We start from the raw sequence: 57,671 nt of genomic DNA, 5'->3' as shown, positions 1-57,671 counted from the left end.
GAGCCTGCCAACGTCAAAGATGACGGCGACACGGTCCGGCGCTTTACCTTTCCGGGCCGGATCAATATCAACACCGCCGAGCTCCCGGTGCTCTTTGCCCTGATGCCCAAGACGCTCTCGCCCATGGAGCGGGAGATGGTGGCCACCGCCATGGTGGAGTACCGGGTCGACAAAGGCGAGGAAGAGTTTTCCCACGCCCTGGACGGGGAGTGGTACAACACCTGCCCCGGGTGTGAAAACAACGGGATAAAAAAAGCGATGATCCGCACCGACTCCAACGTTTTTGCCATCACGGCCACGGCCGTTGACGACGGCATCCGGGTTGGGGTTCGTGCCGTGGTGAGGCGCGATGGCGACTCATTTATCGTTTTGTCCTGGCAGGAGACGGGCGCTTAAAAAGCCCGCAGCGGGCATGGTTGACATCACCTATGGGCCGGTCGCCTTGGTTGGCGGACCGGCATGGATTAGAATAAGGAACGGTTACGCGTGAAATTAACGGGAATAGAGATCACGGAGGAAGGGGCCACCGCCGTTACGGTGGATCGTCAGGCCGGAGCCATGCGGGTGACGGCGTGCAGCCGCGTGGCCCGCAGGGACCTCGCCTCCGATGCGGGGGCTTCCGTCGATGACGCAGAGCTCCTGGCTGCGTTGAATCGCTCCCTCACGGACCGGGGTGAGAAGGTGGCCGTTGTCCTGCCTGCCGATGAGATGGTGATCCGCCGCGTGCGCCTGCCCTTTCGGGACCCGAAAACCATCGACAAGGCCCTGCCCTTTGAGCTGGAACCCACCCTGCTTGAGCCCCTTGAAGACCTGCGCATCACCTGGGAGAGCCGGGTGGCAGGGGAAGGGGATTCCGACATCCTGGCCCTCATCGGTCAGGAAGAGAACCTGGAACGCCGCCGGGTCCAGCTCAAGAGCCTGGGCATGGAGCCCATGGTCCTGGCGCCGTCCGCCGTGGCTTCGGCCCTGATCCTGGCACGGAACGAAGATGCCTTTTTCTTTACCCTGAGGCGGGTGAACTCCTCTTGCACCCTGTCGGTGGTGTTTGAGAGAAAGGTGATGTTTTTACGCTATTTTGCCCTGCCCGAGAAGGGGGACGGCCTTGATGTCCTGACCCGGGAGGTCTGGCAGACCCTGGTGGCCCTGGCCGAATGCGAGGCGCAGTGGCTGGCCCCCGAAAAGATCCTGGTGGCCGGATGGGAGGAGATCCCCGAGTCCCTGTCGACCCCCCTGGGCGAGCTGCCCGTGGAACATGCCCGTCTCCTTGCCGCCACGGGCGCTGTCCTTGACGAGGAGGTCAAACCCCTTTGGGCTGAGGGACCTTACAACGGAGCCCTTGCCGTTGCCTGCTCGGCCCTTTCCGGCTGGAAACACCCTGTGTTCTGGCGGCAGGGATTTGCCCCGGCCGAGTTCATCGCCAAGCACAGAGGCCAGGTCATCTCAACGGGCGCCCTTGCCCTGGTGCTGGTCCTGCTTCTGGTGGTCCGGTCCGTGCTGGGCGTCCACGACACGAGTCGCCAGCTGGCTGCCGTGGAACAGCAGATGAAAAATCTTTACCTTTCCACCTTTACAGAGGACAAAAGGGCCCCTTCTGCAGGTGTGCTCCTGCGATCCATGGAGGGGAAAGTGAGGGTGGCCAAGGAGGAGGCCCTCTATGCCGGGCAGGGAGCCGTCCGCGTGCGGATCATTGAAATTTTAAAAGCCATTTCCACCAGCCTTCCCAAAGACCTGAAGGTGACCGTTACCCGATTGACCCTGGTCAAGGGCAAGTTGACGGTCTCAGGCCTTGCCGAAGACTTCAGCGCCATCGACACCATGAAGGGCGCCCTGGAAAAGAGCCCCTTGATTGACGGGGTGACCATCGCCTCTTCCAGCAAAGAGAGCGGGGGAGATCGGTTCCAGTTCAAGGTGGTGGTAGCCCTATCGGGCGAGGAGGCCTTATGATGGCGTGGTTTGAACGGTTGAGCATCCGGGAGAAAGGGGCCGTGGCCCTTGCCCTTGCCCTGGTCCTTATTCTGGGGAGCCGGGCCCTTGTCCTTGCCCTGTTCGGGAATTCCGCAACGGAGCAGCGCCTCCTTGAGGTCAGGAAAGCCGAACTCACGAAGATGGAGGTCCTTGCCCGGGAGTATCGCGCCGCCAGGGGAGCCACCACCGCAGGCTCTTCGGCCTTGAAACCCGGGGAGACCCTCTACGCCTTTTTAGACGAAGTAGCCGGAGGCGTGGGGATTCGCTCCAAGGTAAGTTACATGAAACCCTCATCGGTGAAGAGCAGGGACGGCAAGGTGAGTCTCTCCGTGGTGGAGATGAAGGTGGTGGACCTTCCCATTGCCGAACTGACGGCCTTTCTCCACCGGGTAGAGAGTGCAGGGGACCTGGTGCGGGTCCGCGGGATCTCCCTGACCCGCATTGAAAAGAGCAAGCTGCTGACGGCGGTGATATCCATCGAAACCGTGACCTTATAATATGGATTCCTGATGAAGACTTTTTTTCTCTACGGCCTCTGGACCCTGGTGTCCCTGTTTTTTTTCCTCTGGGTACTGTTCCCGGGCGAGTTTGCCGAGGCCCTCATGGAGACCCATGCCGACCGTCGGCTTGCCCCGGCCACCCTCAATGTGGAGGGCGTGTCCCCCGCCTTTCCCCTGGGGCTGTCGGTGAAGGGGATGGCCCTGAGCCTGCCGGAGTTGCCTCCGGTAACGGCCCGGAAGATTAAGGTCACCCCTTTGTTGCTGACCCTGGTCTCCTCACAGCCCGGGGCCGGGATGAAGGCCCTGCTTTTCGGTGGAAAGGTCTCCGGCGATGCGCGTGTGCAGTATGGTAGCGGCCGGTGGACCCGGGTCAAAGGGCGCCTGGAGGGGATGGACCTTGCAACGGTGACGCCGCTTCTCAAAGACCGGCTTCCCGTGGATGTCTCGCTGTCCGGCCGGGGAGACGGCTCCGTGGATCTCACCCGGGACAAGGCGGCCCAGGGCACGGGACAGCTTATCCTGACCAACGTGACGGTTGGGATCAACGACCCTCTTATTCCCATAGAAAAGCTCAGCTTTTCTTCCGTTGAGGTGGATGTGGAGGTCACAGGTCCCAAGGTGACCTTCAGCCGCATCCATGTGGAAGGCACCGAGGTGGACGCGGAACTCAAGGGAACCCTCTCCCTGTCCAGCCGGCTGGAATCCAGCCGCATCAACATCAGCGGCACCCTGAACCCCGACCCCGGCTTTGTCAAGGAGCTCTCCGACCGCCTGCCCATTTCCATGCTCATGGACCCGAAATTGTTGAAAAGGGGGCGTATTCCCCTTCGGATCAGCGGGACCCTTTCAAACCCCAGGGTCTCCTTAAGATAAGGTTGATGTTATGACGGACAGAGCATTTACAGCCGTGCACCTTTTTCTCCTGTCGGCCATCGCCGCGGTTTCCGTGGGCCTGTTTTATCAGGGGGTGACATCGCGCATCGGGTTGCCCGAGAAAAGCGGCGGCAGCGGGGCTGTTGCCCTGACGGAGTCCGGCGCGCAGCGGCAGAAAAGACCCCTGGAGTTTTACAAGGAGATTTTGTCCCGAAACCTCTTCGACCTTGTGGTTCCGGGCACTGAGGTGAAAAAGGAGGCCGCGGCCATCGATGTGGAGAGCCTGGCTGAGACGCGGCTTCGGCTGAAACTCTGGGGAACGATCTCAGGGGGCGGCGACGCGGTGACCCGGGCCATTATCGAGGACGAGGTCTCTCGAAAACAGGATTTGTTCAAGGTGGGTGACCGCGTGCAGGAGGCTGTGATCAAGCTGGTGTTGCGGGATCGCGTGGTGGTGAGCTACAAGGGGCGGGACGAGGTGCTGATGATGGAGACGGCCAAAGGCGCCGGGGCATCCCCCCGCAACGGGGCTTCGAGCCGTAATGGCAGGGGCCTGCCTGCGGCGTCCATCACGAAGAAGGTGAACCTGAAGCGGGACACCATCAACGATGCCATGATGAATATCAGCAGCCTCATGAAGGATGTCCGCATCAAGCCCCACTTTCGCAACGGCCAGCCCGAGGGCATGGCGGTGAGTGGCATCAAGAGCGATTCGATTTTCCGCAAGATGGGGATTCGAAACGGGGATGTTATCATCGGGGTGGACGGACAGAAGATCGAATCTGTGGATGACGCCATGGCCCTGTACGGGAATTTGAAGTCGGCAAGCGAGGTTCAGATTGAGATCAAGCGGATGGGGCAGGTTCAGACCATTGAGTATACCATTGAATAGCAGCACCAAAAGGACCGGACAAGGATGAGTATGAAAAGGGCAATGAGACGATTTGCGGTATATGCACTGGCAGGAATTCTTTTCGCATGGCTTCCGGTGGCGCAGGTCCAGGCCCAGGAGGCCCAGATACCTGCCCCAGCCGAAGAGACCGTCTCCATCGATTTTAATGATGTGGATATCCGGGTCTTTATCAAGTATGTCAGTGAGATGACTGGAAAAAACTTCATCATTGACCGCAAGGTTACCGGCAAGGTGACGGTCATCTCACCGGGTCAGATCTCTGTGGATGAGGCCTACCACGTGTTTGAGTCCGTGCTGGATGTCTACGGCTTTTCCGCAGTGCCCTCCGGGACGCTGGTGAAGATCGTCCCGGCCCGGGACGCCCAGAAAAAGAGTGTGGCCACCCGGCTGAAGTCCGAAGCCACGGACCGGTCCGACAACATCGTCACCCAGCTGGTACCCCTGAAGTACGCCGATCCCACGGAACTTAAAAAGCTGCTGGCCCCCTTGATCTCCCGCAACAGCTCCATCATGGCCTACAAGCCCACCAACACCCTGATCATCACGGACCTTGCCTCCAACATCAGCCGCCTGATGAAGATCGTGGACAGCGTGGACATCACCGGTGTGGGGCAGGAGATCTCCATTTTGCCCCTGGAGTATGCCGACGCCGGTCAGCTCACCAGCCTGTTGAGCAACGTGTTTAAGGTGGACTCCAAGAGCAAGGCCTCGTCCAAGGCGACCTTTGTGCCCGACGAGCGGACCAACACCATTATCATCCTGGCGGGCAAGGGCTCCACGGAAAAGATCATCAAGCTCGTCAAGATGCTGGACCGCGAAGTGCCCCGGGGCAAAGAGCGGATCCACGTGGTCTACCTTGAAAATGCCCTTTCAGAGGACATGGCCAAGGTGCTCCAGAACCTCTCCAGCAAGACCACTTCCGGGGACAAGGGGAAAAAGGCGGCCATCGCCTCGGACCGGGTGAACATCATCGCGGACAAGGCCACCAACAGCCTCATCATCATGGCCGAGAAGAGCGATTTCGTGATTCTTGAGGAGATTATCCAGAAGCTCGATATCCCCAGGAAGATGGTCTACATTGAGTGCCTGATCATGGAGGTGAACGTGGACGCGGACCGCGCCTTGGGCGTGGAGTGGACCGTGGGCAACGACACCACCATCAACGGGCGAGATGCGGCTTACGGCGGCGGATTTGACGGGGGCAGCGGGTTTTCCAATCTGGGGAACCTTGGCGGGGCGTCTACCGACGGGGTGAGCAAGTTTCCCAACGGGTTTTCCCTGGGCGTCTTCAGCGAGGCCATTGAGGTGGGCGGGGTGAAGTTTCCCTCCCTCGGGGCCTTGATTACGGCTTATAAAAAGGACTCCAACGTTCAGATCCTCTCCACCCCCCAGGTCCTGACCCTGGACAACGAAGAGGCCAGCATCGTGGTGGGGTCCAAGATTCCCTACCTCACCCAGTCCAGCAGCGGGGACAGCGAGTACAACCAGTTTGAATACAAGGACGTGGGCATCACCTTGAAGATCACGCCCCAGGTGAGTGAGGACAAAAGGGTGAGGCTCAAGATCTTTCAGGAGACCAGCCGGGTCTTCGGGGATGTTACCTCCCAGCCCACCACCCTGCAGCGGAAGGTTGACACCACCGTGGTGGTGGAGGACAACAGCACCATCGTCATCGGCGGTCTCATCGATAAGAGCCTGGATACCACGGAGTACAGGGTCCCTTGTCTGGGGGATATCCCCGTGATTCGGTATCTCTTCTCCTCCAGGTCCGATACGGACAGCCGAACCAACCTCTACGTCTTTCTTACCCCGAGGGTGGTGAGCAGCAGGGCAGACGCTGAGAACATCATGGTGGACAAGCGCGAGCGCATCGACGACCTGCGCGAGGGCAACATCAAGCTCTACAACGAGGCCGAAGACAAGGCCCTTGAAGAGAAGTCTCACCGATCTGATGGGCCGGTCGAGATGGAAGCGCCTGAAGAGAAGGCTCAGGCCGAGGAGGCCGAGGCTCCCAAGGAAACACCCTCGGCCGAAATGGACCGAACCGAGACGGTGATTACCCTCGGCGCGGACCATGAAGGGGAGGGCGACGATGACCCGGAGGGCAACGGGGTCCAGCCTTCCGGTGAGGCACCGGAAGCAGTGGCGCCAACGGGTACCGAAGGGGGACAGTAATGATACCCATTGTGCCAGTGAGCCCCTTCCGCAAGGTGGTGGCCGAGCTGATCCACACGAAGTACAACGTGGAGGAGGCCGTCCTCGAAGAGGCCTTCCTCTACGCGGAAACCCAGGGCATTCATTACGGGGAGGCGCTGCTGAAGCGCAAGGTGCTGAGTGAGACCAAGTTTTTGACGGTCCTTGCCGAGGTCTATGCCATGGAGATCATGGACACCATAGAAACCGCCGGCATGAACGGGGGATTCACCGAGACCATCCCCATTCAGTTTTTGAAAAAACATTACATGGTTCCCCTGGTCCCCGAAGGTGGGGAGGGCGAAGCACGTCTTGTGATGAACGATCCCTGTGCCCTCCAGGCGGCGGACGACCTGGTCCGGCGTCTTGCCTGCGGTCCCGTCACCAAGGTCATGGCCCCGCGAGGTCAGATTCTGTCGGCCATCAACACCTTCTACGACATGAGCCGGGGCTCGGCCGAAGAGCTGGTCCAGGACATCGAGGAGAGCGGCAGCGACATCCTGGCCGACATGGAGGAGACCGCCGACCTCCTCGACGACACCAGCGAGTCCCAGATCATCCGGCTGGTGAACCACATCATCTCCCAGTCCATCAAGGCAAGGGCCAGCGATATCCACATCGAACCCTACCAGGACAGTTTTAAAATCAGGTATCGTGTGGACGGTATCCTCTACGATTTGCTGACCCCGCCGCGCTGGATCCAGTCGGCCCTGGTCTCCCGTATCAAGGTCATGGCCAAACTCAACATCGCGGAAAAAAGGCTCCCCCAGGACGGGCGTATCGATGTGCGCATCGGTGAGCACGACGTGGACATTCGTGTCTCCACCGTACCCACCACCTACGGCGAGCGGGTGGTCATGCGACTCCTGAACAAGTCGGGCTCCCTTCTCACCCTGTCCGAATTCGGCATGAGCGAAGAGACCTATGCCACCATCGGCCGCCTGATCAAGAACCCCAACGGTATCATCCTGGTCACCGGGCCCACGGGCAGCGGCAAGACCACCAGCCTTTATGCCATCATTTCGGCCATCAACTCGCCGGACAAGAACATCATCACCATTGAAGACCCCATTGAATACCAGCTCAAGGGGATCGGCCAGATTCAGGTGAACCGGAAGATCGACCTCACCTTTGCCAGGGGCCTGCGGTCCATCGTCCGTCAGGACCCGGACGTGATCCTGGTGGGGGAGATCCGTGACCGTGAAACCGCCGAGATCGCCGTTCAGTCCGCCCTCACCGGTCACCTGGTGTTTTCCACCCTTCACACCAATGATTCGTCCAGCGCCATTACCCGTCTGGTGGACATCGGTATCGAGCCCTTTCTCCTGTCATCGGCCATCAAGGCCGTTGTTGCCCAGCGCCTTGTGCGCAAGCTCTGCCCCTTGTGCAAAGAGCCCTTTCACCCCGCCCCCGAGCTTTTAAAACGGGCCGGGATTGACATGGAGAGCGCGGGCAGAGGCAATTTCTACCGGGCCGTGGGATGCGAGGCGTGTTTCCAGACCGGGTACAAGGGCCGTATGGCCATCTTTGAGATCCTTGAGGTGGATGAACACTTAAAGGGCATCATGGTCAAAACCTCGGACGCCAACCTGATCAAGGGCGAGGCCGTGAACCTGGGGATGATTACCCTGCGTCGGGACGGCATCGATCGCGCCCTCAAGGGGGAGACCACCCTTGAAGAGGTGCTGCGGGTGACCCATGCGTAAGCAGCTGAAGAGGGTCTTCTGCCTGATGCTTGTGTCCGGGCTGTTCCTGCCGGGACCCTGCCTTGCTGAGGCCGAAGAGAGCCCCCTTGTCTATTCCCTTTTTAAGTCCCTGATTTCGTCTACGGACGGCAACCGGTGCAGCCATGTGCCGTCGTGTGCCCGATACGCCAGGGAGGCCGTAGAAACACACGGCCCGCTCAAAGGAGCGCTTTTAAGCTGCGATCGGTTGATCCGGTGCGGCGGGGACGACACAAAGCGACTGCCCCAGGTGGTGGTGGGAGGCCATCGACACGCCTGGGACCCGGTGTCTGCCAATGATTTCTGGTGGAAAGAGGGCAAAGGTCAGGAGGCGCGGAAAAAAGGTCCCGAGCTGCCCATGCACTTTGAGGGGTGGGATTGAAAAAAAGATGGATTGTAGCTATTCAGCTTATGCAGCTGGCGGCAAAATGTTTGCCTGATCTCATAACGACGGGTATGACAAACAGGTCTTGGATGACGTTTGGAGTTTGGTCATCGTTTGAGCCGCGACCTTCAATAAAACCGAGAAAGATCGACCGGAACGGAGCGCCGCACTCCGGTGCGGCTTTTTAGTCCGTCGTTACCCGTGCCGCACAGGAGTGCGGCGCTCCAGGTGACAAGGGTGTTCGCCGATGGCCCAAACAATGATCAAGGCCGACGTTTGTTTGAAAGGCGGATGTGATTTGACCCGAGGAACGAGGGGCAAAGCGCATCCGCAACCTGCTTTCAAGGTGGCACACCTTGCCGCCGGAGGCAGGCTTTTCAACGCACTTAACCATAGAAGGCTAACCGTTTGCCCGATTTCCGAGCCCATGGACAAAGGAGCCATGTGACCCCATGAAGCACCCTGTTTTTTCCGCAGGCCTCCTTGGCCTGCTGTTCGTTATCCTGACCGCCACCGCCTCTGTCTCAGACACCCTCACCATCGATGAAGACGCGCAGTTTTCCTATGCCCGAAGCCTTTTCGAGGCAGGAGACTACCCCCAGGCCGCGGCGGAATTCTCCCGGTTCATGCATTTTTTCCCCGGCTCCGAGCATCTAGCCGCTGCTCAGTATGCCCGGGCTTTGTCCCTTTACAGCGACGGGCAGTACCCAAAGGCCGGAAAAGCGTTTTCCGATTTCCGACGCCGCTTTGACGCCTCTCCCCTGGTCCTCGCCGCAGGGGTGATGCAGGCCCAGTGCCTGACCCGTTCAGGGGACCCGTCTGCAGGGGTGATCCTTCTTTCCAACCTCCGGCTTGAGACCCAGGGCGATGACGAGGCCCAGCAGCTTCTTCTCACCCGCATGGCCTGGACCCGCCTTGAGATGGGGGACCTGCCCCGGGCCGAGGCCGCCTTCAAAGCCACCGCAGGCCATGTGGACAGGTCCTGTGGCTACCACGGCATCCTGGACAGCCTGGAGCGATTTAAAGCCCTTCCCGAAAAATCCCCCATGGTCGCAGGGGGCCTGGCCCTGGTTCCAGGAGGCGGCTACCTCTACCTCGGTCGCTATCAGGACGCTGCCGTGGCCTTTCTGCTCAATGTCACCCTGGGGCTGGCCGCCGCCGAAAGCTTTGACGACGGCAACAACGCCTTGGGGGCCCTCATCGCCTTTGTGGGGTTTGGCTTCTATTCCGGAAGCATCCATGGCTCTTACACCGGCGCCCTCAAAGAGAATCGCCTTGTCCGGGAAAGTCTCTGGAAAGAGATGCGTCACTGGGGCGGCGAACTCGAAAAACAACGCAATGAATCCTGCCTTGGTTTGACCCTCACCATTCCGTATTGATTTTTTTTATAGTGTCAGAACGGCTTCCGGCTTTTGCTGCTTGGAGACGATGAAGTTGGGACGGCTGACGTGGATGCGCCCGGGGGCGATGCCCTCTTTGGCCAGGATGTGCCGAATGGTGCTTGCGCGTTGCCGGGCAAGGTCCATGTAAAGGGTTTTGTCCTCGGGAGCCGGGAGTTCGCCTGATGCCTCGGTTGGCGTCTCTTCGGCGGCCTCTGGTTCCGATGAGAGATCCTCCGGGACGGCGTTGGCGAAGACCGTGAGGTTCAGGAACTCCTTTTTTTTCATGAGGCCGGCCACCACCTTGAGGTACTCAAGGCCCGCCGGGTCGGGCTCGGTGGCCCCCAGCTCGTACCCCACGGGATCCAGATGGATTTCTGTGATCATCTCCCCTGCCTTTTCAGCCACCATGAGAAGGGCCCCGTAGGGCTGGAGCAGGAAGGAGAGGTAGGAGACCGAGGCCGTGGTGATGGCCTTGGCCGTGGCAATCTGGATGATGCTGTTCAGGTTGATGTCCGGGTCGTGGATGTCTCCGTGGACGGGAATGGAGAGGCTGATGGTGCCGTTGTTGTCCTCTAAGATGGAGAGGGCGTAGTCCAGGGGCATGGTGAGGTTTTTCATCACCTGATCGACGGTTTCTTCATCGTCGGGCACCAGCCTGAGGTTGCGCAGGGTCAGCTGGTTGTTGATATCAAGGACGCCGGCGTTGATATCCAGTGTGGAGTCTGCGGTGAAACTTCCGGTTTTGATGAGGTAGCCCAGGGCCTGGGAGCAGTAGGGCGACAGACAGCTCAGGTTGATGTTGGCTACCCTGGCCTTGAGGTGTGCCGTGACATCCGGGGCCAGGGGCCTGACGGTGCCGGTGACCGAGAAGGTTTCGTAGGTATCCAGTTCGGCTTCAAGGGTCAGGGGCAGGTCCCTGTCCGGGGCTGTGGTATCGATATCCAGCAGTTCCAGCCGTTTTAAGCTGACCTCTTTTTCAAACACGGGGGTCACGCTGCGGTCCGTGAGGTGCAGGAAGTCGTCGCCGGAGATGCGAAAGGTGTTGATCTTGACTGCCAGGGGAGCCGGAGGGGCTCCTCCAGGGGCCGTGGTGTCCGTGGAGGAGGGTGCTGATTCGTTTCCATGGAAGGCCGTCAGGCTGTTGATGGTGTTGAAAAACGTGAGCCGGCCCGCGGGGTCCCGCACCAGAGTGGTGGCCACGTCGTCCACGATGAGGGTGTCGGCGCGCAGGTGACTGAGATTGTTCAGGGCCATGGCGGTGATGTCCACGGAGCCGATGCTGGACAAAGGGGGCAGGGCGCTGATCCCTTTAAGGGAAATATGGGGTACCCGGATGGTGTTGAGACCCTTTGCTTTGATGTCGTAAGCGAAAAAGTGGGAGAGGGAGGCTATCTTGACATCGGTGTCGCTGTCGGAGGCCAGGGCCTGTTTTACGCTCAGGTTTCCCCGGGCGGCAAGGCCGTCTTTCTGTGATGGCGTATGGCTCAACTCACCGTCCCAGACCACCCCTTCGTGGCGGAGACGCAGTCCCATGGCGGGGTAGGCCGCATCGAGCCTGCCGTTGGCAAGGGATCCCAGGGTGCGAAGGTCGGTCATTTTCTCTGCGGGATCCAGGGCAACCCAGACATCACCGAGCCAGGTGAGGTCCAAAGCCTTGAGATCCACGCCGGGATCGGTGAGGCGTCCGCTGAGGTCCGTCAGGGAAAGGGTGCCGGTCTGGCTGAGGGTGGTCCCGGATTCAAGGGCTCGGGTGAAGGCGATGCGGGTATCGATGGTCAGCTTACCGTCAAGGTCGGTGACGTGGGGTTCGGCTACCTTGGTGAAGGGTGCAAGGGCAAAGTCCGTGAGCTGGATGCCGCCCTGCACCGAGGTGTCTGCGGCAAAGGGGGCAAGGTCCAGGGAGATGAGCAGGGGGCTTTTGTTCAGGGAGCCTTTCACCTCAAGCCGCGCCTCCTGGGCGGGATTCCAGCTGTGGAGGTGGGTCAGGGAGAGATCGTCCAGGGCAAGGGCCAGGTCGAGCTTCGGGACGGCAAAGGCCAGGGCGGTGTCTCGGACCGTCAAGCTGTCGATGCCGATGTGCCAGGGTTTTTTGTCGCTTTCGTCTGGGGTGATCCGGGGCTCGGTCGCGGGGGACTCTGAAGGCAGCGTAAACCCGCCTATGGAGAGGGCTTCAACCAGCCGTGCCGAGAGATCCAGCCCCTCGATGCGGAGGGATTCGATGCGTACCCGTTTTCGCGCCAGGTCCGTCATGGCCAGGTTGACGGAAAAGTGCTGAAGGGCGTTTGTCGTACCGTTTTCCGCGTGCAGGTGGACACCATCCACGGCCAGGGTGCCGGCAAAAAGGTTGACGTCCACATTGTCGATGCGGGCTTCGTCCATGCCGTTGTTCTTCAGCCAGGAGAGCGTCGCATGCTTGACAGCAACGGGGACGGCGGTGAAAAAAGCAAGAAGGACGAGGGCTGACACGGTGGTGATGATGCCTGCTCTGGAACCAAGGGCTGATTTTATCTGACGGAGTTGTTTCAATATCTTATCGCTGAATCTGGTTGTTGCTTTTATCGATGTGCCGGGCGCTGTCGGTGGTGCTGACGGGCCTTGCCCTATCCGATGAGCTGGTTCATGGAAAAGATGGGAAGACAGATGGACAGGACAATAAAGCCCACGGTGGCTCCCATCACAAGGATAATGATGGGCTCGATCATGGAGGTGAGGCTCTCTAAGGACGATTCCACCTCCCCTTCATAGACATCGGCCACCCGGCCCAGCATCTCTTCCAGCTTGCCGCTTTTTTCCCCCACCCTCACCATCTGGACGGCCAGCAGGGGAAAGACCCCCGATTCCCCCATGGCGTCCCCCAACTCCCCCCCTTTTTCCACTTCCCCGGCCGCACCGGCTGCCGCTTCGGAGAGCACCAGGTTGCCTGCCACGTTTCGGGCCACGTCCATGGCGGTGAGCATGGAGACGCCGTTGGTGAGAAGGGAGCCCAGGGTACGGGAGAATCGGGTGACGGCCACTTTGCGCACCAGATCCCCGGCTACGGGGATACGAAGCAGGCATTTATCGATGATAAGGGCGCCTTTTTCGGTGCGCTTGAATCGTTTGAATGCGGTGACCAGAAGGATCAGGAGCAGAGGAAACACCCACCAGAAGGTACCCAGGATCTCTCCGGTGCGCAGGAGAATGCGTGTGGGCAGGGGCAATGCCTGGCCCAGGTCGTCGAAGATCCCGGCCATTTTCGGGACGATGATCGTCATGAGGAAGTAGAGGATCAGCACGCCGATGCAGGTCATGAGAAAGGGGTAGGTGAGGGCGGCCCGGATGCGGTTGGTCAGGGAGAGCTGGCGCTCGCCGATCTCTGCCAGGCGTTCCAGGACAACGTCCAGGGTGCCCGAGGCTTCTCCTGCCATAACCATGTTGATGTACACGGGGCTGAAGATTCCCGGATAGGAGGAGAGGGCCTCGGCAAAGCTGCTGCCCTCCTCGATGCTGTCCTTGATGCGGGAGAAAACCTGTTTGAGACGGGGGGCTTCCACCAGCTGGATAAGGGTATCGATGGCCGAGACAAGGGTAAAGCCGGCGTTGATAAGGGTGGCCATCTGGCGGGTGGCCAGGGTGAGGTCCCGGGGGCGTACCCGGTTGAAGAGGGCACCTATACGGTTCAGGTTGAACCGGCCGGAGGAGAGGCTGCGATCGGAAACTTCGTTGACCTTTACGGGGTACAGGCGTCCTGCCCGCAGTTTTTGACGGGCCGCCTGGGCGCTGTCACAGTCAATGATGCCTGTGGTTGTTTTTCCCTTGTCTGTCAGGGCGCTGTATTCAAAAAGTGGCATGGCTCAGTATGGATCACCTGTGGTGGTTAAGTGGCCTGAAAGGACATGACCGTAGAGTTGGCAGGCCGCCGTGTCCGTATGGTACGGGAGCATCAAATCCCTGGGGCCTGTTTTTTCCAGGGCGGCAGACGGGTGTGTCCGTACTCTATAATCTTTCCGACCCCTTACAGGTCCAGGGGAAAGGCCGACGAATCCCGCCCATGATGCCTTATATAAGAGAAAGAGTAAAGAGCGCTGTGTTTCCCGCCCCGTGGATGATGACGGGAACGGCCAGGTGGCCCTCTTTTTCGTAGGCGACGGCAAAAAGCAGGCCCCCTGCGAGCTGGGTGACGGGCACTGCGCCGTGCATGGCATGGGCTGCGGCAAAAAGCAGGGTGCTGATGAAAATTGCCGGTATCACCCCCATGGGGCGAAGCAGGCGATACACGATGCCCCGGAAAAAAAACTCTTCGGCCAGAGGCGCCACCACCCCCCCCGTGAGGAAGAAGAGAGCCAGGGTGGACTGGTCCCGGGGCAGGGGCATTCTGACCAGGTGCAGGGGGTTGATGCCCGCAAGAAAAAGGATCAGGGCTCCTGTGCCCACAAAGGTGCCGAACCCGAGGGACCATGCCGCTCCTTTGAGGGCCGCCTGTCTCAGGGCGTTGGGTGAGAGGCTCCCCAACTCCCCTTGGGTGAACTGGCCCTTGAGCAGCATGGCCATGATGGTGAGCTGCACCAGCCGAAGCACAAGGGTCGTTGTTAGGGGGGATGCCAGCGGGGGAAGGCTCCTGGCCGCCGTTTCCAGCAGAAGCACAGCACAAGCAGCCGAGACGCTTGCGGTTACCTTGGTGCCTGGTGCCATCCCAGCCTCCCCATGGCGTTGTAGCCATACCATTGCACGTACCATTCGGGACGGGTGCGAACGGCCTCCTCCAGTGGTTTGAGGTACCGCCGGTCCTTTGTCTGCCCCATGGCGCCCAGGGCCTGGCAGACCACGTTGGTGTCGGGGTCTAAGGAGAGGCCGGTAAGGATTTTTTGCTTTAAGTACGGGTCGCGGATGCGGTGTGCTGCCAGGGCGGCCCGGTAGCGCACCAGGGCGCTGGGGTGTGTTGCCGCCCGAAAGATGACCTCTTCCGCGGTGGCTTTTTTTGTCTTTGTACGGGCCAGGGCGTCAAGGGCCTCTGTGGTGCTCTCCGGAACGGAGAGTCCCACGGCAAGGAGGAGCACGAAAAAAAGGGCGGAGGACGCCACCCCGACGGTGGCCATGCGTGTGGCCGTGGAAAAGGGAAGAAAGCAGCCGCCAACCAGGGTGAAGGCGGCGTGAAAGAGTAGGTAAAAAAGAAGGGGAAAGGCCGTAAACAGGGCAAACCAGGTGAGGCTGCGCAGGGATTTGAAAGAATCTGATGCGGCCGAAAATGCCCGAAACGTCTTGGCCGGGGCCTCGAAAAAGTCCCGGGCCGGGACGGTGTAAGATGACCCGGAGGCGACAAAGGTGACGGTGTCCGGGGCGATGTTCAGGGTGTAATCGGCAGGGCCGCCGGGTACGGAAAGGTGCCCCAGGCCGTTGAGCGCGGAAAGGCCCCGTGGGTCCGAGCCCGTTACCACAAGGGTGAGCTGGCTCTTCTGGCCCATGGCCTTGAAGGCCTCGGCGGGAAAGAGGGTGTAGGTGTAGTAAAAATGACGAATTGCGTTCCCGGCCGGGTTGTCAAAGAGAAAGGCGTCCCGGAATCCGCTGAACAAGCCCCGCGGAAGCAGGGTATGGGTGCCTGCGATGCAGAGGGCAAGGGCAAGGGGAATCAGGGCGTGGAAAAGAAGGGGCGCTATGGGGGGGCGTTTTCTTTGCTCACCACAGGGCAGGAGCACCAGGTACGCGCCCGCAGTGCCCAAAAGAAGGGGCACGGTTTTGGCGGTGATTCCCAGGGAGAGAAGGCAGCCCACCAGAAAGAGCCCGTGGAGGCCAGTGGACACCTTTCGGGAGAGAAAGCCCCGTCGGTAAAGGGTCGGGGCAACCAGGGCGGTGACAAGGACAAAGGCACCGGAGGTGAGCGTGAAAAAAAGCGCACCGCACAGGGCCGCCTCCCAGCTGTCAAGGGCCGGTTGGGTGGCCGGGTTGGGCAGGGCGAGGAACCCTGCCTCGGCAATGGCGCGGGTTTTTTCCAGGAGAAGCGCGTTGCTCGTGTGCACAAAAAAAGTGGCCCCCAGGTGAAACAGGCCAAGGGCAAGGAGGCAGGCGGCTGCTGAAGACAAAAATCGTTTCATCGGTATCCGGTATTTTGGGGTAGCTGTGGCGCGTCAAGTGGCCATCGGGCAGAGACGGGATGTACCGTTTGCCTACTATGGCATGGTTTTCCCCGAAAAAAAAGGCACGTTCCCCCATCGTCTCGTGTGTGCGATGGAGGACGTGCCCATGGGGTGCTCCGGCAAGGGAGGTTGTTGCCTGTGTCCCTTACGGGTGTTTGGCCCGGGGAGTCGGAAGGGCGTGCTCGGAGAGGTGGAGACGGCTGGTGTTCGCCATGGATGAGACGATGGCGATGTCCCCTGCAAAGACGTGGAAAATACCTGGACGCCCTTCGAAAAAAAGAGCCGCGGGTTGTTTGATGAGCCGCAGGCACAGGCGTGCGAGCTTGCGGGCATCGCGTTGGGGGAGGCAATGACCCTGGGAGGAGAAGGCGATGTAGGAGATGGGGGCGCCCATATGCTCCAGGGATTCGGTGGAGATTCGGACACCGGAGGCCGTGGCTGTCAGTACGATGGCGGGTTGATTCTCCCCATGGGGCGGGGTTTGGCCTTCTGTTTCGGTGCCAAACCATGAGAGCCGTGCGGCCAGCTCCCTGACGTGGGCCGGGCGAAACAGGCGGGCGGTTTGGCGGCGGGAAGGGCTGACGGCCAGGACGGCCCCGGTGGTGGCCGGCAAGGCAAAGGCCAGGGCGTGCCAGGAAAAAAACGGGATGGCGCGGGTGGCTTCCCCAAGGAGGACGACAAACATGAAAAGCAGGCTGAATGCTTGTGCTTCGGAGAGGGGGCCCAGGTATGCCCTTGCCGCATCCCCTCGGTAGAACTCCAGAAAAAACCGCCCCAGACCGTAGAGCACCAGGTAGGAGGAGAGACCGCTTCCCGCAGGGTAGCCGGCCAGCAGCAGGCCCGAACCTGCGGCCACGCACAAAAGTCCCCAGATGGCCTCAACGGGCTGGACCGGGAAGAGCCGGACCTGCTTGAGGTAGGCGGGAAACCCTGTTGCCACATGGCCGCCTCCGTAACAGATACCCCAGCGGTGGGGCCTGCCGTGGCAGCACCCCGCCATGAAGCACCCGAAGCGTCCAATGGCCTGGAGCAGGCCGATGGCCAGCATGATCACCTCGGTATAAGCCAGGGGGGACCGGAGGCCAAGGGCCATGCCGGAAAGGAGGAGGGCGGGCACCAGGGTGACCACATGGCGCAGGTAGACAAAGCCCTCTTTCAGGGGCAGAATCTTTACCGCAAGGCTGTGGGCCCAGAAGGTAAAGGCCGCAAGGCCCATGAGAAAGAGGACGGCCCCCGGGGATAAGCCGAGGCTGAGGCTCAGCCGCATGGCAAACAAAAAGGCGGCAACAACGCCTACGGCCCCGAACCCATGGAAACTCGGCATGTCCCTGCCCCATACGGTGAGGGTGGGCGTGATGCGGTGGCTCCAGGGTGTGGGGCAGGGGGAAGGGGGCTCGATGATTACGTGCATAGGTCGCGGATTCAATCTTTTGAATGGGAAGAGAGTTCGTGGATCGTATGGTGCCGAAGGGCGTCGTCGGTCATGGCCACCTGAAGCGACATAAGGGCGTGATGCATCTCAAGGGCCTTGTCCGGGCTGCCCCCTGAGGGTTCCAGACGGGTGGTCAGGGCGTCGGCGCCGCTTTCGATGAGCTGGCCCAAGGGGACGTCGCCCGGGCTGGATCGATCCGACAGGGACGGGGGAAAGTCCAGGATCATCCGCGCTTTGGTACGGAATTCCAGGAGTTTTCCCGTGGGGACCATACCCGCGTGATCTTCGGGAGTGATGCGGGCAAGCTCTGATAGGGTACGGATCCCTGCGGCGACCAGGGCATTTGCATAGATTTTTCCGATGCCGTCGATGACCTGCAGGGGCAACCCGGCCCCGAAGGTTCCCATGGTTTGTTGCCGGTACGATTCGCCGGAGAAATCCAGGCGGAGGGTGCGGACCAGGGTGGTGCCGGGGGCCAGGTCGATGCGGGGATGGATCACCTGGTTGATCATGACGCCGCTGCCGGGCTCTTCGGTGGCGTCCCCGCCAAAGAGGGCGAACTCCCTCAGCCGGAGCCTTTTGCCTGCGCTCATCTCCTCCACGGTAAAGCGGGTGTTGATTTCAAGGCGGCTGGTGGGATGGGGCGCCGGGCGATTGTCAGGGCCCAGGAAGGTGAGGTCGGACGGGCTGAGGATGCGGCGGTGGCGTTCATGGGTGAGGTGTGTGGCGCACGGGGAGGGCGTGGGCGGGTTGCCGTCCCAGTCTTTGTCTCCTGTGCCGATGGCAAGGCAGAGGATGCCCCGGGAACCGGGGTCCCCTTTCATGAGGGCGGCAAGGAGGCGGAAGCACCCGGACACGATCTGGTTGGGTCGCCAGTACCCGTCATGAAGGATCCGGCTGCCTGAATCAACCAGTGTGTCCCGGTAGGTTCCCCGGATGGGGACGGTGGGTTTCATGGACACTCCTGAACCTTTGATCGCCCTTCGTTCGGGGCACCAGCGCATCCCCCCTTCGGAAGATCCGGGGAACCGAGGACCTTCCCCTCGCGTTGCCCCATCCTCTCCTAACCCTGTACTGCCGGGCGGGTACGGGGGTCCGCCTTTTCCCGCGGCGACCGGAATCAACGGCCACGCGACGGCGGCGCCCCGAACGAAGAGCGATCAAAGTGAATTTACTCGTAACGATTCAGCGTATGCCTTTCATGGTCAACGTGCAGCCTCCGGCGGCAAGGTGGGGGCACCTTGAAACCCTATGGCGAATGCTTGGAGGCTGTGGTTATGCCTTTGTTTTCTATGCATTCGCGTGCCAGGTGACATCCGGCAACCGTCTCGGCAGGAGATTCCCCTCTCAATTTTCTGAAAAACATGATGCCGGGCTTTTCAGCTTCGCTTTTCGTGCCATAGCCCACAGACGTTGGGCAAATGATAAAACGCAGACAATGGCGCAGGTGGGCTCCTCAGGGAAAATCACATTCGCCTTTGATTTAGATTAAACTGAATCTATTTTTAAAACTTGTTTATCAAACTTTTCAAACGTTTGGCCCCCGGCAGGGCCGCCGGAGGCTCTTTCGCTTTTAAGCGCTGAATGGTTCTGTTTACTTTAGTGTGACAGATGCGGGGTTTCAATGAAATTCGTGGGTTGGAGCCTTTTGTCATGCCGTGTGGGCCATTACGTCTGAGATTTCGTGATAAGGGGCGCGAATTTTTTCGGCAGCCTTCGCTGCTGCAACCGCCTGGTGACGGAGGTGTCGTTGAGCCTGGACATCTGTTTGATCAGGGCCGGGTGGCGGTCCGGGTCCACGGTGTCGGCCATCTTTCGGACCAGAGCCCGCTCCCTGGGGTGGGCCATGTCCGCGTGCTTGACCAGAACGCTTTGGATAAGGGGGTCGTCCATCTCCGCAAGGATCGGGACAATGGTGTCAAAGCACGCTTCGTGGTGCTCCCTGAACTCGGGAATCACCTCGATCCAGCAGGACGCCGGGGTGTTTTTGAGAAACGCGAGAAATTCTTTGATTTTTTCGTCTTCAGATTCCAGGACGCCTGCACGTTCAAAGGCTTTCCAGATCATTTTTTTGTGGGGCATGGGGCTTAATCCTCCGCAAAGGTGTAGACGTGCCACATCAGGTCGGCCTTTTCGTTGGCTGATCCGTTTCGGATGTTGGTGAAGCGGATGTGAACGTCGTAGGCGTCCCGACTCTGATTCGAGGTGTAGACCAGCTCGCTGCTGATTTGCGCGTCACCCGACTCCGTGACATTGGTGATGGCCACGCTTTGCATGTAGAGCTTCTTTACGCCGTCAAGGGGGTCCACATTTGCTTCCACCAGTTGCATCACGGAATCTTCGGGCATCAGGTCCATGACACTGCCGCTGTTCACCAGGTCGATGCCCAGTTTTTTCCGGGTGACCGCACCGTTGGCAAGGCCCTCGGTGTCGATGGGCTTGCCATTGACTCCGCCGCTGTGGTTGTGGCCCCCGGAGGAGAATTCGATTTTGGCCTCGGCAATGGCGGCATCGGCCCGGACCTGGTCGTTACCCACCACCTGCTGGCGTAGCTGGCCTCCCTTTGTGAGGGACTCGTCCAGGCGGTTGCCGATGTTGGCCTTCATGCCACGGGCATCGCGAATCTCATCCGAGAGGTTCGAAAGGCGGATCCCTGTGCTCCTCAGGTCCGTGATCTGCGCGGCCGTGATGGTTTGTTTTCCGGCCGGGCGGGTGAGGCGGGCAATGGGGTAGAAGGCGTGTCCGCCGGTGGGGTTCGGCGGGTAGAGGCTCCCTTCGGCAACGCGCACGGCCCACTCCCTTTTGATGCGCATACAGGTCTCGAGGCCGATGGCGGGGTTGACCAGGGCATCGTCCTCATCGCTGTCCACCTCCCGTTCCCAGACATCGAGGTAGACCGTGTCTTTTCTGGCGGTGCGAGGGGTGGTCAGGGGGGCGATGGGATCGACCCCCCATTGGTCGGCCAGGGCCGGGGTTTTCATGAGGGGCTGGTGGGTGAACCGCAGGTTGGCGGTGTTGAGGACGTCCATCCCCTCCACCAGGCAGCGGCCGGCGCCCTCTGCGGTGCCGTCCCCCCCTCGGATGACAAAATCGTTCGGCGTTCCAGAGGCCGAGAGGATTTCGAAACCGTCGTTGCCCTGGGGCACGCCGTTGCCCACGAACCATTTGAGAAAGGCCTGGAGCTCGTATTTGCGGATGTCTTCCTGTTCGTTCCAATCCGCGTCCACCAGGGGAACCCCCTGCTGCAGGCGAACCCCCACGTAGCGGTTGAGCCGATCAAAGGTGTCTCGTGAAAAATTGCCCATGGTCGCATCCTCGTTAGAAGTGTAGTCGGATCTTTCGGATCAGCGTCGCTGATGCGTCTTTGTGGATGACCGGGTGCCGGATGGAGTTGATCATAAAGTACGCCCCGTCAAAGGTTCCGAAGAGGCCGAATTCCCGTAAGGGGTATGTGGCGGCCGGAGTCGTGGGATCCGGGTAGCCCGGCTCCAGGATGGCGGTGATCTGCAACCGGCTGGTGGGGGTGCTCACCTCGTTGTTGTCGTCGTCCAGGTAGGTGAGGCCCAGGGTGTCAAGGGGCATGGGGCGAGGGTAGGGGGCGATAAGGTCCGTTGCCGACGGATCGGGAGGTGGCGGTCCGTCGTGGTCCCATGAGTCTCGCCCCATGCCAAAGGAGAGGTGGTGAATGCCGCCGGAGGCATCCCCTTTGATAAACCCGGCCAGGAGAATCCGGCACCGGTGGACGATGGTGTTGGAGGACCAGCCGCTGTCCGAGAGAATGTGCCCCCTGCCGTCCTTGAGAATGTCCCGGTAGATGCCCTTGAGTTGACCGCCTAACTGTTCCATGGTTCGTCGTCTCCTGTGAGGCCGGTGTGCCAGGTCCTGATGTGGATGTTTTCCTTCGGGGGCGAGGTCTTGACGCTGCCACCGTCAGGTGTGGCAGGGCTCCAGGACTTCAGCCTCTGCCATTGGGGGATCCGGTCGGCATGGTGATCGGAGACGCCCGGAAGGGTCTCAATGCTCATGGTGGCCAGGCTGGCCGCGGTCTCTTCGCCGATGACGCGGGGTGTCTCTGCCGTGGGGGCGTCGTAGGTGTAGACGTGTTCGGCGTATATCGCCGGTTCAATGATGAAGACATGGCGGGCCTGGATGGGCAGGAACCGGTGGAGGACTCCGTCTAAGAGTCGTCGGTTGCGCAGGATATGCTCGGGATCTTCCCTGTCCGGGGTGAGGTAGATGCCCAGGGTCTCCCGGGAGTACCAGGTGGTGTCGTCCTTCCTGCCGTTTTTGCCGGTGTCGCAGGTGTAGGTCTGGAAATCCTCGAAGCTTCCGTGGCGGGCGTTTTTTGTGGTGTTCCCCGCCGCTGCCGTGATGCTGCCGCAGCAGCGCAGGTCCCGGGTTTCGGTGGCCTTGTAGACGGCGCTCTTGTGGCGAAGGGGTTTGCAGGCCCGGTGGAGGATCGTTAGAGTTCCCGAAACGGTCACGGGGCAGGGGAACCGCTCCGTATAAGGCGATGCCGGGAGCTCGTCGGATCCTTCCCAGCGGCTGGTTGCCTCGTCAAATCTTTCCGTGCGGAGAGACCAGCCCCCCGTGGTGTCGGAGCAGAAAAAGAGGTGCAGGCGTCCTGAGTCGTCCACCCATGGGGCGGGGTCGGTCTCGCCGGCGTCGGGCGGTGTGCAGGGTTTGCAGGTGACGGCCCCCCAGTCCGAGGTGTCATGGGGGTCGGCTCCTTCTTTGAACCGATACATCACGCGCCATTTTTTCGAACCGTGGCCTGTGGGTCGCATCCTTTCCGACCAGAACAGCCCGATACGCGGCCCGGTTTCCCCGGGCAGAGAGCAGGCCATGGGGGGGTGCAGAAGGGGTGCGGGGGTGTGGGGACACCCGGGTACAAGGGCGGGGGTTACCAGTTGCCAGGCGTTTCCGTCGTGCCGGTTGTACCGGGTCTGCCAGCCCTGATCGTGTTTCTCCTGCCAGAAGAGCCAGAGTCCACCCCGGCTGTCGGAGACGACGGCGGGGTTTTTGCGCTGAAACCGGGTGTCCAAGAACACTTCGGCATGGGACCAGCGGCCGTTGCGGAATTGCCGGTGGCAAATGCACCAGCTCCCTTTTGCTGCATCCAGGGAACTCCAGAAGAGCCACAGGGTGTCTTCCTGCCGGGCGGTGGACGGGTCTCTGTCAAGGGCATCGCCTTCGGTGAGGGGGACGCTGGGGGACCAGCCTTCGCCTTGCGTGTGTTGTTTTCCCCAAATGTCGCAGCGGTTTTTTTTCAGTGCATGGGTAAACACCCAGGTGGTGCCGTCCCCAAGGCTGGCCGCAACGGGCCTGCCGTCACAGGCGGCGTTCACGGAAAAAGGCCCGGCCCCCTCCCGCCACTTCCCCGGAGCATGGCGTTCCATGGCCCAGACCATGAGCTGCTCCGGGGTGTTGGACAAAAAGATGTTGTGGACAAATTCCTTGGTCCGGCTTTCCCAGTTGGTGAGGCGCTTGACCGTGGCCTCCACCGTGGGGATCAGCCCCACTGTTTTGTAGAGGTGGGGGGCGTTTCTCACCTCGTTTCGCTGGGTGTCGAGCTCCTGGCGGTAGTCGGGTTTCCAGCCGATCCACCGGGCCAGCAGTGGGAGCAGGCTGCCGTCGATTCTGTCCCGGTTGTGAAGGTCCAGGCTCGCCCGGGCGTGGCTGTGAAGCTGGTCGAGGACACTGCCCGGCAGGTCCAGAAAGCGCCGGAGCTGACCTGCCTCCCGAAGGTGTTCCGGGATCCCTGCCGAAGCTTTGGGTACCTCGGTGTCGTAGCGGTGATAGATCCTCGGAAGCAGTCCGTACATCGCCTCTGCTGATCCGAAGGGCGATGTGGACAGAGCTCGGCAGCGATTTCGGGGGTCGCTTGTATACCGGGGCGGAGAGCCTGTGAAGGGAAAAAGGCTGTAGTAGTAGACCGTCTCCCCTTTCAGGGGGGCCTTGTTCTGGTTGGCATCCACAAACGAGTGCCGGAGTTTTCCGTCCGGGGCGGGTCGGGTGCCTGGTCCGGGACCGTCAAAGACCACGACCCCGTCGTCGGGGCTTCTCGGGTAGGTGCCGGTGCGGCGTACGATCCGAATGCCGGGATGACCCGAAGGGTCCGGGTTGGCCCAGGTGAGGCGGATGGTGTTGCCGTCCGGGGAGGCCGCAGCGCACAGGTCGGCAAGGCGCATCAGCGGTTCCCGTCCACGCGGAGAAGGATGCCGTCGGCGTATGCGGCGTTGCCTGATGGTACCACAGGGATTTCGTGGTCCTCTAAGATGATCTTGCCCGAGGGTGCCACCGTGCCGGGCGGGTCATTATCCCGGCGGAATTCGTCGATGTTTACAAAGGCTACGCCCTCCACGGCTTCCATGGCCTCGTAAAATTTACTGAGGTACAGGGTCTGGGCAAAGTCCACATGGGGCAGGGCGAGGAGTTCGCCTGCGGCGGCAAGGGCCTTGCCCCTGACCTCTTCCCGGGGGTAATGGCTCTTGATCCCGATTTCCGCTGCAACCCAGACCGGGACATAGGTGACATCCTCGATGGCGATGAGGGTGGTCACCGGTCGTTTGTCTTCGAAATAGGCAAGGAGGCTCTCCTCCAGCACATCACTGACCCGTCCTCCCCCTTCCGGCGCCACATGGAGAGTGACCCGGTTCCAGCTGTCGGCCACCGCCTTGACCTTGGCCACCCCCTTGAGGTTCAGGGCCAGGGCCTTGTAATCCTCTTCGGTGACGGCTCGCTTGAGGGACCGGAAGACTGACGGGGCGTGCATCACGGCATGATCGATGCTCTCCCGGTCCGCTCCCCCGGTGGCCGCCTCCCTGTGGGTGACCGTGGCACCGTTGAGGCTCAAGGGAGGCGCCTCGGCAATGTTGCGGATGGCCCCGGCCGGTACGTTGCCGCACAGGCCTCCGCCCACGCGGTAGGTTGCCATGATGACGGCTCCGCTTTCGGGCATGGCCCCGAAGGACCCGTCGCCGAAGATGACCGTGGCCCGGTCTTTTTCGTCTATTTCGATAACGTAGTCTTTTTGATTGTCCCGGCTGAAGGCAAGGCTCTCCTGAAGGGTCCATTCGGTGATGGTTTCCCCTAAGCAGGTGGTGATGAGGATATCCCGGTGGCGCTTGCCCGCAGCCCCGGCTGCACGGAGGATCAGGCCGGTGCGGGTAAGGGGAAACCGCTGGTTACGGCTTCCGTCGGAGATGCCCAGGTGTTCTGCTTTCACCAGTCGCCCCTCTTCCACGGGGACGCCCCCGGTGCCGGTGACAGGGTCCTTCCCGTAATGTTTCCGGTGGGTGACCGGGTCCACGTCAAGGGCATTGCAGTCGATGACAAGGGGCGTCTCCCGTGTGTACTCGAAACGCACGCTCGGGGTATTGGACTCGCTGCCTGTGGTAAAGGCGTGGCCCTTTTCGATGGCAACGACAGCCTCGCAGCTGGCCGGAAAGGAAAGCTCAAGGGTACAGGAGGCCGGGGAGGCGGTGGCCAGCCTGTACCCGATGAGCTTCAGGTGATCGATGACACTCCGGCGGGTCTGGGCCGTGCTCAGAAAACTTTCGGTGGCGACCCGGTCCTGGTAATAGCTGAGGATGTCCCCCATGTGGGCGAAGAGCTCCAGCAGGACGTTGCCGAAATCCGCCTCGGACTCTCCTGCCTGCCACTCGGGCAGCCTGGACGGGACAAGCTCGCGCATGGCCTGAAGCAGGGAATCGTAGTCCCGGGCCATGTAATCCACCACCTGGTGCCCGCCTGTTTTTTTTATCTCTGCCATGGGTTTTTTCCTGACATGGTGAAGAGTGTTCGCGGCAGCCCGTTACCGACTGGGAACAGCCAGGTTCAGGTTATGCCTCCGGCGGCCCTGCCGGGGGCCAAACGTTTAAAAAGTTTGACGAACAGGTCTTAAGCAAGCCTTTCCAGGCTCCGCCGAAATAATTTCCGTTTTTTCGTGCATTAGAAACGTTTTTTGCGGAGCTTTTTTTCTAAAAAGCGACCCGCCGGAGGCATGCTGAATAGTTACGAAAAGTTTAATAAACAGGTTTTAAAAAGCAGATTCAGTTTAATCTGAACCAAAGGCGAATGTGATTTTCCCTGAGGAACGAAGGGGAAAGCGCATTCGCAACCTGCTTTCGAGGTGGCACACCTCGCCGCCGGAGGCAGGCTTTTTTTTCGCATGTTGATCCAAGAAGACGATTATTTGAAATGAACGCGCACTGCCTGGCGGGTGCGGTCTTGTTTTTGGGTGTAGGCGACCTCGATGGTGACGGTCTCTTCCTGGTGGGAGACGTTGATGCCTTCGACGGTGATCTCATCGCCCATCCAGCGCATGAGGGCGTGGCCGATGGTAAATTCCACGGCGGCGGCGAGCACCGGGTTGTTTCCTTCAAAGACGAGGTTAAAGAGCCCGCACCCGAACTCGGGGAGGCGTACCCGTTCGCCGGGGGCTGTAAACAGGACCTGGATGATTTTTCCCCGGATGGCCTCGTCCCCTCCGGTGGCGGTGATGGCACCGGCCTTGTTGACGGAAAAGGGAAACCCGAAGGCGGTTTGGGCCGTCATGAGAGGCGTCCTTTAAGGGTTGTGGGGGGCTCGGGGAGTTCTTCAGGCTGGGTGAGGGCGGCAAGGTCGGCTTTGAGCTGAAGGTCCGCAGGCGTTGCCGCGGCCCATCGGTCCAAGGCTTGGGCCACACCTTTCTGCCATTGGGCCAGTGTCTGCAGCCAGCGGTTGGTCTGATCCATCCACTCCCAGAATTCAGGGTCCTCTATGGGGGATGAGACGGCGTCGGTGTGGGCGGTGACAATGCGGTAGACCGCTTCGGCCAGGGCCCCCATGTTTTTGCGGACGGCGGGGTCGTCCATGTTCTTGCCCAGGTTTTCGTCTTCCCGCTCCAGGCGGGCGCGCATGGCGTTGATGAATTCGGTTGTGGCGATATCGTGGTTGGGCCCGAGTCCCATGGTACTCTCCTTACGCAAAAACCTGGGTGTTGGTGGTGACGCTCATGGCCACCGGGGCGCCCAGGTTGCCGATGCCCTGGTCTCCGATGCGGATCACGGGTGCCGATGCCGATCCCAGCCTGACGGCGCTTCCCTTGACCTCCACGGTTCCGGGTCCTGCGTCCACGGTGACGCCGGACTCGGTGAGGGTCACCGTGGCTCCGGAGGCGGTGGTGACGCTGACCTCACTGTCGGTGAGGGCGATGCTGTGGCCCCCCGTGCCGTGGGAGAGAGCGATGCCGTCGACATCCATGGTGAGGACATGGTTGTGTCTGGCCTCCACCAGGGTGATCCGTTCGTCGCCGTCCCGGTCTTCAAACTGAAGGGTGTGCCCCTTGGCCGTCTTGATGATCTTGGCCGTGGGCGGGTCCTGGACCTGGCCTTCCTCGACGCCGTCGGCCCCAACGGGCTTGGGCACCTCGCTCTCCCCCCGGGGCTTGCTCCAGTATGTGCCAACCCAGATGGGAAATTCCAGGTGCCCCTCTTCAAACTCCACCCACACCCCGGCCCCCACCTCCGGGACGAAGAACACACCCCGGTTTGCATCCCCGCCAAAGGGCACGCAGGCCGTGGCCCATCCTGTGACGGTGTCGGGTCCCAGCACGCTGGGGACCCTGATCTTCAATCTCCCGAGCCCCTCGGGGTCCCGGTTATCCACCACCAGGCCCCGGTATTTACCGTAATAGTGGTGCTCTATTTTGTCCGTCAGCACTGAAATCATCTGTTCCAGGGACACGGGTCCTCCTGTGGGATGCAAAAAAACAAAAGCGATGCCTTCTATGGTTAAAGTGGGCAAGAAAAGCCTGCCTCCGGCGGCGAGGTGAGCCACCTCGAAAGCAGGTTGCGAATGCGCTTTCCCCTTCGTTCCTCAGGGAAAATCACATTCGCCTATGGTTCAGATTAAACTGAATCTGTTTTTTTAAACCTGTTTATCAAACCCGTCGTTTTAAGATCAGGCAAAAGTTTGGCCCCCGGCAGGGCCGCCGGAGGCAGCTTGAGACTGCGGCATGAGATTGTTTGCTTACAACCCGAAGGGGGAGTCGGAGAACGTCTCCGAGCCTGTGGGCTCAAGGGCGTTGCGCTTGGCTGTGAATCGCTGGCTGTAGCCTTCGTCGGTGAAGGTGTGGGTGACGCGGGTGATGGTGTAGAGGCCGCTGAAGGTGTCGCCGATGCCTTTGATGGGGACCGTCTGCCGTGCTTTGAGGACATGGCCGTAGTGGTTTCCCATGACCTCGCCCCGTCCGGTGACGAACCAGTGGGCCTGGTGGTGGATCGCCTTGGCGAAAAGGTCCATCTCGGGTTGGTTTGTGGCGACCTTTCGATCCACGCACAGGGTGGCCGAAGAGATCCCGGCCGGTCTCAGGTCGGAGGCATCCAGGCGTCCGAGGAGTGGTTGGTCGTTTTCGGAGATATGGGTTTTCAGGACCTCTTTGCCGAGTCTGTCCACCTGGGCCATGGCCACGTGGGCGGGGCCCAGGGCGCTTACCGAGAGGGAGAATCCGTGGACAGATGTCTCGTTGCCGAAGTGGACGGCAAGGACCGGCTGGGGCGCTGCGGTGATGTTCGGCTTTTTAAAGCAGCCGGTCTTTTCTTCCACATAGCATTCAAAGCCGTTTCGAAGGGCCAGGCGTTTCAGGAACTGGAGGTCGGTCTCCCGCTGGATGATGGTGGAGATGGCCTCGCGATGGACCACCTCGGTCTCTTCCACGTCGGCGGTAAAGCCGTAGCTCTCAAAGATCTCACGGGCGATGTCGCTGTCTTTTTTATCGGGCCAGGCCTTGAGGACCTCGTTCCTGTCCATGAGGACCGAGGCGTCCATGCCCCGGATTTCCAGAACGCAGGCCGCCGGGTCCGGGTCAAACACCGGGGCCATGTGGGTGATGTATCCGCTGAGCAAGGTCTCGTCCGCGGCGTCAAATCCTGCTCGGAAGGTTATCTGTTTCCAGGGCCTGAGCCTCGCATCTTCCAGGAGTTCCCAGGTGCCCTGGTGGTCGCAGGAGAGGGCCAGCTGCAGGGCGAACATGTCGGCAAGCCCGGCCTCTTTTTCCACCTCCACCCAGACAAGGTGGGGGTAGAGATCGTTGGCCTCTTCCCCTTCGACCTCTATGGCAAGGTGTTCGTTCTCCATGGCCGCAGTGTGATCCTTTTTTCGGTGTAGCCGTTCAGCTTATGCCTTCTATCGTTAAAGTGCGTAGAAAAGCCTGCCTCCGGCGGCGAGGTGAGCCACCTCGAAAGCAGGTAGCGAATGCGCTTTCCCCTTCGTTCCTCAGGGAAAATCACATTCGCCTCTGATTCAGATCAAACTGAATTGTTTTTAAGACCTGTTTGGCAACCTTTTTAAAAGGTTGGCCCCCGGCAGGGCCGCCGGAGGCATCTTTAACTTGACTGCCTCCGGCGGCAAGGTGTGCCACCTTGAAAGCAGGTTGCGAATGCGCTTTTCCCTCGTTCCTCAGGTCAAATCACATCCGCCTTTCAAACAAACGTCGGCCTTGATCATCGTTTGGGCCATTGGCCTGATTTACACCACCTCACCAACACCCTTGTCCCCTGGAGCGCCGCACTCCTGTGCGGCACGGGTAACGACGGACTAAAAAACCGCACCGGAGTGCGGCGCTCCGTTTCGGTCAATTTTTCTCGGATTTTCTCGGTTTTTTTGATGGTCGCGTCTCAAACGATAACCAAGGCCCACACTTCATTCAAGAAGAACTATTAAGGCCTGTTTGGGCCTTGTCGTTAAGGCCACCTTCACGTTTATCGCACCACCCGCATCATGAAGCCCGGCAGTATCCCATAACCATCATGGGTTCCCGCCTTCGCGGGAAAGACGGTACAGAGTGGGATGCCCTTCGCACCTCCTCGTCTTCCCCGGCTGCCCGGGAAAAGGGGTCGGTTGTACCGTTTTGCTGTCCGGCACTTGCCACCTTTCGTATCGTCAAGTGACCGGGGACCCATGCCCGGAATTACATGTTCCGTCTGTAGTATGGCGACCAAAGGTAATTCGGGGTTTTTATGGTCCTGGCCGAAACGATGACTAAGGCCCCTGTTTGTTAAGCCCGTCATTATAAGATCAGGTAAAAGTTTTGCCCCCGGCAGGGCCGCCGGAGGCTTTTTTTTTGCGCCGGCCCTTACATGTCGGCAAGGACGATGGACTTCCCGGTCCGTTCCACCGGCTGTGGCGTGCCTGCGATCCATCCTGCCTCGGTGATGGCGGCGATGAGTTCCTCCGTGCCCAGGGTCAGGTGGTTGTAGCAAATGACCAGGGTGTTCGCCGTTCTCTGGTCCGGTGGCGAATGGGCCTCGTGGATATCTGCCTCTTCAACGCCTGCAAGGGCGTTGAGGCTGCGGAGCAGCTCGCTTCGGCGGGACCTTGGGGCTTCACTGCCAAAGTCGATGGGGACGCGCACCGTTTTGAAGGGGCCATCGCCCATGAGCGCTCTGGGGGAGAGGAATTCGGGGTTGGCGTCGGCGATGTGCCACCAGAGGTGCGGGGTGCGGTAACAGGTCCAGGAGAGGTGGTCCAGGCGGTCCCCTTCCGTCAGGGTGTGGCGGACGGTACCGGATGGGGCCGGGGTGATGCGAAGGGGCACGGATTTCAGGCTGCGGCCCCTTGCGTCCGTGGTGACCTCCGGTTCCTGGTTTTTGTATCGTGAGTGTTTGAAAAACATGGGTGCTATCCCGGAATGACGACGTCGGTGATGTTGGCGATATTGGCCAGGTTTAATCCGGACATGACCTCTTTCATGGCCTTGGAGTAGGTGAAGACCGGGTTGGGGCCCTCGATGACGGTCAGCGAAACGGAGAGAGTGGCCCGGATGGGGTTCAGGTCGGTGCTGAATTCGGTCTCCGTGATGTTCATGCTGTTGATGTTGACGGGCAGGACGCGTTTTCGTCCCCAGATAAAAAGGATCATGGGGGGATTTTCTCCCCGGGTGAACCGAAACCCCAGGTCGGCGGCAAAGAGGCTCTCGCTTTTCGGGTAGAGCATAAGCTCCAGGGAGGAGAGCTGGGGCATGATGCCGAATTGGGTGGCCAGGGGGTCTCCCTCTTCGAGTTTTTCCGTGGCGTCCAGTCGCATGTCAAACTGGATGGTCTCCTCTTGGACCGTGACCTTCTGGGCCCGCCGGAGGTCCAGCAGATTCGAGAACTTGTCCTGCTGGTGAAATTGCCTGAGGGATGGTCCGGCCACCGTTGTCTCTCCTGCCTTTGCGCTCCCCGCAGGCGTGGCCGGGGCGCCGGTGCCGGAGAAGGTGAGGCTCCGGTTTCGTTTCAGGTCCACGGGGTTGAACTGAAAGGGCACGATGAGGGGGGGCAGGCTCAGGCCGAATTCCACAAAGGCCCCGCGCAGGATTTTGGGCTTGTTGGGAAACCCTCCGCTCATCTGTCCGCCTCGTCGGTCCAGAGTTTGCCCATTTTTTCGAACTCGCGTTTGACGCCGCCCATGATGTGGTCCGTTGAGATGGATTCACCTGTGTCGGCTGCGAGAAACGCGCTGTTCAGGACAATGTTTTTGATGGTGCCCCCGGCCACCTCGAACCGCCGGGCCAGGCGGGTAAAATCCAGAGTCTCGGCCAGGGGGGCGGTGTCCGGCACATGGTTTCTCCAGATTTTTTCCCGCAGGCCCGCATCGGGAAAGGGGAACTCCACGATAAAGCGCAGCCTCCGGGTAAAGGCCTCATCCATGTTGGAGCGAAAGTTGGATGCCAGGATCACCACGCCCTCGTACTCTTCCATTTTCTGGAGGAGGTAGCTTGTTTCGATGTTGGCGTATCGGTCGTGGGCATCCTTGAGCTCGGTGCGCTTGCCGAAGATGGCGTCGGCTTCGTCAAAAAAGAGGATGGCGTGGCTTTTCTCCGCTTCCCGGAAGATGGTGCCGAGGTTTTTTTCGGTTTCTCCGATGTATTTGCTCACCACCCCGGAGAGATCGATTTTGTACAGGGAGAGCTGAAGGTCCCTGGCGATGACCTGGGCGGCCATGGTTTTGCCCGTACCCGGCGGCCCGGAAAAAAGAACGCTCAGCCCTTTGCCGGTGTGTATCTTGGCGTCGAACCCCCAGTCGGAAAAAACACGGTCTTTGTGTCTGACCTGGGCGCAGATCTCTTTTAAGAGGACGGTTTTTTCGTCCGGAAGGACCAGGTCGTCCCAGGAGCAGCCGGGTTTGACATGGACGGATAGCTCGGCCAGCCTGTCGCCGGACTGCTGCCTGCACCCGGCAAAAAGGTCCGGCAGGGTCAAGGGGGTATCCGGGCCGTTCATCTGCGATTGCATCTCGGCAAACCGGGCGGCATCTCGGATCTGGCCTGGGGGAAGGGCAAAGCGCCGGGCGAGAAGGGTGGGCCACTGCCCCGTGTTTTCGGGGATTTTTCCCTCAAGGGCCCGTTGCCAGGCTGTTTCCCGCATCGGGACGGCGGGCATGGGAAGGGCCAGGGAGGCAAAGGGGATCTCTCCAAAGGTCGCTTCGCGAGTCCAGGGGGCATCCCCCGTCATAAACACAGGCGATGCGAATTCGGTGATGCGCTGGGCCATTTTTTTGAGGAAGGGCAGGGCCTCGTCTGTTGCGGGGAGGCACTGCACGTTGTCAAGGAGCAGAAGCGCCCCGGTGAGGAGGCCTTCGCGAAAGGCCAGCCACATGAGGTGGTCTGCCTCCGGGGTGGTGGGGGCCGCACGGGAGAGGTCGACCCGGAGCATGGGGCAGCCCAGTTCCCGGCAGACGGCCCGGGCAAGGCCGCGTTTTTCCGATCCCCGGGGGCCGTGGAGATAGAGCACTGAAGGGGTGCCCGCCTGTCGTCGCATGAGGTTGAGGGCCCGGGACTTGATGGGGGCCGGGACCAGCACGCGATCCAGGGGCTCACCCTGGGTATCAATGCTTGCCATCTCTTTGATGCGGGGATCCGGGGCGTTGTGGTTCAGGAGAAATCCCACGATGCGCCTGTCGACCCGGAGGAAGGTGGCCAGGTTGCTGGAGCCCGAGGGGCTGTGGCTGTCTTCCACGGTCTGCAGGATCCCCTGTTGCAGGAGATGGGATTCCCGGGAGACGATGGCCCGCAGGCTCCACCTCTGGGCGGGGGTCCGGCAGAGCAGGGAGAGGATCAGGTCCATGCTGGGCCGCTTGCGGGTGATGTCATCCTGGAGGTAGGCGTAGAGGGTATCGTATTTTCGGTCCAGCTCCGGGGCCAGGCAGATGACCACCACCTGCATCTCAATGGGGGAGAGGTCGTAGAGCCCGGCAAGGAGGGGAAGGGCCAGGGGGATGTGCCGGGCCCGGCTTTCAGATACCTTCCGGGTGATCTGTTGTCCCATCTTTTCCAGTTTTTTTATCGCGTCGGACATCTCGGGCGTGCTGTCGACCTGAATGGCCTGGTCATCAAGGAGCCTGTCCACGTGGGTGTCGGAGATGTAGATCCCCATGGCTCCCTGGGTATCGCCTGGGTGCTTGTGGGTTTCGAGACGGCGCCGCATGGCATGGACCCCATGCCGGATGAGAAGGTCAAGGCGCGTGAGTTCATCTGCCAGGTGGTCGGCATTTTTGAGGTAGAATGACCCGCCTGCACAGGGGGAAGTCCCTTCGGAGATGGGTGCTGTTTCTTCGATGGTCACGCCGTCACCTCGAAAAAGAGGGTTTTCCGGTTGAGGTGTGAGATGTCGATGCGCATCTCGTAGAAGCCGGGGGCCAGGTCCGCCGGGATGGTCACCGGAAAGGCGTCGGAGGAAAGCGGGGCACCGGACTCAATGGTCCTTCGCATGACGGAAATATAGGCCCTCCAGCCGGCAAGGTGCCTGCCGGTGACCGTGACCACCGTGCCGGCCGGTGCGGCCATGGGGGTGATGCCCGTGACCTCTGGGGGATGAAAGGGCGCCTTCACCTCGGGAACACCCACGCGAAGGACGCGTTTGCCCATGGGGCGCTCCTGGGTTGCGGGCATGTCGATCTGCACCACGGAGACCTCATAGGCCACGGAGAGCCGGTAGGGCTGGGCAAAGGTACTCCAGATGGACCCCATGGATTCGAGGTCCACGGGTACCTGGCGGATGGTGAGCTCCTCCCGTGCCTTTTCCAGGCCCTCGCTCAGGTAGGTGGCAGGCACCACGGGGTTGGCGTGTAAGACCTGCATGGCCTCACCCAGGATTTTGTGGGCGTGGACATTGCCGGTCTGCGGATCGGTGAGGGCCCTGGGCGTCATCAGGTAAAAGAGGTGCAGAGACAGCGGAGGCGGTACGAGTCGGGACGGATCATCGGGCCGGGGTTGCCAGTCCAGGTTTTTAAGGGACGGGCTCTCCTCTACCCGGTAGAGAAAGAGGTTCACGCGTCTGTCGCTGCCGGGTTCGTCCGGGGCGAGGAGGGTGACGCCGACCTCGGGTGTGAGGGACATCTCCCCGAGCAACAGGTTGCGCAGGGATTCACTGACCATGCCTATGGCGGTGGATCTGCTCACGGTTCTCCTGGGTTATCGTATCAGTTTCAGCAAGGCCCGGCGTGCTCCGTGGCTTCGATGCCACGGGGCGGCACGGCCCGGACCCTGCCGTGCGGCAGGGGGCTGTACCATGACGATTTGGGTGACGGGCTGCGGGACTGCCGGGGTCTCCGGAAGGGTTTCGGGTTCATGGGGAACCGGGTCGTCGGGGGCGGGTGCCGGTGTTTCGTTTCTGGCAGAGGTGAGCCCCGGAAAGAGCTGCCGCAGGCGATCCATGGGGTCTTCATTTTCAATGATGGTGGCGGGCACAGGAGAGGGTGGGTGAGGGGAAAGTTCCCCACCCTCTCCATGACCGGAAGGGCAGGAAAGACCCTTTGGTGTGCCCGCTGCGTTTGTGTCCGGCGCCATCTGCGGAGAGGGACGAGGCGACGGAACAGGGCCCCGGGGGCCGTCGTCGGTCACTTTTTCCCGCATGGGCACTGATTTGCCTTGTTTTGGTGAGCGATCCCCCGGCCATGGCAGGTGCCCGTTGTCCGTAGCAGACGATGTGGGTTCTATGGACTGTGTAGTGCTGTGGTGTGTCGCCCTTTTGCGTTCCGGCTGCGGCATGGCTTCCGGGGGCTTTTCTGCGGGTCGGGGGCTCTGTTCAGACTCCGTACGTGGGGGCTCCTGCCCGTGGTCTGAGAGGGTAACGGTATCGGGGCAAGGCATCGAAAATTTATCGGCGGAGGTCCTTTCGTGGGGGCTTGAGGCCGTTTTCCAATGGGGGCCGTCCGGTGCCGGTGGCGTGTCGTCACCCTCGATTCCGGGGTGGTGCTCCGGGGCATCGGAGCGGGTGGTGTCACCTGATGCCCCGGGCGGTATTCGGTCAAGGTGACGTGGGGATTCTGCCCCAACGCTTTTCAGGCCCAAAGGGGGAGCGCTTTTTTCAAGGAGGGGAGAGGTACCCTCTTGTTTAAAAACCCCGGGCTTACCTGCTGGGATTTCCGTGGGGAGGTGTCGGCAGGTATCGGTAAGGTCTTGGAAAGGGGCCGACAGTTCTGATTCGGGCCACCGGGGACTCTCCAGGTCGGCAGCGTACCGGAACGCTCCCGGAGGTGTCGCCACATGGCCCTCGGTTTTCGGCAGGGTGGGGTCTGGCAGGCCGAGGAGTGCGTGCACCCGGGGTGCCGACGGCTTGGCATGCTGCGGCGCAGGAGACGTGCTTCTGGTTTTGTTTTGTACCTCAGCCTGCATGGTGGTTCTGCTCCACGGCGTCGGACAGGATGCCGATGTACCTTCGCCGGTCTGCGCGTGTCATGCCGAGGATCTCTTTTTCACTCCAGTGGTAGTGGAAGGCCAGGTAGTGCACCTCCTGGAAGAGCAGGTCCAGGCGGGTGCCCAGCTCCTTGAGCACGAAGGACTGGAGGTCGAAGGCCACGGAAAAGTGCCGTTTGCACTCGGGGCAGAAGGCCTCCATGGTGGTGACCACCTTGGGGGCGAGGCGTTCCATGGCCTCTTCAATCTGTGCTCTGGCCTGCTCCGAAAGGTTTTTAATTTTTTCCCGGCTCTGGGGGGCATCGCCTTGGGGCCCCATGGATCGGACGCATCGGGCCAGGAGGAGGGTGGCTGCAAGGGCCTCGTTTTCCGTTGCCAGATGGGCGAGGTGTTCCTGGTCCTCGCCGTTGGGCAACCTGAAGGTGACGGGCTCAGCCTTATGGGGTTTTAGGGGGAACTCCAGCGTCATGAACCGGCATTCCTGGGGGGCTCGGACCACAGGGACGGTGTCCGTTGTGAACTCAATATCCAGGCGCTCCCCGCAGTCGGGACGGGAGCAACGTGTCACCGCGCTCATCTCATGACCGAAGGTGATCTCCCGGAGCTTCAGCAGGAGAAATTGCCGGTCCCCGACCAGAAGGTGGCGGGCGTGGGCTTCGGTGATTTCGTCCAAGGTGCCGATGCGGCGGATGCACGAGGCCAGGATCCAGGTAACACGGGCTGCCGGTGAGGCATTTCCCTGTTGTGCCATGGCTTTTTCCTGGGCCCCGGTAAGGGGCCCTAAAACCACCTCCCGGTGGATGCCGCCGTCATCATCGACGTAGCCACCGGGTAATTCACAGGCAACGGTTTCCATGGGGCGTTATGCTTCCGAAGGTTCGGCAACGGAGGTGTCCCGCTCCCACCCTTCGTTTTCCAGCTTGATGGTTCGGATCATCACGGCGTCGCCCCCGGCGTCGAGCTCGGGCAGGGCCTGGTACTCGGAGACCCAGCATCGATAGACCTTGTAGGAGAGCACCTTGCTGCCCTGCATGTTGAAGACGTCGATGACCACGTCCTTGCGGAAGTTCTTCAGGGACATGGAGGCGTCCCCCTGGAAGTTGTTGACGAGGTTGGCCCACTCCTCAAAGGTGGTGTCATGGGTGATGCCTGCCTCCAGGGTGATGCTCTCGTAGGAGGTCTTGCCGGGGAGCTTCCTGCCGGAGCTGGGGTCGCCGCCCTCCCGCCAGTCCGTTACCGCGGTGGTTTTTTTTAAGGGGCTGCACTTGCTGAGGCCGGCGATGTACTTTCCGTCCCATTTTACCTTGAATTTGAAGTTTCGGTACGGATCGAATCGGTGGGTGTTGACGGTGAACTGTGCCATAGAGGATCTCCCATTGGAAAGGTGTCGGGGGTTGGTCTACCTTTGTCCTGCGGCCTGGCTGAGTTTGACCACCACGAATTCCGCGGGTTTAAGGGGTGCAAAGCCCACCAGCACGTTGACCACGCCCCGGTCGATGTCGGCCTGGGTGGTGGTCTCGCCGTCGCATTTGACGAAGAAAGCCTTGGAGGGGGTGGTCCCCTGGAAGGCTCCCTGGCGGAAGAGGGTCATCATGAAGGAGCCGATGTTCAGGCGGATCTGGGACCAGAGCTCTTCGTCGTTGGGTTCGAAGACGGTCCACTGGATGCCGTTGTAAATGCTCACCCTGAGCATCATGGCCATGCGCCGCACCGGGATGTAGCGGTACTCCGCATCGGAGCTCAGGGTGCGGGCGCCCCAGAGCACGATGCCGGAGCCCGGGAACTTTCGGATGACGCAGACGCTTTTTTTGTGCTTGTTGAGGTTGCCGTGCTGGGGATCTGTGAGGTCGGCGGCAAGGCCCACGGCGCCGCTCAGCATCGCTTCCGTGCCGGCCGGGGCTTTCCAGACGCCCCGTTTGGCGTCGGTGCGCGAATAGATGCCCGCTACGTAGCCGGACGGAGGCACGGCAATGGGCTCGGGGCTGAGCCCGGTGGGATCCAGGGTTTTGAGCCAGGGAAAATAGACGGCGCCGTAAGAGTTGGGGGTGTTGATGGCGTTCCGGTAGGCCAGGGCGCCTTCAAGGGTGGTGGTGGCGATGTCCATGTCCGCGATGTAAAAGCAGTCGCTTAACGGCCGGTTCCTGCAGTAGGCCATGCCGGCGTCGGCCACGTCCGTGGTGCCGATGCCCGGGATGGCGATGAGGCTCACGTCCCGGATGGCGTCCAGCCAGTGCAGGGCGTTGATGTAGTCCATGCTGTTTAACGGGAGGGTGCCGTCGGTGCCGGGCTGGATGGCGGAAACGGCGCCGGAGACGGTGTCGTCCCCCAGGAGGTAGGGCGTGTCCGGTGCGGTGTTTAAGGGGCGCATGGCCGAGGACCCCTCCACTTCGATGCCGCCGTTGCGTGTGCCGAGTTTGAGGGCTGAAGCCGCGTTGGTAAGGGGATCGGGGCCGTCGATGATCTCCACCCGCGAGTCCGCGCCGGTGTTGCCGGAGGTGATGCGAAGCCGGTCGGTCTGCTCCACGGTGACCGTGACCTCATAGGCGTCTTTGGGGGTGGAGTCCCTCAAGGGAACCAGGGCCCTGAGGTCGGCCTGCATGGCTGCGGCCACGGCCGGGAGATCGGTGAGATCGACATCTTTAAGGGCCTCGGTGAAATCCACGGTGCGGTACCCGTCGTTGTGGATATTGATGGCGATCTGCCGCTGTTTTGCGGCCAAAGGATTGCCCGCGGCGATGGCACCGCCCTGGCTGTACCCCGGGATCTGGTTGCTGTTGGCTTCGTTGACGAGGACCCGAAGAACGCCGGACCGGGCGTTTACCGCTGTCTGCACATACTGGGGAGAGGCGGGGTTCATGGAGAGATCTTCGTGGGTTTCGAGCCGGACAGCCGGGGCATCCGGGGTGTCGTTGTCCCGGTACACCGTGAGGGTGAAGGCATTGAGGGGATCATCCGAGGCGTCGCTGTCTATGACGACCATGATCCGGTTGCCCCAGGCCCCCGGGGATGCGGCGGAAAAGGTCAGGCTCTCCTGGGCGACTGCGCCCCGGTCCCGGACCGTCACCTCTGCCGTATCAGCCCCTGTGGCCACCCTGCCCACGTAACACTGGCTCCCCCCGTTGTTGAAGAACTGGTAGACGGCGTGGGCAAGGAAGTACCCTTTCATAAAGCCGCCGTAGGTGGCCTGGAACTCCGTAAAGTTAAAGACCTTTTTTACGGACCCGATGGGGCCCTGCTCGGCGACGCCGAAAAAAGCCGCCGTTGAGGTGCCTGCTGTTTCAATGGGCTTGACACCACTGGACACCTCTTCCATGTAAACACCTGGATACGTCAATACGGCCATGGGATTCCTCCTGGAAAGAAAGCGTAGGGGGCATACCCCGGATATTTCACGAGTCGAGTGCATCCATATTCAAGGCATCAGAGCTGCAGATGTAGTGGTTTACCTCAAGGCTCTGATAACGCAGAAGATGGGTGCACTCGGTTCGCCCGAAGGGTGAGAAAATCGAGCAGAAAACCGTGAATTATATTTTGTGTTTCTGAAATATTTTCATGCTTCACGGTAATCAACTGTAATGATACCTTATTCCTTTTGGTGTGATCGTTTTCTCATGAAATATCCGGGAGAGGGTGAAACGTGATGATTTACGTTGACGATGCGTTTAAGCGATACGGCGGCCACCGTCCGGGCATAGCTCCGCCTCCTGGGCTACATGCAAGGGAGCCCTGTCAGGCAACGGGGTTGGGTATGTGATAACGAACGACCCGAGGAAAACGTTTCAGAATGACGGCTCGGGGGGTCGGAAAAGATCTGCAATTCAGTGTGTTTAAGCTTGTGTTGTTTGCTCTGTACGACGGGTGACTCGTTTTATTATTCTGGGATGCCTGGCGTCGCCATGGCCACTGCACGGAGCCCCTGGTCGGGTGACGTCGTCCGAGCCCCTCGGTGATGTTAACAATAATCTTTTAGGTAAGGCAAAAATATAGGTATGTGAGATATGCTCTACTTCTTATTTGTAAGAAGTGTCTATTGTCTATAGTCGCGGGCATAGAGGATGTCAAGCGCCATTTTTTGTTGTGAGTCAAATTTAAGTTGCGGAGTAATCAGGATGTTGTGAAGGCATCTCTTAAGGCGTCAGGCTCCGGTGACAACGGGCAGACAGGTATTTTTCGGCGGTCTTATTCTACAGGCTATAAATGCGATGGCCTGCGATTCGCAGAAAGATCAGTGAGTCAATGTGTCGCGGAATATCAACGCTGTGGGCTGTTCTTTTTGCCCTTTCGGACGTATGATAAAAGACGGGTTTAACAAACAGGTTTTCGAAAAATGCGCTTGAATGAATGTCGTTTTAAATGCGGATGTGCGTTGACCCGAGGGACGAGGGGGCAAACCGCATCCGCAACCTGCTTTCAAGGTGGCACACCCTGCCGCCGGAGGCGCTTTTCAGGCGCTGAATCGTTACAAAAATCATGCATCGGCGAAAAGACAAAGCCATAGGGTCGGAGGGCTTACAGGAGAGGCGATGTGCGGACTGGTGAAATGCATAGGCGTTTTGTGTGCGGTGAGTCTTGTGCTGCTCTTCATGGGAGCTGTCTGGGTATACCGGGGCGGGGGGCGCTTTGAGGCGGTGGCCCCGGCCCGGCTCATGGCCGGGGAGGGCCCTTCCCTTTCGGCCGGTCAGCGTCTGAAGGTCATGAGCTGGAACGTGCAGTACTTTGCCGGAAAGAACTATGTGTTTTACTACGATCTTCCCGGGTACTCGGGGCCGGACACCCGCCCATCGCCCCGGGATATCGAGGCCACCCTTGCCGAGGCGGCACGGGTCGTGGATGACGAAGCCCCGGACATCCTCCTGCTCCAGGAGGTGGACGACGGGGCTGCCCGCACCGACGGAGAGGACCAGGCGGAACGGCTTGAGAGCCTTCTGAAAACCCGCTACCCGTTCAAGGCGGAGGCTTTTTACTGGAAAGCACGGTATGTGCCCCACCCGAAAATCATGGGGGCCGTGGGCATGAAGCTGGTTATTTTTTCACGGTACCGCATCACAGCGTCCACCCGCATCGCCCTGCCCAGGGCGGGGGGCAACTTCTTCACCGAACGCCTGAACCTCCAGCGGTGCCTGCTGACCGCGGAACTCCCCGTTGCGGGCGGTGGACGCCTGGCCCTCATCAACCTTCACCTTGAAGCCTTTCCGGTCACACCGGATCTTCTTGCCCGGCAGCTCGGGGCTGTTGATCAGGCGATGCGCGTCTTTGAAAGGCAGGGAGCACCGGTTATCGCCGGGGGCGACTTCAACCTGCTTCCCCCCGGTCAGTACGACACCCTTGCCGAGGATCAGCGTACCCTTTTCAACCCGGCAGGCGAGATGACGCCCCTGTTTGCACGGTACACCGTGATCCCCGGCCCTTCCGACACCGATCCCGGGGGGCCCGCCCCCCACTACACCCATTTCCCCAACGACCCGGGGATCCAAGGACCGGACCGGACCCTGGACTACCTGGTGTGCTCCAGGCAATTCGTGATGGAATCAACGGGGGTACGGTCCCGCGATACCCTCCATATCTCCGATCATCTTCCCGTGGTGGCAACCCTGACGGTCCCGGAGCTGTGAAGGGCTTAAAACAAGCAAGAGCATGCCTTCTATGGCTAAAGTGCATGGAAAAAAACCTCCGGCGGCGAGGTGTGCCACCTCGAAAGCAGGCTGCGAATGCGCTTTCCCCTTCGTTCCTCAGGGCAAATCACATTCGCCTTTGATTGGCCTGTATCTTTTTTTTAAAGCCTGTTTATTAAACTTTCCTCTGGAAACACGATGAAGGCCATTTGAGATTCCCTTGGCTTTAACCGGAATAACTCCGGCGGCAAGGGTGACGATGCCCCTTGGGCTGTTGGAAATAATTAATCATACAATGGTTCGCAAGAATACCGCTGGGGTTTGACCCGAGGTACGAGGGGCAAGGCCCGGCGGTAACCAGCTTTCAAGGTGGCACACCTTGCCGCCGGAGGCATCTTAATGTTTTTTTTATGCTTTTATTTCCACTACTCGAACAAAAAGCCCCCTGTTGCTCGAAAACGACTGGCAACAGGGGGCTTTGAGGTATCGGTGTTTTGTCGCGGATCAGGTCCCGGTGAATTTCGGGGCCCGTTTTTCGCCCATGGCGGTCACCGCTTCCATGAGGTCGTTGGAGGGGACGATGTTGCCGCTGATGGCGGCCACGTAGCTCAGGCCCTCGTCGATCTGGGAGGTGATGGCGTTGTTGAGGACGTCCTTGGAGGCCTGGACCGCGATGGGGGCGGCGCCCAGGATCTCCTCAGCCAGGGCGCGGGCACCGGCCTGGAGGGCCTCGGCATCTTCGAAGACCTCGTTGACGAGGTTCACGTCACGGGCCCGTGAGGCGTCGATGAACTTGGCGGTGAAGGCCATCTCCCGGGCGATGCCCTGGCCCACGATGAGGGGGAGGCGCTGGAGAACGCCCATGTCCGCCACCATGCCCACGGCGGCTTCCCTCAGGGAGAAGGTGGCGTCGGCCGAGGCCAGTCGGATGTCACAGGCGCAGATGAGGTCCAGGCCGCCGCCGATGCACTTGCCCTGAACGGCTGCAATAACGGGCTTGCGGATCCGCTCGATGACGGTCAGGCCGTCCTGCATGAGCTTGAGTTTGCTGAGCAGGGGCCACTTGACGCCCCCTTTCTGCTCGGGGTCGAGGAGCTCGGGAAGCATGCCGATGATCTCAAAGAGGTCGATGCCGGCACAGAAGTCTTTTCCCTTGCCTGCCACGATGATCACCCGGACCTCCGGGTCTTCGTCCAGCTCTTTGAATACCCCCACGCTGTCGATCCAGGCGGGCGGGTTCATGGCGTTTTTCTTGTCCGGCCTGTTGAGCCACACTGTGGCGATGGCCCCCTCTTTTTCCACCAGATAGTAGTCGCTTTGCATTGTACTCTCTCCTTATATGATTCGAGTCCCTGTGGAACTTTTTACCCTTTGCTGAACCGCGATACGGGGCGCTTGAGTTGTTTATGTTGCATACTACATAATGATGCGCCAAGTCAATCGGCCTTGCCCTGAAAGTCTCTATCCTTCGAAACACTTTAAAATAGTATTTTTAAGGCTCATGTGATGAGTGTAAGGGTGCTTTTAATGTTGTGTATAATATATTGTAGACGTAGCTTTTCTTCGGTTTAGGGGAACGAGAAGCCCCCGGCGGCCCTGCCGGGAGCTAAACTTTTAAAAAGTTTATTAAACAGGCCTTAATGGCTCTTTTTGAATAAAGTTTTTAAAGGCGGATGTGATTTGACCCGAGGAACGAGGGACAAAACGCATTCGCAATCTGCTTTCGAGGTGGCACACCTCGCCGCCGGAGGCCTTCTTCCATGCACTTTGACCATAGAAGGCTTGCTTTTCGGACGTCTTACCCCCTGGCATCCAGCTGAAGGGCGGCGAGGAAGCCTCCGTGGATGGCGTGGTTGAATTTTCCAGGGGCCAGGCCGTCTCCGATGACGGTGTAAGGGATGCCCAGGTCGGGCAGGGCGGCCGAGAGGGTGGTCACCGATCGCGACCCCGTGGCCAGGATCACGGTGTCGAAGTGTTCCGCCTGCTCGTTGGTGCCGTCGTCCCAGCAGACCTCCTCGCCGGATAGCCGGGTCACCGTGGCTCCGGTGATGAGGCGGACCCCGTAGCGCTTGAGGTTGTCCATCATGATCCACCGGGTGGAGCGCCCCATGTCCCCTCCGGCGCGGGGGGCCATTTCAAAGACCGCGACCCGGTGGTTGCCGGTGAAGAGCCCCTGCCTGAGCCTTTCCGGCGGGGCGGCGTCGTGGGCGGAGAGGAAGTGAAACATCTCCGGGGAAAAAGTGCCCTTGACGGCAATGTGCAGGGCGGTTTCAAGGCCCACGGCACCCCCGCCGACGATGGCCACGGATTTGCCCAAGGGGCGGTCCTTTTTGAGGACGTCCCAGGAAGAGAGAATGTCTTCATCCTGGGCCCCGGGAATGGGGGGCCGGGTGGGTTCGGCGCCTTCGGCAACGAAGACGTGGTCGGGCTTCTCCTGGCTGATCAGTTCCGGGGTGACCGGGGTGGACAAGGAGACGGTGACCCCGTGTCGGGCCAGCATGGCGCGGTAGTACCGGATGTATTCCAGGAGTTCCCCCTTGTTGGGCGGGGTGGCGGCCAGGGTGATCTGTCCACCGATGGCGTCTCCGGCTTCGAAGAGGTGCACGCGGTGGCCCATCTGTGCGGCGGTGACTGCGACCTCCAGACCTGCGGGGCCCGCCCCTGCCACCATGACCTGTTTGGGGGAGGTCGTGGGTCGGACGATGCGTTCTGTCTCGTATCCGGCCCGGGGGTTGCCGATGCAGGTGACGGGCATGCCGCTGAAGATCTCGTCGGTGCATCCCTGGGAACAGGCCACGCAGGGACGGATCTCCTCGACGCGGCCCTCCCTGGCCTTGGCGGGCCAGAAGGGGTCGGCGATGAGGACCCGGCCCAGGTTCACCATGTCGCAGTAGCCGTCGTTCAAGAGCCGTTCGGCGTCCATGGGGGTGGTGATGCGGTTGGAGGCCATGACCGGTACGGAGACCGCCTTGCGGATGGTGGCGGCAAGGTAGGCGTAGCCGGTGCGGGGCAACTCCATGGGGAGCTGGGGCACCTTGGACTCGTGCCACCCGCCGGTGACGTTGATAAGATTCACCCCGCTTTTTTCATAGGCCCGGGCGATGGCGGGGGTGACCTCGTCGGTGTTGCTCTCCGGGACGAAGTCGTTGCCAGCCATGCGCACGGATAAGGGGAACCCCTCTCCCACGGCCTGCCTGCAGGCGGAGAGCACCTCCGTGGGAAACCGGAGCCGGTTTTCGAGGCTGCCTCCGTAGCCGTCGGTCCGTTTGTTGGTTTTCGGGGAGAGGAACTGGGTGAGGAGATACCCGGCCGATGCGATGACCTCCACGCCGTCAAAGCCTGCCTCAACGGCCCGGGCCGCCGTGTCTGAAAAGGATTTTTGTACCGTCCGTATATCCTCACGGCTCATCTCCCTGGGGGTGGCCTTGGAGTAGGGGGAGTAGACGGCCGAAGGACCCATGGGCGGCGCACCGTTGATGAGCAGGGGGTGGGTGTAGGCACCGGCATGGAAAAGCTGGATCCAGGGAGAGGCCCCCCGGGCCCGGATGGCCTCGGTGACCCGGGAAAAGTCGGGGATGGCCTCGTCGGTGTCCAGGCCGAGGACCGCCAGGCCGGAGCCGATGAAATCTACTCCTACGGGGCCTACGGTGACAATGCCCGCGCCGCCCCGGGCAATTTCGGTAAAGTAGTTCAGGTACCTGTCGTTTAATTTTCTGTCCCAGCTGTAGAGAAGGCCGAGGGATGGGTAGGCGATGCGATTTTTAACGGTGAGCGAGTTGATGGCGATGGGCGAGAACAGGGTGTCAAACATCGAGCCTCCTTGGCATGAAACATTCCGTAAGAGAAAACGAACAACGTTCCGTTGACAACGACATGTGTGCCTGGCGGGTAGAGTCGCGGACCAGGCGCGCTTTTGGGCAAAAGGGATGCAACCGGAAAGTGTTTGCGGAGCTTTTTTCAAAAAGTGACCTGCCGGAGGCAGCCGAGTAGTTGCAATGCGTTTTGGGAAAAACCGATGAATGATGCGTGTGTACCTGCGATGATCGGGCCCGGGGTAACCATGGAACCTGATGAAAACGGTCTCAGCCTATCACGGCTTTTTCGGTTTTGTCCATAAGGAGTCAACCCTTTGGGACAAAACGACTTTCTGATGGGATGAGGTGGTGTATAATGGAGGCCATAGGTTATAGGTTGAAGCGGATAGGTGAGATGGGAAAAGCGACCAGTTACCATTGGACACCAGGGAGTGAACCATGGATGAGCGGCCATTGATTTTGCTTACCGGAGCCACGGGATATGTGGGGGGGCGCCTGCTTCGCGTCCTTGAAGGGGAGGGATTTCGCGTGCGGTGCCTGGCGAGGCGTGCGGCGTTTCTCAAGCATCGGACGGCTGAAGGCACCGAGGTGGTGAAGGGGGATGTATTTGATGTGGCGTCCCTGGACCAGGCCCTGGAGGGGGTCCATACGGCCCTGTACCTTATCCACTCCATGGGCGCCACCGGGGGTTTTGAAGAGATGGACCGCAAGGCGGCCAAGAATTTTGTGGGGGCCTCCCAGCGTGCCGGGGTTCGGAAAATCATCTACCTCGGGGGGTTGGGGGAGGGGCCGAACCTCTCGGCCCACCTTCGGAGCCGTCAGGAGGTGGGCCGAATTTTCAGGTGTTCGTCGGTACCCACCCTGGAATTTCGGGCCTCCATCGTCATCGGGTCGGGCAGCCTCTCCTTTGAGCTGGTGCGGGCGCTCACCGAGCGGCTGCCTGTGATGCTCCTGCCGCGATGGGTCAAGGTGATGGCCCAGCCCATCGGCATCGAAGACCTCATCCGCTACCTTACCGAATCGGTGACCCTGCCCCTGCCCGAGAGTCGTATCGTGGAGGTGGGGGGCTCCGAACCTCTCTCCTACCAGGACCTCATGGAAGCCTACGCCAGGGAGCGGGACCTCTCCCGGCTCATGATTCCGGTGCCCATCCTCACCCCGGGGGTCAGCAGCCTCTGGCTGGGGTTGGTAACCCCTGTTTACGCCCGGGTAGGAAAAAAACTCATTGAGGGGGTAAAAAACCAGACCGTGGTGCATGATCCGTCCGCCCGCGAGCTTTTCAGCGTGGAGCCCATGAGCGCCCGGGAGGCAATCCGGCGGGCCCTGATGAACGAGGAGCGGGCCTTTGCCGAGAGCCGATGGACAGACGCCGTCTCCTCTGCCGGGGGCAAGCCGCCGGGGCCGGAGACTTCCTGGATGGGGGCGCGCTACATTGATCAGCGGAGCCGCCGAGTCAGCACCACCCCCGGTCGGGCCTTTTCCTCCTTTGCCCGCATCGGGGGCAGGAACGGGTGGTACGCCTTCAACTTTCTCTGGCGGATCCGGGGGGCCGTGGATTTCTGGATGGGCGGGGTGGGGGTAAGGCGTGGTCGGCCCCACAGGCGGGAGCTCCGCAGCGGGGACCATCTTGATTTCTGGCGGGTGGAGCGGTTTGAGGAGGGGCAGCTCCTGCGGCTGATCTCCGAGATGAAGTTGCCGGGCAAGGCGTGGCTGGAGTTTGAGGTCAAAACAGAAGGGGGGCGGGTGGCCATCCACCAGACCGCGATTTTTTACCCTTCGGGTTTTCTGGGCCGTCTCTACTGGATGGCCGTCAAGCCCTTCCATGCCCTGGTGTTTCAGGGCATGATCCGGAACATGGTGCGCTGGGCCGAGGCCGAGGTGGACTCGCCCTTTATAAAGGAGCGCCGCCGCTTTCGGGGGTTTAAAAGCTGAACCGTTTGCCTTCCATGCTAAAAATCACCGGGAAATCCCTGCCTTCTGCGGCGAGGTGAGCCGCCTTGAAAGCATAGTGCCCCTGCGATTTGTCCCTCGTTGTCCGGGCCAAATCGCTGAGGCACATTCCGTCCTGTGTATCTGCACACCCTCCTTATTATCAGGGGTAGAGGTTCTTCAGGGGCTGTGGTATGTGATAAGACTTAATCGGCAGGCCCTATGAACAGGGCCGGTTTGATCACGGTCCCGTTGTTTTGGTTATTATTTTGACGGCCTTCCGAAAAAAGTCGACCACGCGGTGCCCTGCGGGCATCCGGGATGAACTGGCTGGCGGCAGCGACAAGGCGGGATGGTACACGTCGCATGCGGCGCCGACTTTTGACGGCGGCATTTTTTTACAGGGTTGCCTTATGTTGATTACGGATATACTTGCCGAAAACGCCTCCCTCTACGGTTGCGAAATCTCTCTTATCGAACGCGAACCCGCAAAGAACCTTCGGCGGGAAATCACCTGGTCCAGATTCGATACCTATGCGACGGAGCTGGCAGCGGTTCTTCAGGGGCTCGGGGTGGGCAAGGGGGGGCGCGTGGTTCAGCTCATGAGCAACTCGTTGGAGTGGCTTCCTATCTACTTCGGCGTCCTTCGCAGCGGCGCCTGGGTGGTGCCCTTGAACTTTCGGTTTGACGCCGAGAAGATCGCCCTGTGCACCAACGTCGCCGAAGCCGAGGTGTTTGTCTTCGGTGAAGAGTTCATCGATCGTCTGGAAGAGGTGAAAGAAGAGCTGTCCGCCACCGTGAAACACTGGATTTTCGACGGACCCAAACGGAGCTGCCCGGCGTGGGCCATGCATTTAGGGAGCCTTCTGGAGACGGAGCAGGTGCCCTTTGCCCCCGTTCCCCTGTCCAAAACCGACACCGCGGCCCTCTACTTTACCTCCGGCACCACCGGGACCCCTAAGGCGGTGCGCCTCACCCACGGCAACCTCGCCTTTGCCTGCGAGGTGGAAAACGCCCACCACGGCCAGACCCACCTCGACAACTTTCTCTGCATCCCCCCGCTGTACCACACCGGTGCCAAGATGCACTGGTTCGGGAACTTCAAGGTGGGGGCGCGGACCGTCATCCTCAAAGGGGTGAAGCCCGAGTATATCCTGCGGGTGGCCTCCGAAGAGCAGGTCTCCATCGTCTGGCTGCTGGTGCCCTGGGCCCACGACATCCTCATTGCCATCGAAAACGGGGACGTGGTCCTGACCGAGTACAACCTCGATGCCTGGCGCCTCATGCACATCGGTGCTCAGCCCGTGCCGCCGTCCCTTATCGACGAGTGGAAGAAGCTCTTTCCCCATCACGCCTACGACACCAACTACGGGCTCACCGAATGCTCCGGCCCCGGGTGCGTTCACTTGGGCGTGGACAACGAGCACAAGGTGGGGGCCATCGGGCTTCCCGGCCATCAGTGGATGGCCAAGGTGGTGGACGGGGCCCTGAACGAGCTGCCCGGCGCCGAAACCGGCGAGTTGATGATCAAAGGCCCCGGCGTCATGAGCGAGTACTACAAAAATCCCGAGGAGACGGCCAAGTGCATCGTGGACGGCTGGCTCCGCACCGGGGACATGGCCCGGAAAGACAAGGACGGCTTTATCTGGCTCGTGGACCGCAAGAAAGACCTCATCATCTCCGGCGGTGAAAACATTTTTCCCGTGGAGATCGAAAACCACATCATCACCCATCCTGATATCCAGGACGTGGGTATCATCGGCTACCCCGACCATCGCCTGGGCGAGGTGGTGGCCGCTGTGGTGATGGTCAAGGAGGGGCGCTCCATGACGCGGGACGCCCTTGAGGCCTTCTGCGAGAACCTTCCCCGCTACAAACGCCCGAGGAAGATCTTCTTCGGGGAGGTGCCGCGAAACCCCACGGGAAAAATTGAAAAGCCCAAGCTCAGGCGTAAGTACATCCGCACCAACCGCGACTTCCGAAAGCTGTACGAGTAACATGGAAACGCATGCCTTCTATGGTTAATGTGGGCAGGAAAAGCCTGCCTCCGGCGGCCAGGGGATGATCCCCATAGGCGCTAATCAGAACAATCCAGCGTACTGGGGCGCATCCATTTGTATGTGCCTCTTACGCGGAGGTTCTGCAAGTAGCTGGGAGATTAGAGACCAGTTGGTCTTCATATCCTTCAAAGAGACGAAGGGTTGAACAATACATCTTATTTGAGTCCAGGCGAATTTGAACTCACGCCATCGACTCTTTCTGGCAGAAAACCTCTGGGACTCGGTACCCCCAGGGGGAAAAAGATTCAGCATTGCGAATCATTTTTTCAGTCAACAGGGCAACAAAGAGTTTGCCATATATCCAGGATCGAGAGCTGTCAGCCCGATATTTGGGGAGGCTTCCAAGTTCTGTTATGGACTTGAAACGCTTAAACGTTAATTCGATTTGCCAGCGTAGCCTGTACTGTTCCGTTATTTCCTCTGGAGTGCTCAGGGCACTTGGAACTGTTGTAAACAGAATAATATATTTGGCGTATTCCAGTGTCTCCGGTTTTAGTTTGTAGCACTTTCGTGCTGCTTCACGCTTGGCCTTATCCTGTGACTTTTGGGCGGCCTCTTTGCTTTTTTTGATGACACAAAGTCGACCGGGGATTTTGTTCTCCTTGTATGTGATGTCAACATCCCAAGATTTGACAGAACCAACGCGTTTTACCGACGTCACCTTGGATAAAAGAGGAAACGCTTTGCCCTTTTTATCCTGAAACAAGAGGCTTGATGTATTAACCCTGATGGTACAATAAGCCTTGTGTTCGGCAATATAGTTAATATCAGATGCTTTCGAATAACCTCGATCTGCAATGATATGATCATTCTGCTTAACATCATGAACCTTAAAGGACTCACCTGTCCCTTTACCTTTGGTCAGTGTTAGTTGAAATGAATCACACATTAATGTCGAAAGCTGAAGGCTGTAGTGAATTCGCCATTGTGCTCCCTTTTTTCCGGGCTCTTTCACAATAGATGCATCTACCAACCGAACGTTTAATCCACTCGGGTCTTGAACTGGCCTGATACCATGTTCTTTGAACAAGGCAACGCACATTGTGAAAAGCCAGCTTTCGGCTTTTTGAAGACGCTTCATTACGGCAACATCTGATACGTCCATCAGTCCAGATAGTTTTGCTCTTGCTGAGGCTTCTCGCAATGACAGGTTGCATGCCAGATGTAACATCAAAAGACGCAAGTAGTTACTTGGACACTTGTCTTTTTTTAATTGCGTCAGTGTGTTGGTTTGGGCTGCCATCTCTTCCCACCCCTCGGGCAGGAAGAGTTTAAGTTCTTCCCATTCACTATTAATCAATTCGGTACCTCCATAAATGAACGGTCGGTACCATAATATCAAGCTTGATGGCCGTCAATAGGGCTTATTAGCGCCTATGGGGATGATCCCCTGGACCCCAGGCTGCGGATGTGATTTTCCCCTCGTTCCTCGGGGAAAATCACATCCGCCTTTGCCCAAGACTGGATTGAATCTGTGGCCTTGATCATCGCTTGGTCCATCGGCCTACTTGCTTCACCCCCCGAATACCCTTGTCCCCTGGAGCGCCGCACTCCTGTGCGGCACGGGTAACGACGGACTATAAAGCCGCACCAGAGTGCGGCGCTCCGTTTCGGTCGATTTTTCTTGTTTTTTTTGAAGGTCGCGGCCCAAACGATAATCAAGGCCGAATCTGTTTTTTTAAAAAAAAATGTTTGTTAAACTTTTTAAAAGTTTCACCCCCGGCAGGGCCGCCGGAGGTTTGTTTTCGTTTTACATTGTGGTTTCAAAACAACAAGCAAGGCGCGACCATGTACCGACGACACTTTCATCTTAAAGAGCGGCCTTTTCAACTGGTACCAACGCCTTCGTACCTGTTTCCCTCCCGGTGCCATCAGGAGGCCCTGGGCCACCTGACCTATGCCCTTGAGACCGGCGAGGGGTTTGTGGAGGTGACAGGGGAGGTTGGCACGGGTAAGACCACCCTGCTGCGTACCTTCCTGGACGGGCTGGACGAGACGGTGGCCGTGGCCTGCATTTTCAACCCCACCTTAAACGCCGTGGAGCTGCTTCAATCCATCAACCGTGACTTCGGCATCGACGCAGGGTCCGCCAGCCGGTCGGATTTGACGGCGGCGCTCCACCGGTTCCTTATCGAAAACCGGGAGCTGGGGAAGAAAGCGTTGCTTGTCATTGACGAGGCCCAGAACCTCTCCATCGAGGTCTTGGAGGAGCTTCGCCTTCTCTCCAACCTGGAGACCACCCGCGCCAAATTACTCCAGACCGTCCTCTGCGGCCAGCCTGAGCTCGGGGAGATGCTGGAGCGTCATGAGCTTCGGCAGCTGGCCCAGCGGATTTCCCTGGCGTGTCGCCTGCGCCCCCTGTCCATCGATGAAACCTGTGACTACATCGTCCACCGCTTGAAACGGGCCTCCCTGGGGGACCGGGGGGATCTTTTTACCCCGGCGGCCAGAAAACAGGTGTACCGTTATTCTAAGGGAACCCCCCGTGTCATCAATATCTGCTGCGACAGGGCGCTGCTCTGTGCCTATGTGGGCGGCAGGGACCGGGTAGGCGCCAGGTCGGTGAAAGAGGCGGTGGCCGAGCTTGCCGACCGGCCTTACATGGACGGCACCCTTTTGGGGCGCCCCATGCTGGCCTGGGGAGGTGCCTTTCTGGGGGTCGCCATTGTCTTTATGGCGGGTTTTCTGGTTTTCGGCAGTTCTCTGTGGACGCCGGATGCGCCCCAAATAACCGCCAGCGCCGTTTCGGACGGAGGCATCAACAGCCCGGAAGCACCTGCTCCGGCCACCTACAGCCTCTTTGATCTCTTTGATGAAGTGAGCGTCGCAGAGTCCATTCCCTGGGGCATCCGACGGGTCATGGATGCGTGGGGCCATGGACTTTCGGCCTCTGAGCTTCCGGCCATTGGCGATCCCTACCTTCTTTTATCTGCCGTGGCCGCTCCCCGGGGCATGGAGGTGATGCCCATGGACGGGAATTTGGACCAGGCCCTGGCCTTTGGCCTGCCGATCCTCATGCTCTTCGGCTCCGAAACCCAGGGGCCTTTGGCCCTGGTGCATGAAGGTGAGGAGGGCAAGGGGTTGCTGAGGTTTCAATCCCCCAAGGGGATCGTGGAGCTGTCCCGGGGCGATGCCGAAAGGCTTTGGTCGGGCCGGGCCCTTATCGCCTGCACCAATCCCCTGGGTTTTTCCGAGGTGGTGACGGAGCGGTCGGGGCTCCAGGAGGTGATCGCCCTTGAATCGGCCCTGTCCCGTGCCGGATTCGACCGGGTCAGCGTGGACGGGCATTTTGACGTCGAGACCCTTCGGGCGGTGCATGCGCTGCAGGAAGCTTACGGTATCCTCTCCGACGGCATGGTGGGCGACCTCACCCGCGTGGCCCTTGCCGCTGCGTTGAAAAATGGCCTGCCCAGTGCCCCGGAGCGCGTGGCTACCCGTGACCGATCAAAAGGAGAGGTCCCATGAGTTCGGTTCTCGATGCCTTGAAACGAATGGAAGAAGAGGAAAAAAACGCGGGAAAGGTGTTGTTTGCAGGGACTCTTCCCGGAAGAAAGACGGGGCTGGGGCGGCTGCTTCCCTTTGTGGTCGTGTTTGCCGCCGGCGTGGGGCTGGCTGCCGCAGGGTTCTGGTTTGCCTATGGGCCGAAGTCGCCTGTGGTGTCTGAAGACGTAGTCCCTGCGAGCACCTCGGTTTTTCGTGTGGTGGCCCCGACACCAAAACCTTCCGGTCCCAATCCGTTGCCGCGTCCTGCCCAACACGTGGCAGTCTCACCGGCTGCAGACCAGACACCGTCTCCCGTCCTTGGTTCACCCGCAGAATCCGACACAGTGCAGGGGGCCATGCTCGTTCCTGAGCCGGCACCCCGGGTTGCCCCCCAAGCGGTTGACAGCAGCCAGGATACGTCGGAGCTTTCCATCGACGAGCTTCGAGGCCTTCCCGCTGCAGATGCGGGGGCCTATCGCCTCCAGGGCGTCCGGTGGTCACAGACCCCTTCCCGGCGCATCGCCGTCATCAACAGTCAGATCATGCGTGAGGGGGCCACCGTGGACGGGGCCAGGGTTCAGTCCATCACCAAAGAGGGCGTGGTCTTAGACATTGCCGGTGTGCGGATGTTCCTTGCCTTTGTGGGGCGGTAAGGGGACTTCGACGGCCCTGGCAGGATTCTGAGTGTTTAAAGCATAAACAGACCTTAATGCAAGGTGTTCTGCCCGACATCAGATTCCATGGTGGGATATCATGCCGCTGGATTCGTGTCGGGTGATCTGAACAGGTACCCGAAAAGCAAAAAAGGCCCGGAAGACGAATCTTCCGGGCCTTTGTATTTTTTATTGGTAGCGGGAAGCGGATTTGAACCACTGACCTTCGGGTTATGAGCCCGACGAGCTACCAGACTGCTCCATCCCGCATCAACGAAACGCACACTACAGTCCGGGCCGTAGGATGTCAAGAGAAAACCAAAAAAAGGGACAGGCTCTTTATGCTGGACTCGGTATGGTCTCCTGTGAGATAGTCTGTTCTGAAGGTATCATGTTCTATTCATAGCGAAATCCAGTTGGCGCAATTCAATTCAACCCACAATGAAATTCTGCAAGACCAGGAAAGGAAGGAGGGTGTCATGCCGCGAACTCCACGTATGGTCGTAACGGATTCCGGGCAAAAAGCTGCTTACCATGTGATCAGCAGGACCGCATTGGACGGCCTGCCGTTCGGCAAGGTTGAGAAAGACGCGTTGGTACGCATCATCAAAAGGTTTTCGGCCGTCTACTGTGTGGATGTTCTGGGGTTTGCGATCATGGGAAATCACTTTCATCTGCTGGTCGAAGTAAGTCCCGGTGACATGGTTTCTGATGACGATATCCGAAAGCGGTTCCAACTTCTCTATGGGAAGGCCGCAGAGTTTCCTGAAGGGCGCCTGGAAGCGTATCGCGATCGGTTTTGCAGCCTGTCTGCCTATATCAAAGACATCAAGCAGAGGTTCTCGTGTAATTTTAATCAGAGAAAAAATCGCAAAGGGACCCTGTGGGGAGAACGCTTTAAAAGCGTGCTCGTTGAGCAGGGGAACACGTTGATCCATTGCCTTGCATACATAGACCTCAATCCCGTGCGAGCCGGAATCGTGAAACGGCCGGAAGATTATCGCTGGTGCTCCATCGGGTACCATGCCCAGACGGGAAACACCGACGGATTTCTCTCATCAGATCTGGGAACCCTGGGTTTTGGTGTGGATGATGCCTTGATGCAATTCCGAACATACCGGGAGTACCTCTATCATGTGGGGGCCATCGAGAAGAGAGGCAAAGCGAACATTTCCAAGAAAGTTCTGGACGAAGAGATCGCTGCAGGGTTTGAAATGACCCGCGTGAGACGGTTCCGTTACAGGACCCGCTATTTTACCGATTCAGGGGTTATAGGGTCCCGGGCATTCGTTGAAGCGAGCTATGAAACATTCAGAGATCATTTTCAGACAACACGGGATAAAATTCCTAAGCGAGTTACGGGTATTGAGGGCATGTACTCGTTGAAGCGGCTGGCGGATGCCTAAATTTTAAACCGGTAGGACGATCATCTATAAGTCGGGACAGGGGCCCGGAGCCTGGAGCCGTGGAGGTGAAATGTGTCTCGCATGACTGTTTTTGTTCTTTAATACAGACTGTTCGAGTCCTGTTTGATCCGCTTTGCATATAAATATCTGTGATGAGCGTGTGAGCATCTTTTCTGACGTTGGACCTTCTGTGTCATTGCATAGAGAGCCTGTCCCCTTTTTTTGATATGCGTTCTGTCACAGGGCTTTTTTGTGATGAGCGCCGGGACACGCCTTACGTGGGGCCCCGGCTGGTTTTGGTGGGGTAACTAAGCTGTATATTGAATCATAAAGAGCCTGTCCCCTGTCCCGTCCCCTGTCCCCTATTGATGAACCGCGAACTGGGAGTCGTCCTGGGTGGCACGCCTGAAAAGAAGGGAATAGGGCGCCTCGTTGAGGACTTCATCCATGCGGTCCGGAAAGTTGGTGATCACCCCGTCGACTCCGTAGTCCAGGCATGTCCTCATGGAGGCTTTACGGTTGAGGGTCCAGTAATAGCTTTTTTTGAAGTTTCTGTTGGAATCCCGCAAATTGGTCATGGCCTGCACCCAGGCCATCCAGCTGGGCATGGAAGAAGGGTTAACACTGCTGGCCCCTACCCCGATAAATGTTGAGCCGATGGCCTCTACTTTCGCTGCCCATGTATCGGGGGTAAGGCCGGAGTAATCCTGAAGGTACGAGTCAATACCCGCATTGTAGAGACTGTGCCCTTCTGCGTCCTCTTTTTTAAGCACATCGTTGAAAATCGCGGCCTGGGCGCGAGGGACGGAGAAAACGGCAAGTCGTGCAGGGATCTCTGCGTCCATGAGCCGTTGGGCCAGGGCCCGTGCGTAGTCCGCCGGGTCAATATCTTTGTCCTGCTTGCAGTCGAGTTCTATAAGGGCGATGCGCCGGCTGTCGATATGGGCCTTCAGGTTCAGGAGGAAGTCGTCAAAACGGGACGCAGGTGTATGGCAGATATCGCCTGAGTGGTAGACCTTGAAGCCTATACTGCCGTCCTCCTCCACCGGTGTCAGGTCAAATTCAATGGCGTTGGCATTTTTGTCCACCATGCGGTTGACCTTGTCCACGGTGCTGCACCGGTGGGCAATGTTGTAGAAGGGGCGCCGCGTTTCAATGGGGCTGAGGTTGACCGCTCCTGTCCAGATGTATGTATTTCCGCCTCCGTAATAAAGTTCAAACCGCACATCGGGGGCGGACTGAGCCAGTTCCAGTTCAAGGATGGCTCGCTGAAAACCACCCGCACGGTATGAGGGGAATTCCCGACTGATAAGGGGGGCGGATGCAATCAGTTCCGAACCGGACCATGCCCGCAGCTCACCTAAGCGAACCCCGTCATTCTGCTTGTGCCACACCTGAAACAGGACCGCATATCGCCCTTCGGCAAGGTCCATGGGGTCTGTTTCCAGCAGGGTCCCCGGTGCCTGATTTTTCTCCACCGTCCAGGTCGGTATCCAGTTCAGCCCGCCATGGGTCGAAAGGTACCCGATTTCATGGCTTTGCCCGATTTCGGGCGTCCATGTCGTCATGGCGGGGAATGTCATTTTCCCTTCGGCAAAACATGGTACTGCAGAGAGTAAAAATACCAGGCAACACAACATAAAAATACTACATGATTTTCTTCTTTCCATAACCCGTTACTCCTTTAAAAATTAAGTTAAAGATCTATTGGCATGAGGGAAAATGCCGGTCAATAGTAAACGGTGTTGGGCTGTGGCGCCGTGGTTTCGGCCAGAGAATGAATAGCAAAGGGCCTTTGAATATGGGGAGCATGGGGTTGTGCCTCATATCCACTGTCACGAGGTGTGTGGTTGAAAAGGGGCGAAAAAGAACGTTGCGGATAACGGAAAAATCGTGCTGTATAGTATCTGATGTGCTACAAAAATGTAATAACATGGGACCTTCGATGGTTCGAAGGGTTTTTCCAAATTTAAATTCCTAAAACCTCAATCAAAAGAAAATATTATGGATCCAATGGTTCTTAAGTATTTGGGACTGGCCGGAATTTCCTATGGCACTCAGGCATTTCTCGCCATAGCACAGCTACTGCTGTGCCTGTATCTGCTTGTCAGCGGGATAGCGCTGCTCTCACCCGGATATTTCATGAGAAAACGGGCTGGGTGCGATAATGAAGAATTATTACAAGTGCCTATTGATAGAAAGTTAGATGTTTTAAAAATACAAAATGTAATTCACGGTTTTCGGCTATATTTTCTCACCCTTCGGGCGAGCCGAGTGCACCCATCTTCTGCGTTATCAGAGCCTTGAGGTAAACCCCTACATCTGCAGCTCTGATGCCTTGAATATGGGTGCACTCGGCTCGTGAAATATCCGGGCTCAGGAAAAGAGGGGTTCGGGAAGTGGGCCGGTCGCCTCGGGCTGGTCGTCAACCGGGAGACCAGAAAAAAAAGCTGGATGTGCTGGTTTATGACGGCCTCCGGGGTTGCCTTTATCCTCCCCTTGTTTGGGCTGTCCTACTGGATTGCCGTTGTCGCCTGTCCCATTGCCATTTTCTGCGTTCTTACCATGACAACCGGTCTTGACGATTTAAAGATGAAGAAAACCGGAAGTGTCGTACGCAAAGGCCTGGCCCTGAGTGCTGCACTGGTGTTCGGTTTTACCGTGTGGGAAGGGCGGGATCTGGTTTCTGTCGGGTTCGGTGTCAATTACAAGGCAATCTACTGGCGGCATAAAGAGGTCGCGATCTGGCAGCACACACACAATGCCAATGTACCCAAGGTGGGTGAAATGGCAACGGACTTTGAGGTGTCGGATTATACAGGGACCAAATCGATTCGCCTGTCCGATTTCAGGGGGAAAAGGTCGGTCGTCCTGCTCTTCGGGAGTTGCACCTGACCGCCTTTTTCTGAGGGAACCGTGCGTTTCCTGCCTGTGTATAAAAAATACCGCGATGATGTCGATTTTATGATGATTTATGTGCGTGAAGCACACCCAACGGATAAGTGGTGGCTGGCAGAGACCAAGTTCATGCGATTTGTCTCCGTCCTCTCTAACCCTTATCCCTCCTACGACACGAGGGAGCCCAGAACAATTGAGGAACGGCGTGCCGTTGCCACCGCCTGCAAAGCGAAGTTACTGGATGATATGCCGGTTTATGTCGATGATATGGACAACAGTGTCAACCAGGCTTATGTGGGTTGGCCGACCCGTATTTACTGTCAAGCGACATCAGAAATTGTCCCCTTAGCGACACGAAGAATTGACCCCTTTGTCGTTATTGGATTGCAGATTTTCGACTGCTAAAGCAGCAGTCTTTATTAGCCCAGAGCGACGTTTTTCTTTGAGTCGAAAACTATCCCCCCGGATGGTGATGACATGGCTGTGATGCAGCAGCCTGTCGAGGATAGCAGTGGCGACGACGGCATCACTAAAAACGTGCCCCCATTCACCCACCGCCCTATTGCTGGTTAAAAGCAAACTTCCCCTTTCATAGCGACGTGAGACCAGTTGGAAGAAAAGGTGAGCGGCGTTGGGCTCAAAAGGTAAATATCCAAGTTCATCGATGATCAGCAATTTT

Annotated in this window: 46 protein-coding genes, 1 tRNA gene and 1 pseudogene (1 of these 48 running past the window's edge); 19 read left to right on the top strand and 29 right to left on the bottom strand. The window is 59.4% G+C overall.

What is annotated here, in order from left to right:
* From BLQ12_RS23425 to BLQ12_RS23380, 9 genes are all read left to right on the top strand, one after another.
* Window positions 1–396: the 3' end of a type II secretion system minor pseudopilin gene (locus tag BLQ12_RS23425; protein ID WP_092214730.1), read on the top strand. The gene continues 705 nt to the left of window position 1, outside the view; only the last 396 of its 1,101 coding nucleotides appear in the window; the start codon falls outside the window, past its left edge; it ends in the stop codon at window positions 394–396.
* A 90-nt stretch (window positions 397–486) separates the two neighbouring features.
* Complete coding sequence (gspL, locus tag BLQ12_RS23420; RefSeq protein ID WP_092214727.1) at window positions 487–1,944, top strand: type II secretion system protein GspL; 1,458 nt, start codon at window positions 487–489, stop codon at window positions 1,942–1,944.
* Window positions 1,941–2,462 carry a type II secretion system protein M gene (locus BLQ12_RS23415; RefSeq protein WP_092214724.1) on the top strand — a complete coding sequence of 174 codons (522 nt, stop codon included), beginning with the start codon at window positions 1,941–1,943 and terminating at the stop codon, window positions 2,460–2,462. Before gspL ends, BLQ12_RS23415 begins: the two co-directional genes overlap by 4 nt.
* Window positions 2,463–2,474: 12 nt before the next feature.
* A complete protein-coding gene (gene gspN / locus BLQ12_RS23410) occupies window positions 2,475–3,338 on the top strand; it encodes a type II secretion system protein GspN (RefSeq protein WP_092214720.1) in 864 nt (287 codons plus the stop codon).
* Between the two features lie 10 nt (window positions 3,339–3,348).
* Window positions 3,349–4,230 (top strand): type II secretion system protein GspC, encoded by an 882-nt coding sequence (gspC, locus tag BLQ12_RS23405; protein ID WP_092214718.1) that lies wholly within the window; start codon window positions 3,349–3,351, stop codon window positions 4,228–4,230.
* A 42-nt stretch (window positions 4,231–4,272) separates the two neighbouring features.
* Entirely contained in the window at window positions 4,273–6,426 is a 2,154-nt protein-coding gene (gspD, locus tag BLQ12_RS23400; protein WP_254782102.1) for a type II secretion system secretin GspD, read from the top strand.
* Window positions 6,426–8,150, top strand: a complete 1,725-nt coding sequence (gene gspE, locus BLQ12_RS23395; RefSeq protein ID WP_092214711.1) for a type II secretion system ATPase GspE — start codon at window positions 6,426–6,428, stop codon at window positions 8,148–8,150. The genes gspD and gspE overlap by 1 nt, the downstream gene beginning before the upstream one ends.
* Entirely contained in the window at window positions 8,143–8,550 is a 408-nt protein-coding gene (gene yidD / locus BLQ12_RS23390; RefSeq protein ID WP_092214708.1) for a membrane protein insertion efficiency factor YidD, read from the top strand. Before gspE ends, yidD begins: the two co-directional genes overlap by 8 nt.
* A gap of 455 nt (window positions 8,551–9,005) precedes the next feature.
* Entirely contained in the window at window positions 9,006–9,932 is a 927-nt protein-coding gene (locus BLQ12_RS23380; RefSeq protein WP_092214703.1) for a tetratricopeptide repeat protein, read from the top strand.
* Between the two features lie 6 nt (window positions 9,933–9,938).
* On the opposite strand, the gene BLQ12_RS23375 is transcribed toward BLQ12_RS23380, so the two are convergent.
* From BLQ12_RS23375 to BLQ12_RS23350, 6 genes are all read right to left on the bottom strand, one after another.
* The gene (locus tag BLQ12_RS23375) at window positions 9,939–12,461 is read right to left on the bottom strand and encodes a DUF748 domain-containing protein (protein ID WP_139164084.1); all 2,523 of its coding nucleotides are present in this window, start codon (window positions 12,459–12,461) and stop codon (window positions 9,939–9,941) included.
* Between the two features lie 74 nt (window positions 12,462–12,535).
* Window positions 12,536–13,765, bottom strand: a complete 1,230-nt coding sequence (locus BLQ12_RS23370) for a type II secretion system F family protein (protein WP_092214698.1) — start codon at window positions 13,763–13,765, stop codon at window positions 12,536–12,538.
* A 208-nt stretch (window positions 13,766–13,973) separates the two neighbouring features.
* Window positions 13,974–14,606, bottom strand: a complete 633-nt coding sequence (locus BLQ12_RS23365) for a CPBP family intramembrane glutamic endopeptidase (RefSeq protein ID WP_217640389.1) — start codon at window positions 14,604–14,606, stop codon at window positions 13,974–13,976.
* Entirely contained in the window at window positions 14,585–16,003 is a 1,419-nt protein-coding gene (locus tag BLQ12_RS23360; protein ID WP_092214694.1) for a HEAT repeat domain-containing protein, read from the bottom strand. The genes BLQ12_RS23365 and BLQ12_RS23360 overlap by 22 nt, the downstream gene beginning before the upstream one ends.
* Before the next feature lie 187 nt (window positions 16,004–16,190).
* A complete protein-coding gene (locus BLQ12_RS23355; protein ID WP_092214692.1) occupies window positions 16,191–17,456 on the bottom strand; it encodes a prolipoprotein diacylglyceryl transferase family protein in 1,266 nt (421 codons plus the stop codon).
* Between the two features lie 11 nt (window positions 17,457–17,467).
* Window positions 17,468–18,433 (bottom strand): helix-hairpin-helix domain-containing protein, encoded by a 966-nt coding sequence (locus BLQ12_RS23350; protein ID WP_092214690.1) that lies wholly within the window; start codon window positions 18,431–18,433, stop codon window positions 17,468–17,470.
* A gap of 209 nt (window positions 18,434–18,642) precedes the next feature.
* Here BLQ12_RS23350 and BLQ12_RS23345 point away from each other — a divergent pair, with 209 nt between their 5' ends.
* A complete protein-coding gene (locus BLQ12_RS23345; protein WP_139164082.1) occupies window positions 18,643–18,969 on the top strand; it encodes a hypothetical protein in 327 nt (108 codons plus the stop codon).
* A gap of 176 nt (window positions 18,970–19,145) precedes the next feature.
* Here the strand turns inward: BLQ12_RS23345 and BLQ12_RS23340 are convergent, their stop codons facing one another.
* The 17 genes from BLQ12_RS23340 to BLQ12_RS23260 all read right to left on the bottom strand — a co-directional run bounded on the left by BLQ12_RS23340 (window position 19,146) and on the right by BLQ12_RS23260 (window position 38,479).
* Window positions 19,146–19,559 carry a hypothetical protein gene (locus BLQ12_RS23340; protein WP_092214686.1) on the bottom strand — a complete coding sequence of 138 codons (414 nt, stop codon included), beginning with the start codon at window positions 19,557–19,559 and terminating at the stop codon, window positions 19,146–19,148.
* Between the two features lie 5 nt (window positions 19,560–19,564).
* Window positions 19,565–20,782: a DUF6519 domain-containing protein gene (locus tag BLQ12_RS23335; RefSeq protein WP_092214684.1), complete on the bottom strand. Its 1,218-nt coding sequence runs from the start codon at window positions 20,780–20,782 to the stop codon at window positions 19,565–19,567.
* A gap of 13 nt (window positions 20,783–20,795) precedes the next feature.
* Window positions 20,796–21,323: a hypothetical protein gene (locus BLQ12_RS23330; protein ID WP_092214682.1), complete on the bottom strand. Its 528-nt coding sequence runs from the start codon at window positions 21,321–21,323 to the stop codon at window positions 20,796–20,798.
* A complete protein-coding gene (locus tag BLQ12_RS23325) occupies window positions 21,311–23,668 on the bottom strand; it encodes a hypothetical protein (protein ID WP_092214681.1) in 2,358 nt (785 codons plus the stop codon). The genes BLQ12_RS23330 and BLQ12_RS23325 overlap by 13 nt, the downstream gene beginning before the upstream one ends.
* Window positions 23,668–25,251, bottom strand: a complete 1,584-nt coding sequence (locus BLQ12_RS23320) for a baseplate J/gp47 family protein (protein WP_092214680.1) — start codon at window positions 25,249–25,251, stop codon at window positions 23,668–23,670. The genes BLQ12_RS23325 and BLQ12_RS23320 overlap by 1 nt, the downstream gene beginning before the upstream one ends.
* A gap of 419 nt (window positions 25,252–25,670) precedes the next feature.
* Window positions 25,671–26,036 carry a GPW/gp25 family protein gene (locus BLQ12_RS23315; RefSeq protein WP_092214678.1) on the bottom strand — a complete coding sequence of 122 codons (366 nt, stop codon included), beginning with the start codon at window positions 26,034–26,036 and terminating at the stop codon, window positions 25,671–25,673.
* On the bottom strand, window positions 26,033–26,431 hold the full coding sequence (locus tag BLQ12_RS23310; RefSeq protein ID WP_092214677.1) for a hypothetical protein: 399 nt from the start codon (window positions 26,429–26,431) through the stop codon (window positions 26,033–26,035). The genes BLQ12_RS23315 and BLQ12_RS23310 overlap by 4 nt, the downstream gene beginning before the upstream one ends.
* 10 nt (window positions 26,432–26,441) lie before the next feature.
* The gene (locus BLQ12_RS23305; protein ID WP_092214675.1) at window positions 26,442–27,206 is read right to left on the bottom strand and encodes a phage baseplate assembly protein V; all 765 of its coding nucleotides are present in this window, start codon (window positions 27,204–27,206) and stop codon (window positions 26,442–26,444) included.
* A 285-nt stretch (window positions 27,207–27,491) separates the two neighbouring features.
* A complete protein-coding gene (locus tag BLQ12_RS23300; protein WP_092214673.1) occupies window positions 27,492–28,598 on the bottom strand; it encodes a phage late control D family protein in 1,107 nt (368 codons plus the stop codon).
* Window positions 28,599–29,595: 997 nt separating this feature from the next.
* The gene (locus tag BLQ12_RS23295) at window positions 29,596–30,135 is read right to left on the bottom strand and encodes a hypothetical protein (RefSeq protein WP_092214671.1); all 540 of its coding nucleotides are present in this window, start codon (window positions 30,133–30,135) and stop codon (window positions 29,596–29,598) included.
* Window positions 30,136–30,140: 5 nt separating this feature from the next.
* Window positions 30,141–30,848: a hypothetical protein gene (locus tag BLQ12_RS23290; RefSeq protein WP_092214669.1), complete on the bottom strand. Its 708-nt coding sequence runs from the start codon at window positions 30,846–30,848 to the stop codon at window positions 30,141–30,143.
* Window positions 30,845–33,064, bottom strand: a complete 2,220-nt coding sequence (locus BLQ12_RS23285) for an AAA family ATPase (protein ID WP_092214667.1) — start codon at window positions 33,062–33,064, stop codon at window positions 30,845–30,847. Before BLQ12_RS23285 ends, BLQ12_RS23290 begins: the two co-directional genes overlap by 4 nt.
* Window positions 33,061–33,900, bottom strand: a complete 840-nt coding sequence (locus tag BLQ12_RS23280; RefSeq protein WP_139164081.1) for a Pvc16 family protein — start codon at window positions 33,898–33,900, stop codon at window positions 33,061–33,063. The genes BLQ12_RS23285 and BLQ12_RS23280 overlap by 4 nt, the downstream gene beginning before the upstream one ends.
* A 12-nt stretch (window positions 33,901–33,912) precedes the next feature.
* Window positions 33,913–34,155, bottom strand: a complete 243-nt coding sequence (locus BLQ12_RS23275) for a hypothetical protein (RefSeq protein ID WP_139164080.1) — start codon at window positions 34,153–34,155, stop codon at window positions 33,913–33,915.
* A gap of 949 nt (window positions 34,156–35,104) precedes the next feature.
* A complete protein-coding gene (locus tag BLQ12_RS23270) occupies window positions 35,105–35,992 on the bottom strand; it encodes a T4 family baseplate hub assembly chaperone (RefSeq protein WP_092214662.1) in 888 nt (295 codons plus the stop codon).
* Window positions 35,993–35,998: 6 nt separating this feature from the next.
* The gene (locus BLQ12_RS23265) at window positions 35,999–36,499 is read right to left on the bottom strand and encodes a phage tail protein (protein WP_092214661.1); all 501 of its coding nucleotides are present in this window, start codon (window positions 36,497–36,499) and stop codon (window positions 35,999–36,001) included.
* A 36-nt stretch (window positions 36,500–36,535) separates the two neighbouring features.
* Window positions 36,536–38,479, bottom strand: a complete 1,944-nt coding sequence (locus BLQ12_RS23260) for a phage tail sheath subtilisin-like domain-containing protein (RefSeq protein WP_175470029.1) — start codon at window positions 38,477–38,479, stop codon at window positions 36,536–36,538.
* A 1,180-nt stretch (window positions 38,480–39,659) separates the two neighbouring features.
* On the opposite strand from BLQ12_RS23260, the gene BLQ12_RS23255 reads away from it, so the two are divergent.
* Window positions 39,660–40,748: an endonuclease/exonuclease/phosphatase family protein gene (locus BLQ12_RS23255; protein WP_092214657.1), complete on the top strand. Its 1,089-nt coding sequence runs from the start codon at window positions 39,660–39,662 to the stop codon at window positions 40,746–40,748.
* A gap of 504 nt (window positions 40,749–41,252) precedes the next feature.
* Here BLQ12_RS23255 and BLQ12_RS23250 read toward each other — a convergent pair.
* Window positions 41,253–42,071: a crotonase/enoyl-CoA hydratase family protein gene (locus BLQ12_RS23250; protein ID WP_092214655.1), complete on the bottom strand. Its 819-nt coding sequence runs from the start codon at window positions 42,069–42,071 to the stop codon at window positions 41,253–41,255.
* Window positions 42,072–42,546: 475 nt separating this feature from the next.
* On the bottom strand, window positions 42,547–44,559 hold the full coding sequence (locus BLQ12_RS23245) for an oxidoreductase (RefSeq protein ID WP_092214653.1): 2,013 nt from the start codon (window positions 44,557–44,559) through the stop codon (window positions 42,547–42,549).
* A 442-nt stretch (window positions 44,560–45,001) separates the two neighbouring features.
* Between BLQ12_RS23245 and BLQ12_RS23240 the strand changes: the two genes are divergently transcribed.
* Together BLQ12_RS23240 and BLQ12_RS23235 are read left to right on the top strand one after the other, a co-directional pair.
* Entirely contained in the window at window positions 45,002–46,495 is a 1,494-nt protein-coding gene (locus tag BLQ12_RS23240; protein ID WP_092214651.1) for an SDR family oxidoreductase, read from the top strand.
* 410 nt (window positions 46,496–46,905) lie between these two features.
* Complete coding sequence (locus BLQ12_RS23235) at window positions 46,906–48,489, top strand: class I adenylate-forming enzyme family protein (protein ID WP_092214649.1); 1,584 nt, start codon at window positions 46,906–46,908, stop codon at window positions 48,487–48,489.
* 244 nt (window positions 48,490–48,733) lie between these two features.
* Here the strand turns inward: BLQ12_RS23235 and BLQ12_RS23230 are convergent, their stop codons facing one another.
* Window positions 48,734–49,852, bottom strand: coding sequence for an IS4 family transposase (locus tag BLQ12_RS23230; RefSeq protein WP_092214647.1), 1,119 nt, complete (start codon window positions 49,850–49,852; stop codon window positions 48,734–48,736).
* Between the two features lie 488 nt (window positions 49,853–50,340).
* Between BLQ12_RS23230 and BLQ12_RS23225 the strand changes: the two genes are divergently transcribed.
* Entirely contained in the window at window positions 50,341–52,017 is a 1,677-nt protein-coding gene (locus tag BLQ12_RS23225) for an AAA family ATPase (protein WP_092214645.1), read from the top strand.
* Window positions 52,014–52,688 (top strand): general secretion pathway protein GspB, encoded by a 675-nt coding sequence (locus BLQ12_RS23220; RefSeq protein WP_092214643.1) that lies wholly within the window; start codon window positions 52,014–52,016, stop codon window positions 52,686–52,688. Before BLQ12_RS23225 ends, BLQ12_RS23220 begins: the two co-directional genes overlap by 4 nt.
* Window positions 52,689–52,881: 193 nt before the next feature.
* Here BLQ12_RS23220 and BLQ12_RS23215 read toward each other — a convergent pair.
* A tRNA-Met gene (locus BLQ12_RS23215) sits at window positions 52,882–52,958 on the bottom strand.
* Between the two features lie 146 nt (window positions 52,959–53,104).
* Here BLQ12_RS23215 and BLQ12_RS23210 point away from each other — a divergent pair.
* Complete coding sequence (locus BLQ12_RS23210; RefSeq protein WP_217640388.1) at window positions 53,105–54,094, top strand: transposase; 990 nt, start codon at window positions 53,105–53,107, stop codon at window positions 54,092–54,094.
* A 362-nt stretch (window positions 54,095–54,456) separates the two neighbouring features.
* On the opposite strand, the gene BLQ12_RS23205 is transcribed toward BLQ12_RS23210, so the two are convergent.
* Entirely contained in the window at window positions 54,457–55,662 is a 1,206-nt protein-coding gene (locus BLQ12_RS23205) for a glycerophosphodiester phosphodiesterase family protein (protein ID WP_175470028.1), read from the bottom strand.
* 436 nt (window positions 55,663–56,098) lie between these two features.
* Here BLQ12_RS23205 and BLQ12_RS27145 point away from each other — a divergent pair, with 436 nt between their 5' ends.
* The 3 genes and pseudogenes from BLQ12_RS27145 to BLQ12_RS28415 all read left to right on the top strand — a co-directional run.
* Complete coding sequence (locus BLQ12_RS27145; RefSeq protein ID WP_139164078.1) at window positions 56,099–56,401, top strand: hypothetical protein; 303 nt, start codon at window positions 56,099–56,101, stop codon at window positions 56,399–56,401.
* Between the two features lie 54 nt (window positions 56,402–56,455).
* Window positions 56,456–56,989: a thioredoxin domain-containing protein gene (locus BLQ12_RS23200; protein ID WP_092214638.1), complete on the top strand. Its 534-nt coding sequence runs from the start codon at window positions 56,456–56,458 to the stop codon at window positions 56,987–56,989.
* A gap of 12 nt (window positions 56,990–57,001) precedes the next feature.
* Window positions 57,002–57,397 (top strand): annotated as a pseudogene (locus BLQ12_RS28415) (deiodinase-like protein); the annotation flags it as partial.
* Here the strand turns inward: BLQ12_RS28415 and BLQ12_RS23190 are convergent.
* On the bottom strand, window positions 57,338–57,671 hold a 334-nt coding region (locus BLQ12_RS23190), incomplete at its 5' end, for an ATP-binding protein (protein ID WP_175470027.1). The pseudogene BLQ12_RS28415 and the gene BLQ12_RS23190 overlap by 60 nt on opposite strands.

The organism is Desulfoluna spongiiphila (genome assembly GCF_900101345.1).
Lineage (GTDB): Bacteria > Desulfobacterota > Desulfobacteria > Desulfobacterales > Desulfolunaceae > Desulfoluna > Desulfoluna spongiiphila.
Note: the sequence above shows the minus strand (reverse complement) of the source record. Positions and strands in the feature narration are given on the sequence as shown.

Bases quoted from the DNA above. Each gene is read 5' to 3' on its own strand.
- BLQ12_RS23415 (WP_092214724.1), top strand. From the start codon at position 1,941: ATGATGGCGTGGTTTGAACGGTTGAGCATCCGGGAGAAAGGGGCCGTG.
- gspN (WP_092214720.1), top strand. From the start codon at position 2,475: ATGAAGACTTTTTTTCTCTACGGCCTCTGGACCCTGGTGTCCCTGTTT.
- gspC (WP_092214718.1), top strand. From the start codon at position 3,349: ATGACGGACAGAGCATTTACAGCCGTGCACCTTTTTCTCCTGTCGGCC.
- gspD (WP_254782102.1), top strand. From the start codon at position 4,273: ATGAGACGATTTGCGGTATATGCACTGGCAGGAATTCTTTTCGCATGG.
- gspE (WP_092214711.1), top strand. From the start codon at position 6,426: ATGATACCCATTGTGCCAGTGAGCCCCTTCCGCAAGGTGGTGGCCGAG.
- yidD (WP_092214708.1), top strand. From the start codon at position 8,143: ATGCGTAAGCAGCTGAAGAGGGTCTTCTGCCTGATGCTTGTGTCCGGG.
- BLQ12_RS23380 (WP_092214703.1), top strand. From the start codon at position 9,006: ATGAAGCACCCTGTTTTTTCCGCAGGCCTCCTTGGCCTGCTGTTCGTT.
- BLQ12_RS23370 (WP_092214698.1), bottom strand. From the start codon at position 13,765: ATGCCACTTTTTGAATACAGCGCCCTGACAGACAAGGGAAAAACAACC.
- BLQ12_RS23365 (WP_217640389.1), bottom strand. From the start codon at position 14,606: ATGGCACCAGGCACCAAGGTAACCGCAAGCGTCTCGGCTGCTTGTGCT.
- BLQ12_RS23360 (WP_092214694.1), bottom strand. From the start codon at position 16,003: ATGAAACGATTTTTGTCTTCAGCAGCCGCCTGCCTCCTTGCCCTTGGC.
- BLQ12_RS23355 (WP_092214692.1), bottom strand. From the start codon at position 17,456: ATGCACGTAATCATCGAGCCCCCTTCCCCCTGCCCCACACCCTGGAGC.
- BLQ12_RS23350 (WP_092214690.1), bottom strand. From the start codon at position 18,433: ATGAAACCCACCGTCCCCATCCGGGGAACCTACCGGGACACACTGGTT.
- BLQ12_RS23340 (WP_092214686.1), bottom strand. From the start codon at position 19,559: ATGCCCCACAAAAAAATGATCTGGAAAGCCTTTGAACGTGCAGGCGTC.
- BLQ12_RS23335 (WP_092214684.1), bottom strand. From the start codon at position 20,782: ATGGGCAATTTTTCACGAGACACCTTTGATCGGCTCAACCGCTACGTG.
- BLQ12_RS23330 (WP_092214682.1), bottom strand. From the start codon at position 21,323: ATGGAACAGTTAGGCGGTCAACTCAAGGGCATCTACCGGGACATTCTC.
- BLQ12_RS23325 (WP_092214681.1), bottom strand. From the start codon at position 23,668: ATGCGCCTTGCCGACCTGTGCGCTGCGGCCTCCCCGGACGGCAACACC.
- BLQ12_RS23320 (WP_092214680.1), bottom strand. From the start codon at position 25,251: ATGGCAGAGATAAAAAAAACAGGCGGGCACCAGGTGGTGGATTACATG.
- BLQ12_RS23315 (WP_092214678.1), bottom strand. From the start codon at position 26,036: ATGACGGCCCAAACCGCCTTCGGGTTTCCCTTTTCCGTCAACAAGGCC.
- BLQ12_RS23310 (WP_092214677.1), bottom strand. From the start codon at position 26,431: ATGGGACTCGGGCCCAACCACGATATCGCCACAACCGAATTCATCAAC.
- BLQ12_RS23300 (WP_092214673.1), bottom strand. From the start codon at position 28,598: ATGGAGAACGAACACCTTGCCATAGAGGTCGAAGGGGAAGAGGCCAAC.
- BLQ12_RS23295 (WP_092214671.1), bottom strand. From the start codon at position 30,135: ATGTTTTTCAAACACTCACGATACAAAAACCAGGAACCGGAGGTCACC.
- BLQ12_RS23290 (WP_092214669.1), bottom strand. From the start codon at position 30,848: ATGAGCGGAGGGTTTCCCAACAAGCCCAAAATCCTGCGCGGGGCCTTT.
- BLQ12_RS23275 (WP_139164080.1), bottom strand. From the start codon at position 34,155: ATGGATCGCCTGCGGCAGCTCTTTCCGGGGCTCACCTCTGCCAGAAAC.
- BLQ12_RS23270 (WP_092214662.1), bottom strand. From the start codon at position 35,992: ATGGAAACCGTTGCCTGTGAATTACCCGGTGGCTACGTCGATGATGAC.
- BLQ12_RS23265 (WP_092214661.1), bottom strand. From the start codon at position 36,499: ATGGCACAGTTCACCGTCAACACCCACCGATTCGATCCGTACCGAAAC.
- BLQ12_RS23260 (WP_175470029.1), bottom strand. From the start codon at position 38,479: ATGGCCGTATTGACGTATCCAGGTGTTTACATGGAAGAGGTGTCCAGT.
- BLQ12_RS23255 (WP_092214657.1), top strand. From the start codon at position 39,660: ATGTGCGGACTGGTGAAATGCATAGGCGTTTTGTGTGCGGTGAGTCTT.
- BLQ12_RS23250 (WP_092214655.1), bottom strand. From the start codon at position 42,071: ATGCAAAGCGACTACTATCTGGTGGAAAAAGAGGGGGCCATCGCCACA.
- BLQ12_RS23245 (WP_092214653.1), bottom strand. From the start codon at position 44,559: ATGTTTGACACCCTGTTCTCGCCCATCGCCATCAACTCGCTCACCGTT.
- BLQ12_RS23240 (WP_092214651.1), top strand. From the start codon at position 45,002: ATGGATGAGCGGCCATTGATTTTGCTTACCGGAGCCACGGGATATGTG.
- BLQ12_RS23235 (WP_092214649.1), top strand. From the start codon at position 46,906: ATGTTGATTACGGATATACTTGCCGAAAACGCCTCCCTCTACGGTTGC.
- BLQ12_RS23225 (WP_092214645.1), top strand. From the start codon at position 50,341: ATGTACCGACGACACTTTCATCTTAAAGAGCGGCCTTTTCAACTGGTA.
- BLQ12_RS23220 (WP_092214643.1), top strand. From the start codon at position 52,014: ATGAGTTCGGTTCTCGATGCCTTGAAACGAATGGAAGAAGAGGAAAAA.
- BLQ12_RS23205 (WP_175470028.1), bottom strand. From the start codon at position 55,662: ATGACGACATGGACGCCCGAAATCGGGCAAAGCCATGAAATCGGGTAC.
- BLQ12_RS27145 (WP_139164078.1), top strand. From the start codon at position 56,099: ATGGATCCAATGGTTCTTAAGTATTTGGGACTGGCCGGAATTTCCTAT.